The organism is Nocardiopsis codii, from assembly GCF_036327455.1.
Taxonomy (GTDB): domain Bacteria; phylum Actinomycetota; class Actinomycetes; order Streptosporangiales; family Streptosporangiaceae; genus Nocardiopsis; species Nocardiopsis codii.
On sequence record NZ_JAUZMY010000009.1, the window covers coordinates 1 to 57,531 of the forward strand.

Here is a 57,531-nt window from a genome sequence, read left to right on the forward strand (position 1 = left end):
GGGCAGGAACACCGGGACGATCGCACTGTTCCGCCCGCGGGCGGAGCACCAGAACCCCACCCACGCGGTCAACCACCACAGCCCCGGGACACCACCAACACGCAGAGCACCAGCCCCCCACCCACGCAGTCACCCCGCAAGCCCGGGCACCACCAACACGTGGAACAACACACCGCACCCCCACGGTCGACCACCACAACCCGGGACACCACCAACAGGCGGGCATGTGACACGGCGGCGCCGGCGGGGCTCTCAGGCCCGGGGGTAGGCCTGCCGGTAGGTGTCGCGCAGGCGCTCCACAGACACGTGCGTGTAGATCTGCGTGCTGCGCGGGCTCGCGTGGCCCAGGAACTCCTGCACGCTGCGCAGGTCCGCGCCGCCGTTGAGCAGATGCGTGGCGGCGCTGTGCCGCAGCCCGTGCGGGGCGCCGTCCGCACCGGCGGCGCGCAGGTGGACGTGCACGTCCTCGCGTGCCTGGCGCACCCCCAGCCGGCCGCCGCGCGCGCCGAGGAACAGCGCGCTGCCGCTGGCCGGGGTCACCGTCTCCGGACGCCCTCCGGACAGCCAGGCGTCGAGGGCGTCCAGGGCCGGGCCGCCCACGGGGACGGTCCGTTCCTTCGCCCCCTTGCCGAGGACCCGCACGGTGTCGCGTTCGCGGTCCACATCGGCCAGGTCCAGGGCACACAGCTCGGCGACGCGCACGCCGGTGGCGTACAGGACCTCCACCACCGCGCGGCGGCGCAGGTCCGACGGGGAGTCACCGGAGGGCCGGGAGAGCGCCGCGGCGGCCTGTTCCTCGTCCAGCACCGTCGGCAGCGACCGCTGCTGGGAGGGTCCCGACAGGCGGGGGCCGGGGTCGGCGGCCAGCACCCCCTCCCGGTGCAGGAACCGGGTGAGGGCGCGCACGGCAGCCACCCTGCGGGCGACGGTGGCGCGGCCGGCGCCCGCGTCGCGCGCCCGGGACAGCCATCCGCGCACCAGGAGCACGTCCAGGTCCTCGACCCGGTACCCGTTCTCCTCCAGGAAGGCCAGGAGGGAGCGCAGATCGGCGAGGTATCCGCGCACGGTGTGGGGCGAGCGCCCCAGCTCACCGGACAGGTGCGCGGCGAAACGGTCCAGCACGCTCATCCCCGGGGAAGGCACGCGACGCCCTCGATCTCCACGAGGTACCTCGGGTTGACCAGCCCGCTCACCTCGACGAGGGTTCCGGCCGGGCGGTGCTCGCCGGGGAGGCAGTCGACCAGTGCGCTGCGGAACTCGTCCAGGTCGGCGATGTGGCGGAGGAAGTACGTGAGCTTGACGAGGTGGCCCAGGTCCGCCCCGTGCGGGGCCAGGACGCGCTCCATGTTGCGGAAGACCTGCCGGGTTTGTCCCCCGACGTCTCCGACCACGTCCCCGTCGGGGGCCTCGGGGGTCTGCCCGGAGACGAACAGCAGCGGACCGTCCGCGAGCACGACATCACTGTACGGTTTGGCCATGGCGGAACCCTACCCGTCATCCCGGCCCGCTATCCGTGCCCCTCGGTCCACCCGGCCGCGGCCTCCCCCCGTCGCTGCGGCAGCCGCCAGCCGGACCGGCAGCGCTCCACCAGTCCCGCCGCGGCGAGCAGTCCCAGTGCCCGCATCGCCGTGTCCAGGGACGTCCCGCTCTCCACGGCGATCACCGCGGGCCCGGCCCCGGACCGGGGCACCGCGTCGAGCACCCGGGCGCTCTCGGCGTCGAGGTGTGCCGACACCCGCAGCGGCCCGCTCGCCGGAGGAAGCTCCCCCGCCGCCCCGATCTGCGCGACGACGTCGTCAGCGCAGGTGACGCAGCCCGCCTGCCAGTCGCGGAGGAGGACGTGGCACCCCACCGACATCGCGGAGGTGACCGGGCCGGGCACCGCCATGAGCACCCGGTGGAGCTCGACTGCGTGCGAGGCGGTGTTGAGGGCGCCGCTGCGCCTGCCCGCCTCCACGACCACCGTCCCCGGAGTGAGCGCGGCGATCAGCCGGTTGCGGATCAGGAAGTCCTTGGCCCGGGGCGTGGCGCCGACCGGCCGCTCGCTCACCAGGACCCCGGTCCGGGCGATGTCCGCGAACATGCCCGCGTGTCCGCGCGGGTAGTCCACGTCCAGCCCGCAGGCCAGCACCACCACGGTGCTCCCGTTGGCGTGGGCGGCCCGGTGGGCGGCGCCGTCGATCCCGTAGGCTCCCCCGGAGACCACCACCACGGCCTGTTCGGCCAGCTCGTAGGCCATCTCCGCCGCCACGTGCCCGCCGTAGGCGGTGGCCGAGCGCGCGCCCACCACCGCCACCGAGCGCAGGCACAGGTTGCGCAGGTCCCCGCCGCCGCGCACCCACAACCCGTGGGAACGGCGCCCTCCGGGGAGGTCCAGGCCGTCCAGGCGACCGGGCCACTCGGGATCTCCCGGGGCGACGAACCTGATGCCGGCCGCCGCGGACTCGCCCAGGAGCGCGTCGGGGTCGACCCGCGCGGCGGCGGAGCTCCAGCCCTCCCACCGGCGGCGCAGCCGGTCCCACACCTCCGGGGAGGGATCCTCGTCCTCCTCCAGGGGGACGGCCGGCGGAGGCTCCCCCGCGACCAGCCCCGACCACACCCCGGCCGCGCCGTGCTCGGCGAGCATCGCCCCCAGCCACAGGTCCCCCGGCGGTGCGACCGCCGTCAGGCAGGCCCGCGCCCTGGCCTCGGCCTCGTCCTCCCCGTCCCGTACGCTCACCGTGCTCCCCCTCCATCCGCTCCGCTCCGACCTCCGACAACCGCCCGGACCGCCGCCCCGCACCGGGGCAGCCCGCCCCCGGCCGGCCTCACCACGCCCGTCCGGACCACAGCGCGAAGGCGTAGGCGGTCTCCTCCTCCCCCGGCCGGTCCCGCTCGGCGAGGTCGGCCAGCGTCCACGCGACCCTCAGCGCCCGGTCGACACCGCGGGCGCTGATCTGCCCGGCGTCCATCGCCCTCCCGAGCACACGCAGCGCGGCGGGTTCCACGGGGAACTCCCGGCGCAGACGCGCCCCGGGGACCGCCGCGTTGGTGGTCCAGGGGGTGTGGGCGAGCCGCCCCAGAGCGCGGGCCCGCGCCTTCTCCACCCGGGCCGCCACCACGGCCGAAGACTCCGCGAACGCGCGGTCGGCGAGCAGTTCGGCCCGTGTCACCGGTTGCAGCTCGACCTTGAGGTCGATCCGGTCCAGCAGCGGGCCCGACAGCCGTGAGAGGTACCGGCGCCGCTCGCCCGGCGGGCAGGTGCACATGCTGCCCGGCCTGGCGCAGGGGCAGGGGTTGGCGGCCATCACCAGTTGGAACCGGGCGGGGAAGGTCACCGTGCAGGAGGCGCGGGCCAGCACCACCTCGCCCCGTTCCAGAGGCTCGCGCAGGGAGTCCAGCACCCCCCTGCCGAACTGCGGGGCCTCGTCGACGAACAGCACCCCCCGGTGGGCCTTGGACACCCACCCCGGCCTGGGGGACCCGCTGCCTCCGCCGATGATCGACGCCCGGGAGGACGTGTGGTGCGGGGCGGCGAACGGAGGCCGGGTGACCAGGGGCGCACCCCGGGGCAGCATCCCCGCGACCGAGTGGATGGCGGTCGCCTCCAACGCCTCGGAGGGACTCAGAACGGGCAGCACGGTGGGCAGGCGCTCGGCGAGCAGGCTCTTGCCCGTGCCCGGGGAGCCCAGCATCATGAGGTTGTGCCCTCCCGCCGCGGCGACCTCCACCGCCCGGCGGGCCACCGGCTGGCCCAGCACGTCGGCCAGGTCCGGCCCGGGGTCGCCCTCTCGGCGGGGACGGGGAGCCTCCGGCTCGACGGCCTCCTCCAGGAAGAACTCGCCGCGCAGCCACTGGCACAGGTCCATCAGGCTGCTCACCGCCGTGACCTCGACGTCGGGCACCAGCCCGGCCTCGGCCGCGTTGCCCCGCGCCACGACGAACCGGCGGTACCCCTGCCCGGTGGCCGACACCATCGCCGGAAGCACGCCGAGCACCGGGCGGGCCCGCCCGTCCAGTCCGAGTTCACCGATGAGGACGGTGCCCGCCAGGCGGTCCTGGGGCACCACGCCCGTGGCGCACAGCAGGGCCGCGGCGATGGCGAGGTCGAAGAGGCTGCCCGCCTTGGGGAGGCTGGCCGGGGACAGGCTGATGGTGATCTGGCCGCTGGGCCACTCCTCGCCGCTGTTGGCCACGGCCGCCCGGATGCGGTCCCGGGCCTCGCGCAGGGCGGCGTCGGGAAGCCCCACCAGGGTCACCCCGGGATCACCGCCGCCCAGGTGCACCTCCACCTCGACGATGTGTCCCTGGACCCCCAGGAGGGTGATGCAGTGGGTGCGGGCGAGCGTCATCACGTCATCCCCCGCTCGTGGGAGACGAACACGCGCCCACCGGTCACGAGGACGCAGACGCCGTCGACGCGCAGGGGCCCGGCCGGGACCCGGTGCCCGGCCGCCCAGGCCCGCCCCAGCCGGCGCAGGCGGCGCCGCTTGTCGGGGGTGATGGCGTCCACGGGGTGCCCGTACCGCACGGAGGTCCGCGTCTTGACCTCGGCGACGACCAGGATCGTGCCGTCACGGGCCACGATGTCGATCTCGCCCGCGGGCGACCGCCAGTTGCGGGCCAGGACCCGCATGCCCGCCCGCCGCAGGAAGACCACGGCGAGGTCCTCGCCCCGGCCGCCCAGGGTCCTGCGGTACTCGGCCCACCTGTCCACGTCGACCACCTCCCGTTACCACGGTGGGTGATCGCCGCCCGGCGCACCAGGGGGAGTTCGTTCCTGTGGACAACGCGGCCACGGCACGCGGGGCGCGTCCCCCGGCACGGCGGAACGGCTGCGGGACGGTCGGCCCCCCGGGGGCGGGGCCGCCGGGGGACGGCGGGGCCGGGTCAGGGAAGCTCGGGACCGCCGCGGGCTCCGCCGTCCGCGGGAGGCATCTCCAGATCGGACTTCTGGATCTCCTCGACGTTGACGTCCTTGAACGTCACCACGCGCACGTTGCGCACGAACCGGGCCGGACGGTACATGTCCCAGACCCAGGCGTCCTCCATCACGACCTCGAAGTACATCTCCCCGTTCTCGGTCGAACGCGGCTGGAGGTCGACGTTGTTGGTCAGGTAGAACCTGCGCTCGGTCTCCACGACGTAGCTGAACAGCCCGACGACGTCCCGGTACTCGCGATAGAGCTGGAGCTCCATCTCGGCCTCGTACTTCTCCAGGTCCTCAGAACTCATCCACGCGCTCGCTTTCGTCGCACTCTCCGGTCGTGGTGTGCCGGTCTCCTCATCACGTGTACACCGCCACCGCCCCGGTTGTTCCCTCCGTGGGGCGGCCCACGCATGAGGGGGACATCAGGACGATCCGAGATCCATCATGCGTCACGGAACGGACTTCTGGGCCCCGTAGAGCAGATTTCCTTCGACGGATCGGTCACCGGAACACTCCGGAGGTCCCGGTCCGTCTCCGGACCGGGAGCCGTCACGGCGTCACTGGTCCGCGTCGTTGAGGGCGTCGAAGCTCTCGGGGACGCCCAGACCGCCGGCCTGGTTGAACGGCCAGATGATGACGAACGCCCGGCCGACCACGTGGTCGATCGGGACGGCGCCGCCACCGGGGTTGTTCTGGTTGAGGCGGGAGTCGTAGGAGATCGCCCGGTGGTCCCCCATCAGCCACAGGTGCCCCTCGGGCACCTCGATCGGGCCGAACTCGGTGTGACTGGCCACGCTGCCCGGGTACAGGTAGGCGTCCTCTTCCAGGGGGACGCCGTTGACCAGGATGCGGTTCTGCTCGTCGCAGCACTCCACGGTGTCGCCGGGAAGCCCGATGACCCGCTTGATGTACTCCTTGCCCGAGGGGGCCGCGCCCAACTGCTGCTGCACCCAGGTGAAGGCGCCCGCGACGGGGTTGGTCGGCTCGGGAACGGTCACGGTGTTCGGATCGTCCCACGACCCGTTGCCGTTGAAGACGACCACCTCGCCGCGCTCGATGTCGCGGATCTGGTAGACGACCTTGTTGACGAGCACCCGGTCGCCGACGAGCAGCGTGTTCTCCATCGACGTGGAGGGGATGTAGAACGCCTGCATCACCCAGGTCCTGATCACGAACGCCAACACCACGGCGATCACGATCAGGATGGGGAGTTCCTTCCAGAACGACCCCTTCTTCTCAGCGCTCTGGGACTTGCTCATCTCGGCGTCCGCCTTCTCCTCCGGCTCCTGGCCAACGGCTTCGGAGACACCACTGGCTCCCGAGTCCTCAGGGACTCGGGAGCCAGTGGCGGAGCTTCGCTCCTCCGGGCCGGGCCGGGCGGAATCCTCGTCCTGGACCCCGTCCGCGCCGGGGTCCCTCTCGTCTTTGTTCATCGAGCCGAAGCCTATCCTGCCTCCCCCTCGGGAGGAGGTCGGTTCGGCCCCGAAAAAGAGCGGAAGACTACTTGGAGACGGGCTCGCGGCGCTCGCGGATGCGGGCGGCCTTCCCGCGCAGGTCGCGCAGGTAGTACAGCTTGGCGCGACGCACGCGGCCGCGGGCGGCGACCTCGTACTTCTCGACGGCCGGGGTGTGGATCGGGAACGTACGCTCCACGCCCACGCCGTAGCTCACCTTGCGGATGGTGAAGGTCTCGCGGTTGCCCGAGCCCTGACGACGGATGACGACGCCCTTGAAGACCTGGACACGGGTGCGGGTGCCCTCCGTCACGCGAACGTGGACGTTGAGCGTGTCGCCCGGACGGAACTCGGGGACGTCGGTGCGGAGCTGAGCCTTCTCGAGCTCCTGGATGGCGGTGTGCATCTCGCGATTCCTCATCGATAGCGCTCCGCGCCCAGTCCCCGGCGTGGTGCGGGAAGGGGTGCGCGGGCGAGGGCCCGTTAAGGGTCTGGACATTCGAACCACCCGGTGACCGTCACAGAGGCCGACGTCGTACCGCCGGCATGCGGATGCCAAGGGTCACCCAGGGGGAACCCACCCAGTTTGCCACATGTCAGGTGGCTTCCCGAACCGCCTCCTCGGCGAGGACCTCCCGGTCACGCCGGTCGAGGGCCCGCTCCGGCATGGCGCCGACGAGGTCGGGCCGGTTGCGGGCGGTCTTGCGGAGCGCCTGGTCGCGGCGCCAGCGGTCCACGGCCCCGTGGTTGCCGGACAGCAGCACGGGCGGCACCTCCTGGTCCCGCCACGTGACGGGCTTGGTGTACACCGACCCCTCGACCAGGTTCTCCATGCCGCCGGAGGCGAAGGAGTCCTGGACGGCCGACTCGGTGTTGCCGAGCACACCCGGCAGCAGCCGCGTGATCGCCTCGACCATCACCAGCGTCGCGGACTCGCCCCCGTTGAGGACGTAGTCGCCGATGCTGATCTCCTCGACCGGCATCCGCAGGGCGGCGTCGGCGGCCACCCGGGAGTCGATGCCCTCGTACCGGCCGCACCCGAAGACCAGCCGCTCCTCGCCGGCCAGGCGTTCGGCGTCGGCCTGCCGGAAGGGACGGCCGCTGGGGGTGGGCAGGATCAGCCGAGCCGGAGCGCCGTCCACGACCTCGTCGAGCGCCTCCCCCCAGGGTTCGGGCTTCATGACCATGCCCGGGCCTCCCCCGTAGGGGGTGTCGTCCACGGTGTTGTGCCGGTCGTGGGTCCAGGACCGCAGGTCGTGGACCCGCACGTCGAGCAGCCCCGAGGTGCGCGCCCTGCCGATCAGGGACAGGTCCAGGGGGGCGAAGTAGTCGGGGAAGATGCTGATGATGTCGATGCGCACGGCGCGCCCTTCAGTCGGCTAGGTCGAGCAGGCCGGGCGGGGGGTCGAGGACGATCCGGCCCCCGGCCACGTCGACCTCGGGGACCAGGGCGGCGACGAAGGGCACCAGCACCTCGCCCCCCTCGGGCGTGGCCACGACCAGGACGTCCTGGGCGTGGTGGAGCACGTCGTCGACCGTGCCGACGGCCTCGCCCCCGGTGGTGACAGCGGCCAGGCCGATGAGTTCGTGGTCGTGGAACTCGTCCGGGTCGTCCAGAGGGGCGATGTCCTGGGAGTCCACGAACAGGAGGGTGCCGCGCAGCGCCTCGGCGGCGTCGCGGTCGGCGATCCCCCGGAAGCGCACCAGCAGCCGGTCACTGTGGCGGCGGCTGGACGCGACGGTGAGCGGCCCGGCTCCCGCCGGGTCGGTGGCCATCAGGGTGCCGTCGGCGAAACGGGCCGCCGGGTCGTCCGTCCGCACGTCGACGGCGACATCGCCCCGGATACCGTGCGCGCGGCCGATCCGGCCCACAACGAGTCGCATGGGAGGTTCCGTCCTTCCGCCCGTCCCACCGTGGAGACGGGAAAACTGTGCCCGGGGCACGTTGCCCCGGGCACAACTACGGGGCGCCGACCGTTCGTGGTCGGCGCCCCAAGAGGCGCGTCAGCGCACTTCGTGCAGGTCCAGCAGGTCCACGCGGACGTACCGGCCCCCGGCGAGGGAGCCGATGACGGTCCGCAGGGCCTTGGCGGTGCGGCCGTTGCGGCCGATCACCTTGCCGAGGTCGTCGGGATGGACCCGGACCTCCAGGACCTTGCCCTTGCGGAGCCGCTTGGCTCTCACCTGGACTTCCTCGGAGTTCGCAACGATCCCCTTCACGAGGTGCTCAAGCGCCTCTTCCAGCACGTCAGGCCTCGCCCTCGGACTTCTCGGCCTCGGCGGTCTCGGCGGGCTTGTCGGCCGCCTTCTCCGCCTTCTTCTCGGTCTTCTTGGCCTTGGTCTTGCCCTCGCCGCCGGGGAGCACGAGCTCCTTCAGAGCGGCCTGGAAGGCGGCTTCCTTGGCCTCGGGGTCCTTGGCCTCGGCGACCTGGAGCGGAGCCGGGGCGGGCAGGCCCTTGAACTTCTGCCAGTCGCCGGTCTTGCGCAGGAGGACCTTGACCGCGTCGGAGGGCTGGGCGCCCACGGACAGCCAGTACTGCGCCCGCTCGGAGTCGACCTCGATGAGGCTCGGGTGCTCCTTGGGGTGGTACTTGCCGATCTCCTCGATCGCCTTGCCGTCACGCTTGGTGCGGGCGTCGGCGACGATGATGCGGTACTGGGGCGTACGGATCTTGCCCATACGCTTGAGCTTCAGTTTGACAGCCACTGGAGTGGTCTTCTCCCGATGAACGGTGTTCGGCGCCCGGCAGGGAAACCACGTGGGGTTGCAGCACCCGCCCAGGCAAGACGTGGGTGGCGGGTTAGTTAGAGGGCTGACCCGTCCACCGTTAGTCGACTACTCATTGTGCCAGACGCGAGCGCGTTCCTCGGACAGGACACCGGCGCCCGCGTGGTGGCGACGCGACGAACGGCCCGCCCCCGCTCCGGGGACGGGCCGCGTGTGGCCTTCGCTACTCCTTGGGCAGCTTGAAGTTCGACAGGTCCGGCATGTTGGGTCCGCCGAAACCGGGCGGGAGCGTGGGCTGCCCGCCGCCTCCTCCGCCGAGGCCCGGGGGCAGCTGCGGCATCTGCTGGCCGCCCTCCTCCTGGCGCTTCTGGCGTTCGGCCGCGCGGTCGGCCTCCTGTTGGCGGGCCTTCATCGGGTTGCCGCTGCGCTGCTTGCCCTTCTTCGCCTTCTTGGCCTGGGCCTTGGCCTTCTTGCGGTTGCCGCCGACCGCGCCGGGCATCCCGGGCATGCCGGGCATCCCGCCGTTCTTCATCTTGCGCATCATCTTCTGCGCCTCGAAGAAGCGGGTGACCAGGCCGTTGACGTCGCTGACCTGCGTACCCGAGCCGTTGGCGATGCGCAGCCGGCGCGAGCCGTTGATCGTCTTGGGGTGGGCGCGCTCCCCGGGGGTCATCGACTGGATGATCGCCTGGATACGGTCCAGGTCCTTGTCGTCGATGTTGTCGATCTGGTCCCGCATCTGCCCCATGCCGGGCATCATGCCGAGCAGGTTCCCGATCGGGCCGAGCTTGCGGACCATCGACATCTGCTGGAGGAAGTCGTCCAGCGTGAAGTCGTCGTCCGAGGCCATGGTCGAGGCCATCTTCTCGACCTCGGCCTCGTCGAACGTGCGCTGCGCCTGTTCGATGAGCGTGAGGACGTCACCCATGTCCAGGATGCGCGACGCCATCCGGTCCGGGTGGAAGAGGTCGAAGTCCTCCAGCTTCTCGCCGGTGGACGCGAACATGATCGGACGGCCCGTGATGTGCCGGATGGACAGGGCCGCACCACCGCGGGCGTCACCGTCGAGCTTGGTGAGCGCGACCGCGTCGTAGCCGACGCCGTCGAGGAAGGCCTGGGCGGTGTTGACCGCGTCCTGGCCGATCATCGCGTCGACGACGAAGAGGATCTCGTCGGGGCTGACGGCGTCGCGGATGTCGGCGGCCTGCCGCATCATCTCGGTGTCCACGCCGAGGCGGCCCGCGGTGTCGATGATGACGACGTTGTGGTTGTTGCGGCGCGCGTGCTCGACGGACGCCCGCGCGACCTCGACCGGGTCGCCCACGCCGTTGCCGGGCTCGGGAGCGAACACCGGGGTGCCGGCGCGCTCACCGACCACCTGGAGCTGGGTGACGGCGTTGGGGCGCTGGAGGTCGGCGGCGACCAGCAGCGGCGTGTTGCGGTCGGCCGCCAGCCACTTGGCGAGCTTGCCCGCCAGGGTGGTCTTACCCGCACCCTGGAGGCCGGCGAGCATGATCACGGTGGGCGGGTTCTTGGCGAACCGCACCTGCCGGGTCTCGCCGCCGAGGATCTCGACCAGTTCCTCGTTGACGATCCTGATGACCTGCTGCGCCGGGTTGAGGGCCTTGGAGACCTCCTCACCGCGGGCGCGCTCCTTGATCCGCGCGATGAACTCGCGGACCACCGGCAGCGCGACGTCCGCCTCCAGCAGCGCGAGACGGATCTCGCGCGCGGTCGCGTTGATGTCCTCCTCGGACAGCCGCCCCTTGCCGCGCAGCGAGGAGAAGACCGATGTCAGCCGGTCGGAAAGCGTCTCGAACACGAGTTTGGCCAGTCCTTCGTCTCGTAAGTGGTTTCCCAGCCTACCCGCCCACCGCCGCCGGACAGTAGCCCGAGGCTGCGGGGGTCGGAAACGGGGAGAGGGCGGAGCCTGTGCGCCCCGCCCTCCGTGATGTCGGTGACCGCGGCCACCGCCCGCCGTCCCGGCCCGCGGCCCGCGGAGTTCCGGGGGCGCTAGTTGCCCTCGTCCTCCTCGGACTCCTCCTCGGCGGGGGCGCCGCCGGCCAGGGTGGCCTCGCGCTGCTCGGCGAGGGCCGCCAGCATGTCCTCCTGCTGGCCGCCGGTCAGGCCGCGGGTGGAGAGCTGGGCCTCACCGTCGATGGTGTAGGTCTGCTGGGTGGAGCTGACGATGTTGTAGTCGGCGCTGCACGAGAGGTCCAGGGTCGAACCCGCCTCCAGGGTGCCGCCGTCGTCACACGTCTGCTCGCCGATGTCGGCGTTGGTGAAGGTCACGTCCATGCGGACGGTCACCTCTCCGCTGCCGTCGCCGCCCGCGTCCCGCACGGTACCCGACCAGGTGCAGTTGGGGCCGTCCTCGCAGTTCATCGCGGGGTTGCCGTCCCATCCCACCTCGATCCTGGCGTCCCTGGAGCCGGTCAGGTCCTCTTCCGCGGTGGCGATGACGCCGTCGTAGAGCTCCTCGACGGCGGCGGTGTCGGCCTCGGCCAGGTCCAGCCGGACCTGCGGCCCGGTCTCCGCCCCCTCGGGGACGAGCTCCTCGATGGCGATGCGCTGGATCTGCTCGGTCTCGGCGTTGATCCAGATCTGGTTGCGCTCGCCGGCGAGGTCGACCCGGTGGGTGAGGGTGCCGTCCAGGTTCTCCTCGACGGCCTCCTCGGAGTCCAGCTCGATCGCGGAGAGGATCGCGGAGAGCTCCGGCGGGGCGAGGGTGGAGCTGGGGTTGAGCCCTGCCTGGGCCGCGGAGGAGCGCACCCAGTTCTCGTTGAAGTCGTCGAAGTCCGGGCCGAAGACGCCCTGGTCGAGCCAGAAGTCCTCGATCGCGCGGATGAAGAGCTTGCCGTCGGCGGCGAGCACGTCGGCCTCGACGCTGTTGGCGCGGATGGTCCCGCTGGTCGCGCCCGTGTCGGCGACGGTGAGCGAGGCGTCCCGGACCTCGGAGGAACCGACGGTCTCGGCGATCTGCCCGGTGGCGGTGAGCGCCGGGTAGGCGGCGAGGTCGGCCAGGGCGTTCTCCAGCAGCGGCGCCGCGGCCACCGGCTCGGCGGGCTCGGGGCTGGGCTCCTCCTCGCCCCCTCCGGGGCGGAGGTTGCTCAGGTCGATGGAGCACGCGGTCAACCCGAGCACGGCGACCGCGCTCGTCGCGGCGAGCGCGGCACGCCCGCCCCTGCGACCCCTGAAGTGACTAACCGGCGCCATCTTGCCTCCTGACCCCGACCTGTGGGGCACTGTACGAATCAGCGTGAGTTTCCGGGTGGGCGGCGGGATGAGCGGCCCGGGACCCGTTCCTGGCATGAGACGCGGATGCGCGGCCCCTGGTTTTACCTCGGGACCTCCGAAAGGCGCCGATGCGCATCTGTGATTCGGCCGACGTCCCCGGCCGAGCGCATCCGTCCTGCGGCTGCTCCGCCGCGCCGCTCAGAAAGGGTACCGAACCCACACGCAGGCCACGGCCACTACCGGGCCTCGAATGCCCATATATGCCACGAAGCACTCTAAGGCACAGAACGGGGCCGACGGGGAGATCCCCGTCGGCCCCTGGCCACCTCACCGCGTCAACGGCGCAGGGCCGATGACCTCAACGCTGAGGCCTAGGCCTTGACCTGCGGTGAGGCCGTCTCCCCGCCCGGAGGCGTCGGCGAGGAGACCGCTTCTGCCTCGATCTCGTCGAGCTCCTCGAAGGCGTAGGCCGACTCGGCGTGCAGCTCGTGGTCCAGGCCGTTGGTCTCGACCTCCTCGGTGATGCGGAACCCGACGATGAGGTCGATGATCTTGGCGATGACCCAGGTGACGGCGAAGGAGTAGAGCATGACTCCGACGACCGCGACGACCTGGACGGCCAGGAGGCCGATGCCGCCGCCGTAGAGGAGGCCGTCCGCGCCACCGGTCACACCCGCGGCCAGGAAGCCGAGGACCAGCGAGCCGATGATGCCGCCGACCATGTGGATGCCCACGACGTCGAGCGCGTCGTCGTACTTGAACTTGAACTTCCAGCTGATGGCGTAGGCGCAGACGGCGCCGGACAGGGCGCCGACGGCGATCGCGCCGAGCGGGGTGACGTTCGCGGCGGCCGGCGTGATGGCCACGAGGCCGGCGATGGCGCCGGAGGCGAAGCCGAGCGCGCTGACCTTGCCGTAGCGCAGGCGCTCGACGAGCATCCAGGCGCCGGTGGCGGCTGCGGTGGCGACCTGGGTGTTGACCAGTGCCAGGGCGGCGGTGCCGTCGGCGGCGTAGGCGGAACCGGCGTTGAAACCGAACCAGCCGAACCACAGGAGCGCGGCGCCCAGCAGGACGAACGGAAGGTTGTGGGGACGCATCGACTCGGAGCCGAAGCCCTTGCGGCGCCCGAGGACGAAGGTCAGCGCGAGCGCTGCCGCGCCGGCGTTGATGTGGACCGCGGTACCGCCGGCGAAGTCGATGACCTCGTAGCCGCCGATCGTGAGGCTGCCGATCCAGCCGTCGCCCCAGACCCAGTGGGCGACGGGGAAGTAGACGAGCAGGGCCCAGACCGGAGCGAAGAGCATCCAGGCGCCGAACTTGGCGCGGTCCGCGATCGCGCCGCTGATGAGGGCCACGGTGATGACCGCGAACATCATCTGGAAGCCGGCGTCGACGAGCAGCGGGTAGCCGCCCGCCCCGTCGGCCGCGGGCTCGATCTCGCCGATCAGGCCGCTGAGCCCGACGTAGTCGAAGCCACCGATGAACGCGTTGAGCGGGCCCCCGTCGGAGTAGGTGAGCGAGTGGCCCACCACGACCCAGAGAACACTCACGATCGCGATGCTCGCGAAGCTCATCAGCATCATGTTCAGGACGCTCTTGGCCCGGGACATGCCTCCGTAGAAGAAGGCCAGGCCCGGGGTCATGAGCATCACGAGCGCTGCGCTGATGAGCAGCCACGCCGTGTTGCCGGTGTCAATCATTGCGTCGCCTCCATAGGACGGACGGGGGATTGTGTCTGTGAGGGCGGCAGTCAGCGAGCGCATCATCGGGCCCGATGCAGATCACCACGCAGGCAACCTTCCGACCGGGGTGTTTCTCCCCGGGGCCCGATGTGTTGCGCAGGGGTAAAAGGACAGCCAGAAGTGTTAACGCACCATGAACCGAACCCCCAGCACGCCCGAACGCACGTGCACCGGAACAGAGCGACCCCCACCACATGAACCAGGAGTGACGATTGCGGCACTCTCAGTCAGATCTCACGTCCATAACGACAGCATCGTCAAGTAGGCGCCGTTCCGTGTTTCACCGGCATGTCGATCGTATGAAGTGGATCACACCAGTGGCGATGTCGGGAAACACCCGTATTCGTACCGTGTGAACACGGCAGTGGCCGGGCACCCGATCGGGTGCCCGGCCACGTTCTCCGTCCCCCGCCCCGCGGGCGGGCGGTCCGCCTCAGCCCAGGATGGCGTCCACGAAGACCTCGGGATCGAAGGGCGCCAGGTCGTCCGGGCCCTCACCGAGCCCCACCAGCTTGACCGGCACGCCCAGCTCGCGCTGGACCTGCACGATGATGCCGCCCTTGGCGGTGCCGTCCAGCTTCGTCAGCGCGATGCCGGTGACGTTCACGACCTCGCCGAACACGCGGGCCTGGCGCAGGCCGTTCTGCCCCGTCGTCGCGTCCAGGACCAGGAGCACCTCGTCGACCTGCGACTTCTTCTCCACGACGCGCTTGACCTTGCCCAGTTCGTCCATCAGGCCGGTCTTGGTGTGCAGGCGCCCCGCGGTGTCGATGATGACGGTGTCCGCGCCCTCGTCGATGCCGCGGGAGACCGCGTCGAAGGCCACGCTCGCCGGGTCGGCGCCCTCCTCCTTGCGCACGACCGGGGCCCCCACGCGGCTGCCCCAGGTCTGGAGCTGCTCGGTCGCGGCGGCACGGAAGGTGTCCGCGGCACCGAGCACGACGCTGCGCCCGTCGCCGACCAGCACGCGGGCCAGCTTGCCGGTGGTGGTGGTCTTGCCCGTGCCGTTGACACCGACCACCATGATCACGGCGGGCCGGCCGCCGTGGGGCTCGGTGCGCACGGTGCGGTCGGCGTCGGTACGGATCTGCGCCAGGAGCTCCTCGCGCAGCAGCGCCCGCACCTCGTCGGGGCCGCGGGTGCCGAGCACCTTGACGCGGGTGCGCAGGTTCTCCACGATCTGGGAGGCGGACGTCACGCCGATGTCGGCGGTGATGAGGGTGTCCTCGATCTCCTCCCACGCGTCGTCGTCCAGGGTCTCGGAGGAGAGCAGGTTGAGCAGCCCCTGCCCGAAGGAGCTCTGCGACCGGGCCAGCCGGGCCCGCAGACGCACCATGCGCCCCGCGGAGGGGGGCGGGGTCTCCAGCTCCGGCTCGGCGGGCGGAGCGGCCGGGGTCTCCGGCGGAGCGTGCGCCGGAGGCGTGCGGACGGTCCCGGAGTCCCTGTCCCGGTCCTCCTCGACGGCGGTCGCACCGGCGGCCCCCGTGGTCTCGGCTCCGGGTTCCTCCTTGCCCGGTTTGACCCGGCGTTGGGTCCTGACCAGGAAGAACCCGCCGACGGCCAGGAGCGCGACGGCGATGACGATGGCAGCGATCAAGGTGATGTCCATAGCGTTCACCAGTCTCCCAGAGTGTGCGACGCGTTCGCGTCACGACCGTGTGGCATGCCGGGCACGAACGGCCCGGAAGCTCCGGCGCAGTCGGCGGGGGTGTCCGTCCCATCGGTTCTCAGGTGCTGCGGTGGCGTGTGGTGCGCAGGATGAGGACGAAGAAGGGGGCGCCGAGGAAGGCGGTCACCACGCCGATGGGCAGCTCGGCCGGGGACACCAGCGTCCGGGCCACGATGTCCACCACGACCAGGAACGCCCCGCCGAACAGCACGGTCACCGGCAGGATCGCACGGTAGTTGGAGCCCACCAGCCGGCGCACGACGTGCGGGACGACGATCCCCACGAAGCCGATCAGACCGCTCACCGACACGGCGGCGGCCGTGGCCAGCGACGCCGCGCTGATCACCACGATGCGCACCGCGGCCGGGTTCAACCCCAGGCTGACGGCCTTGTCGTCGCCGAGAGCGAGCATGTCCAGCAGGTAGCCGCACAGCAGGAGGACGACCAGGCCGACCACGGCGTAGGGGGCGATCAGCCGCACGTCGTTCCACCCGTCCCGGCCCAGGCCGCCGAGCAGCCAGGCGTAGATGCGCTGGAGCTGGTCGATCCCCAGCTGCTGGACGAGCGTCTGGGCCGCGGAGAGGAAGGAGGACACGGCGACTCCGGCGAGGACGAGGGAGGCCGTGCCCCCTCCGCCCGCCGTGGAGCCGAGGAGGTAGGCGGCGGCCACTCCGAGGAGCGCGCCGAAGAAGGCGGCGACGGGGACCAGGGCGCGCGGGGAGTCGGTGAACTCCTGCCCGAAGACCATGATCAGGGTCGCGCCGAGCCCGGCCCCGGCCGCCGCCCCGAGGAGGAAGGGGTCGGCGAGCGGGTTGCGGAACACGCCCTGGTAGGCGCCGCCCGCGGTGGCCAGGAGGGCGCCGACGATCGCGCCCATCACCACGCGGGGCAGCCGCAGCTCCACGAGCAGGGCCGCCTGCCGCTCGGTCAGCGGGGACTCCACGCCGAGCGGCAGAAGGCTGAGGAGGTGGCGGACGATGTCGGCTGCCGACAGGGAGGCCGCGCCGGCGGAGATGCCGAAGAGGCCCGCCGCGACCAGCGCGGCGAGCCCGACGGCGGCCCATCCGACGGGGAGGCCGACACCGCCCTTCACGCTAGCTGCCCGCGTTCTCGGTGACGGCCTCGCCGACCAGTTCGGCGAACTCGACGACGCGCGGTCCCCAGCGGGAGGCGATGTCGGCGTCGAGCAGGTAGACGGCGTCGTTCTGGACGGCGGTGACGGTGTCGAAAGCAGGGCGCGCCGCGACGTCGTCGACCGTGGACTCGTCGCCGTAGGACAGGAAGACCAGGTCGGGGTTCTCCTCGACGATGTACTCCTGGGACAGCTGCGGGTAGCCGCCCGCGGAGCCGTCGTCGGCCGCGTCGGCGATGTTGACCAGCCCGAAGGACTGGTAGATCTGACCGGCGAAGGTCTCGGAGGTGGCGGAGAACGAGGTCTCGTCGAGCTCCTGGTAGAAGGTCAGCCCGGCTCCGTCGGCCGTGTCGCACACGCCGTCGACGACCGCGTTGAACTCGGTCTCGACCCGGTCCGCCTCGGCGTCGGCCTCTGCGGTCCGGCCGGTGACGTCTCCGAGCAGGCGGATCTGCGCGTAGGTGTCCTCCAGGCCCGCGGCGGCGTCGATGACGAGGGTGGGGATGCCCACGGTCTCCAGCTGGGAGGCGGTGTCCTCCGCGCTGCGGGCGAGGACGACCAGGTCGGGGTCGTACTCGGAGATGGCCTCGACACTGGGCTCGAAGCCGCTCAGCGCCGTGGTGGGGGCGTCCTCCGGGTAGTTGGAGTACTCGTCGGCGGCCTCCACCTGGTCACCGGCGCCGATGGCGAAGAGCATCTCGGTGTGGCTCGGCGACAGGGAGACGATCCGCTCGGGCTCCTCCTCGACGGTGACGTCGCCTGCGGCCCCCGCGACCGTGACGGGGAAGGTGCCGTCGCCCACCGAGGGGCGGTCGGGGTCGGCCCCGGGGGCCCCGCAGGCGGCGGGTGCGGCGTCGGTCGTCGGTTCGGTCTCGGGCTCACCGTCGTCCGCCCCGCCGCCGCAGGCGGTCAGGGCGAGGGTGGCTCCGAGGAGGACGACGGGAAGTTGGCGTGCGATCCGCACGGTGCTCCTTGTGGGGTGGGGGAAGGAGCACGGTCCTGGCGGAGACTGCCTGTCCTTCCCACGAGGACGGGTACGTCGATGCCGTGAGGCGACCTGGCTCGTCCCCGTCGGGCGGGGCTTCACAGTTGCGGGACAGCGCCGGATTGGGCGGCCTGAGGTGGCCGCGGTACCGGACTTCGCTCCTTCGACACCGGACGGGCCGCCCGGAGGCGGCCCGCCACTCCCAGCGTACTCGGCTCCGCCCTGGCCCTCGCTGGTGGCCCTGTGACCGCTCCGGCCTGCGCCTTCTCCGGTTTCGGGCCGTCCCTCCGCGGATCGGCGAAGAGAAAAGGAACTCGGTACCACAGTGCCTTTTGTTCCCGTGAAATGCAAAAGGCAATGTATGTCCGTTTATGAACCTCACGCGAAACATCAACCACAAGTGCCACTTGGATACACCATGTGGCCATATTGAGTCTTCGCGAACATTGACACTTTCATGGCACACGGCAATGATCTCGTTGCTATGCGCGCCGATCAAACGAGTACGGACATGAAGCGGCGTATCCCCCTGAGCACCACTTTCGTCCCCAGTGGGGTACTGCTCCGCTCCCCCGGTGTCCAGCGGCGTGCACCGAGAAGGGAAGTGTTGACAAGGTGGTACCCCACCGATCACGCCTGGCAGCGCTCGCCGGGTTGACACTCGTGGCGGGCCTCGCCGCCTCCACACCGGCGAACGCCGACGAGGTGTCCGAGCTGGCCCCCCTCCACCCCGCCCCCTCCTCCGAGAACGGTGAACTGACCCACCAGGCCAACGGCCTGTGGTTCATCGAGCTCGAGAGCCCGCCCACCACACAGGGGACCTCCTCCGCGCGGGTGGACGGCGAGCACGAGGACTTCCGGGCCGAGGCCGAGGAGCACGGCCTGGAGTACACCGAACGGCACTCGTTCAGCGAGCTGTGGAACGGTTTCTCCGTCGAGATGGACGACGCCCAGGTCGGCACCGCGCGGGAGATCCCCGGCGTGAGCGCCATCCACCCCGTCGTCACGTACCGGATCCCCGACACGGACGAGAGCTCCCCGGACCTGGCCACCGCCCTCCCCATGACCGGATCCGACATCGCCCAGAACGAACTCGGACTGACCGGCGAGGGACTCCGGGTGGCCATCATGGACACCGGTGTCGACTACACCCACCCCGACCTCGGCGGTGACGGATTCCCCAACGACCGCGTGGTCGTCGGCCACGACTTCGTGGGCGACGCCTTCAACGCCGGCGACCCCGCCTCCGTGCCCGTCCCGGACGAGGACCCCCAGGACTGCAACGGGCACGGCACGCATGTCGCCGGGATCGTCGGGGCCGAGGGCGAGGTCACCGGGGTGGCGCCCTCCGTCGAGTTCGGGGCCTACAAGGTGTTCGGCTGCACCGGTTCCACCACCTCCGACATCATGGTCGCCGCCATGGAGCAGGCCCTCGTCGACGACATGGACGTGCTCAACATGAGCATCGGCTCGTCGCACTCCTGGCCCCAGTACCCGACCGCCGTCGCCGCCGACAACCTGGTCGACGAGGGCATGGTCGTCGTCGCCTCCATCGGCAACGAGGGAGCCAGCGGCCTCTACTCGGCGGGCGCCCCCGGCCTCGGCGAGAACGTGATCGGCGTCGCCTCCTTCGACAACACGCACATCCAGGCCGCGTCCGTCACCGCCAACCCCAGCGGGGAGGCCCTCGCCTACATGGAGATGGGCGCGGCGGAGCCGCCGCCCACCTCCGGTGAGACCGACGAGCTCGTCCACGTCGGCCGGGGCTGCACCTCCCTGGGCGACGAGGTCGCGGACCTGGAGGCCAGGACGGCCCTGATGGTGCGCGGCGAGTGCACCTTCGCCGAGAAGTACGACGCGGCCCTCGCCGCGGGCGCCACCGGCGTCGTCATGTACAACAACGTGGCCGGCATGTTCGCCGGCGGCGGCATCGTCGACCAGGGCGCGTTCTCCGTCGGCGTCTCCGACGAGGCCGGCGCCCACCTGCTGGAGCTCCTGGAGGGCGACGAGCCCGTCACCCTCACCTGGACAGGCGAGGACATCACCATCCCCAACCCGACCGGCGGGCTGATCAGCTCCTTCAGCTCCTTCGGTCTGGCCGCCGACCTGTCCCTCAAGCCGGACATCGGCGCACCCGGCGGGCTGATCAACTCGACCTATCCGATGAACAAGGGCGCCTACGCCACCATCAGCGGCACCTCCATGTCCTCACCGCACGTGGCGGGCGGCGTCGCGCTGCTGCTGCAGGCGCGGCCCGACCTGGACTCGCACGAGGTGCGCACCATCCTCCAGAACAGCGCCGACCCGAAGAACTGGTGGGGCAACCCCGGCCTGGGCCTCTCCGACAACGTGCACCGCCAGGGCGCGGGCATGCTGGACGTCCCCGGCTCCGTGCTCGCCACCACCACCGTGACCCCCGGCAAGCTGTCCCTCGGCGCCACCGAGGAGGCCGCGACCGAAACGGTCACCATCACCAACGACGGCGACGAGGAGGCCACGTACGAGCTGGCCCACGAGGCCGCCCTGGGCACCCACGGCGACACGTTCGCGCCGGGCTACAACGACGGCTTCGCCGAGGTGTCCTTCGACAGCGACTCGGTGACCGTCGCCGCCGGAGCGTCCGCCGAGGTCCGGGTGACCGTCACACCGCCCGCCCAGGACTTCGAACAGATGATCTACGGCGGGTACGTCGCCGTGACCGAGACCGGCGGGGAGACCTACCGGGTGCCGTACGCCGCCTACAACGGCGACTACCAGCAGATCGAGGCGATGACCCCGATCACCGACGGGTCCGGCGTGGTCGCCGACCTGCCGTGGCTGACCAGGATCACGGACTGCGGGGCCTTCTCCGGCCTGGACTGCGCGAGCGCCAACGGCGGCACGTTCGAGAACCAGCCCGACGGCGCCACCTACACGATGGAGTGGCAGGACGGCCTTCCCGACGTGCCGTACGTGATCGCGCACTTCGACCACCACGTCACCAGGCTCGACATGGTCGTCATCGACGAGCGCACCGGCCGCCCCGTCCACCCCGACCGCAACGTGGGGGTGTCGGTGGACTACGTGCACCGCAGCGCGACGAGGACGTCCTTCTTCAGCTACCCGTGGGACGGCACGGTCGTGGACCGACACGGCCGGATCACCGACGTCAGGGACGGTTCCTACCGTCTGGAGGCCCGCGCGCTCAAGGCGCTCGGCGACCCGGACAACCCCGACCACTGGGAGACCTGGACCTCCCCGGTCATCACCATCGACCGCGGGTAGACCCGCACGCGACACGGGGCCGCTCTCCCACCCGGGAGGGCGGCCTCCGCCGTGCCCGCCGCCCCCACCGCCAGGACCCGGAGACCGCCGTCCGTACGTCCACTCCCCCCAGGGCCGAGGGGATGCCGCTGGAACGAGGAGACAGCGTGGCCGGAACCGGCCTCAGGCCGGGCGCACGAGCTTCTGGCTGATGACCTGCGAGATGCCGTCGCCCTGCATCGTGACGCCGTACAGCGCGTCGGCGGCCTCCATCGTGCGCTTCTGGTGGGTGATGACGATCAGCTGCGACGAGGCCCGCAGCTCCTCGAAGATCACCAGCAGCCGCTGGAGGTTGGTGTCGTCCAGCGCAGCCTCGACCTCGTCCATCACGTAGAACGGCGACGGCCGGGCCTTGAAGATCGCCGCGAGGAACGCCACTGCGGTCAGCGACCGCTCCCCGCCGGACAGCAGGGACAGGCGCTTGACCTTCTTGCCTGGCGGCCGGGCCTCCACCTCGATGCCGGTGGTCAGCATGTCCTCGGGCGACGTGAGCAGCAGCCGCCCCTCGCCCCCCGGGAACAGGCGCCCGAAGATCGCCGCGAACTCCCGCTCCACGTCCAGGTAGGCGGACGCGAACACCTCCTGCACGCGGGCGTCGACCTCCTGGACGATGTCCATCAGGTCGCGACGGGTCTTCTTGAGGTCCTCCAGCTGCGCGTTGAGGAACGCGTGCCGCTCCTCCAGGGCAGCGAACTCCTCCAACGCGAGCGGGTTGATCTTGCCCAGCTGGTTGAGCTGGCGTTCGGCGGCCTTGGCCCGTTTGGCCTGGACCTCGCGCACGTACGGCAGCGGCACGGCCTCCTCGCCCGCGTCGGCGGGCGGCGGGACGGGCACGCGCGGCCCGTACTCGGCGACGAGGGTGGGCACGTCGACGCCCATCTCCTCCATCGCCTTGGTCTCCAGCTGCTCCAGGCGCAGACGGCGCTCGGCGCGGGCGACCTCGCCGCTGTGCGCGGAGCTGGTCAGTTTCTCCAGGTCGACGGAGAGCTCGCGGACGCGGGCCCGCACGGTCCTCAGCTCGCCGTCGCGGGCCTCCTTCTCGGCCTCGGCGACGGCCCGTTCGTTCTCCGCGTCCGCCAGGGAGACGGCGATCCGTCCCAGGGCGAGCCGGGCGCTCTCGGCGACAGCCTCGGCGATGGTGGCCTGCGCGACGCGGGTCCTGCGGCGCTCGACGGCGCGCTCCACGGCGCGGCGCTCCTCGAAGGCCTGGGCGCGCAGCTGCTCGGCGCGCCCGGCGATCGACCGGGCGCGCTCCTCTGCGGTGCGCACCGCCAGGCGGCGCTCCATCTCGGTGGCTCGGGAGCGCGAGGCCTGGGCCGCGAGCCCGTCGCGGGTCTCGGCGTCGGGGGCGTCCTCCTCGATGGAGGCGGCCACCTCCTCGGCCTCGGCCAGCTCCTCCTCCAGCCGCGCCAGTTTCTCGGCGTCCTCACCGTGCGCGACGGAGGACTTGGCGGCGGCGGCCGCGTACCGCTCGGACTCCGCCTCCGCCGACCGCGCCTGGCCGCCGAGTTTGCCCAGCCTCTGGGCCGACTCGTTGCGTTTGCGGTCGCTCTGGCGACGGCGGGCGGAGAGTTCGTCGGCCCGGGCCGCGAGGTCGGCCCGTCCGCGCTTCTGGGCCTCCAGGTCGGCGGCGATCCGCTTGGCGTTCTCGGTGGCCGCCTCCAGCCTCTCCCCCGCCTCGTCGACGGCGGCCTGGATCTCCAGGAGGCTGGGCGCACCGGCGGAGCCGCCCTGCACCAGACCGGCGGTGAACAGGTCGCCCTCGGGGGTGACGGCGCGGACCCCGGCCAGGGCGGTCACGAGTTCGCGGGCCGCGCGGACGTCGGCGGCCAGGGCGGTCCGGTCGAGGAGCGCGGTGACGGCCCCCCGCAGGTGGTCCGGGGCCACGACGGCGTCGACCGCGTAGCGGACGCCCGCGGGCAGGGCGGGCCAGGACTCGCGGGGGACGGAGGACACGGCGTCGGCCACGACGATGCCGGCGCGGCCCGCCTCACGTGCCCGGAGGAGTTCGAGGGCGGCGACGGCCGTGTCGGGGGACTCCACGGCGACGGCTCCGGCCGCAGCGCCGAAGGCCGCGGCGACGGCGGTCTCGTGACCGGGGTCGACCTGGACGAGGGCGGCGAACCCGCCCAGTATGCCGGGCAGGCCGGAGTCCAGGAGCGCGCCCGCGCCGTCCTTGTGCGCCAGGCCCAGTTCGAGGGCCTCCTTGCGCGCGAAGAGGGCGGAGCGCTCGCCCTCGGCGGTGCGCTCGGCGTCGCGGAGCCGGTTGAGCTCGGTGTCGGCGGCGGACAGCTGCCGGGCGGCCAGTTCCTGCGCGGAGTCGAGTTCGGCGTCTCCCTCGTCCAGCCCGGCGGACTCCTCGGCAGCCATCTCGTACTCGGCCTGCGCCTGTTCGGCGCGTTCGGCGGCCTGCCGGGCGGACTCCTCCAACCGGGTGGTCTCGGCCTCGTTGGAGGACAGCCGGCCGCGCAGTCCCTCGACCCGGGCGGACATGCGGACGAGGCCCTCGCGGCGTTCGGCGGTGGCGCGGGCGGCTGCCTCCAGCCGCTTCTCCTCGCGGTGCAGCGCGTCCTCGGCGGCGGACCGCTCGGCGACGGTGGCCTCCAGGACCTCGCGGGCCTCCTCCAAACGGGTGAGGAGCTCCTCCTCCTGGGCGGCGGCCTCCTCGGCCTCCATCTCCAGTTCGTCGGGGTCGCGGCGGTGGACGGGCTCGTCGGAGACGGCGGCCAGGTTGCGGTGGCGCTCGTCGGCGAGCCCGCGCACGGCGTCGAGCCGTTCGGTGAGGCGGGACAGCGCGTGGTAGGTCTCGGAGGCCCCGGCCAGGGCGGGGGCGGCGGCGGTGGCCTGCGCCTCCAACACGGTCTCGCGCTCCTGGGCCTGGGTGAGCGCGGTCTCGGCCGCCCGGCGGCGGGTGAGGACCTCCTTCTCGTCCGCCTCCTCCTTGGCGAGCTGCTCGGTGAGGGTGACGATGTCGTCGGCCAGCAGCCGCAGGCGCGCGTCGCGCAGGTCGGCCTGGATGACGGCCGCCCTGCGGGCGAGCTCGGCCTGACGGCCGAGCGGCTTGAGCTGGCGGCGCAGTTCGGCGGTGAGGTCGGTGACGCGGTCCAGGTTGCCCTGCATCGCGTTGAGCTTGCGGATCGCCTTCTCTTTGCGCTTGCGGTGCTTGAGGATGCCGGCGGCCTCCTCGATGAGGGCGCGGCGCTCCTCGGGGCCGGCGTGCAGGACGGTGTCCAGCTGGCCCTGGCCCACGATGACGTGCATCTCACGGCCGATGCCGGAGTCGCTGAGCAGGTCCTGGATGTCGAGGAGGCGACAGGTGTCGCCGTTGATGGCGTACTCGGAGCCCCCGTTGCGGAACATGGTCCGCTTGATGGTGACCTCGGAGTAGTCGATCGGGAGGGCGCCGTCGGCGTTGTCGATGGTCAGGCTGACCTCGGCGCGGCCCAGCGCCTGGCGGGTGGAGGTGCCCGCGAAGATCACGTCCTCCATCTTGCCGCCGCGCAGGGACTTGGCCCCCTGCTCCCCCATCACCCAGGAGAGGGCGTCCACGACGTTGGACTTGCCCGAGCCGTTGGGACCGACCACACAGGTGATCCCGGGCTCGAAACGCAGGGTGGTGGCCGACGCGAACGACTTGAAGCCGCGCAACGTCAGATTCTTCAGGTACACCCACACCTCCCACGGCGCTCACCGGACGTTCACGGCACGACAATCCAAGGGTGCCACGAAGCGGTGGCCGCGGGGGGTGGTTCGAGCAGACGCCCCGCCATGAAACAGGCCACTGACCAGGGCCAGAGCCGGAGCGGGGGAAGGGGGGATGTCCGGCGGACACGGAGGGTTGTGACAGGGTCCGCCGGGTACAACGGTAAAGGAAGCCGCAAAGGAAAGGAAAATCTGCGGCAGGTGGGCTGTCGTCGACACCGTGGCCGCGACGGGCTCCTCAGGGACGCCTGGGTTACGCGTTGGGCGTCCCCACCGGTGAACGGAACACCTCAGATACCGGTTCGGACTGCTGTCCGGTACGTGAGCGGTGCGGGTCAGGCGAGCGCGGGCTCGCGGTCGGTCGCGCTGGTGGCGACGTCGGTGACGGCCATGTTGAGCTGGTCGTTCTGTGACTGAAGACGACTGATCTCGTCCTCGAGGTCGCGTACCCGCTTCTGCAGCCGCCGCATCTCCGAAACCATCCGAGGGTCAGAGCCGCCGACGTGGCCAAACAGAGCCTTCGCCATGATGTGGGTCCTCCACACTGAGTGACCAGTGGATTTTGCGCACGCGATGTCCCGCGGGATTCTCAACTGACATTGTCTTCTACGCGGGTGGAAGGTTGCGCGGTGTGCCTTCCAGAGTCTCACTCTGCGCGCCGCTGGTCAAGATTGGATTACGACAGTACGTAACGACCACAACCCGGTCAGAGACGATCCGGGCACGTGGTAGCGCACGATTCGAACGTGACGACCCCGGCTCCGCCGAGGCGCGCGGACCGCCTCACGGCTCCGCACGATGATCGCCCCACACCCCCCGAAACCCTTGCCACGAGCCCTCTGGGCCGCTGCGGTCTCACGGTGTGCTCGAATCGCGTTACGCCTCCAGCATACTCACCGCTCGACGAAACCGGTGAACCTACCCCCAGCCGGGGCCCAACGTTCGACCACGGAGTCCACACGGCCGGGTGTACCGCCGCCCCGGAGATGGTCAAGAAGGCGCCGACAGGCAACCTCGGGCCCCTCGGCGACCACCTCCACACGGCCGTCGTCGAGGTTCGTGGCAGCCCCGGAGAGCCCGAGTTCGAGCGCACGAGACCGCGTCCACCAGCGAAAACCCACTCCCTGGACGCGTCCCCGCACCCAGGCGGTCATCCGCACGGATGCGGTCTCGTTCTCCACGGTCCGACCTACTTCCTTACCCGAAAGACAGAGTTTCCTCACCGGCGCGCCCAATTTCCGACCCCATGGAGCCCAGGAGTCCCCCAGGAGTCGGGCAAGAGTGGTCCCGGGTATCCCCAATCACGCCCGCCGCGTCCGCCCGCGCTCCTCAGGAACGCGGGGGCGGCGGCTTCTGGCAGCGGGGGCAACTGTACGAGGAGCGGTTCATGAACGCCTCGCGCACGATCGGCGCCCCGCACCGGCCGCACGGGCGGTCGCGCCGCCCGTAGGCGTTGAGCCCGCGCTCGAAGTAGCCGCTCTCACCGTTGACGTTGACGTACAGGCCGTCGAAGGTGGTGCCGCCCACCTCCAGCGCCTCGGTCATCACGTCGCGCGCGTGGCCCAGCAGCGCGGTCGCCTCGGCACCGGACATCTCCCGCGTGGAGCGCGCCCAGTGCAGGCTGGAGCGCCACAACGCCTCGTCCGCGTAGATGTTGCCGACCCCGCTGATGAGCGACTGGTCCAACAGTGCCCGTTTGACCTCGGTGTTCCTCGCACGCAGCGCCCGGACGAACACGTCCGGGACGAACCCCGGGTCCAACGGGTCCAGGGTGATGTGGTCCACGGACGACGGCACGTCGACGAGCACACCCGGGACGTCCACCATCACGTGGCCGAAGGTCCGCTGGTCGACGAAGCGCAGCTCGGTGCCGTCCGACAGCGGCAGACGCACCCGCAGGTGCCGCTCGTCCGGCTTGCCCGTCGGCTGGACCAGCATCTGACCGCTCATGCCCAGGTGGCTGAGGAGCATCTCGCCGCTGTCCAGGACGAGCCAGAGGTACTTGCCGCGCCGGCGCGCGGCCGTGGGCACGCGGCCCTCCAGGCGTGCGGCGAAGTCGGCCGCTCCGGGCTCGTGCCGCCGCACCGACCTGGGGTGCAGGACCTCGACGGCGCCGATGGCGCGGCCGACCGCGTGTTCCGCCAGTCCGCGGCGGACGACCTCGACCTCGGGGAGTTCGGGCATGGCCGGCTCAGCCCCGGCCGTCGCCGGAGGACGCGTCCCCGGCGGTGTCGGCGGCGCGGGCGTCGGCGCGGGCCTTGATGGCCTTCCACGCGGACTCGGCGGCCTGCTGTTCGGCCTCCTTCTTGCTGCGTCCCTCGCCCAGGCCGTAGCTCTCCCCGGCCACGCGGACCGTGGCCCGGAAGGTCTTCTGGTGGTCGGGGCCGCTCTCGTCGACGTGGTACTCGGGCACTCCGAGCATCTCGGCGGCGGTCAGCTCCTGGAGGGACGTCTTCCAGTCCAGGCCGGCGCCCAGTCCGGACGCGGTGGCGATGAGCGGGTCGAAGAGCCGGTGCACGAACTCCGACGCCACGTCCAGGCCCCGGTCCAGGTAGACCGCGCCGATGATGGCTTCGAGGGTGTCGGCGAGGATCGAGGACTTGTCCCTGCCGCCGGTGCCCTCCTCGCCCCGGCCCAGGCGGATGTACTCGCCGATCCCCAGGCCGCGCGCGACGTCGGCGAGTGCGCGCATGTTGACGACGGCGGCCCGCAGCTTGGCGAGCTGCCCCTCGGGCAGGTCGGGGTGCTTGCGGAAGAGGGTGTCGGTCACCACCAGGCCGAGCACGGAGTCGCCGAGGAACTCCAGGCGCTCGTTGGTGGGCAGACCGCCCTTCTCGTAGGCGTAGGAGCGGTGGGTCAGGGCCCGGAGCAGGATCTTCGAGTCGACCTCGACCCCGATGGCCCGATGGAAAGCCCTGGCCTCGGAGACGGAGAGTTGGCTAGCCACTCGTTCACTTCCCTGTTCGTACGCGCCGGGGATCGGCGCGCGGACGGTTGGAGTCGGGTGTGGACCCCGCGGCCCGTCCAGGGTGCTCGAAAACGAGGTGACCGTCGCGGGAGCGTCCGCTCCCCCGGCAACCACCACGAACTCGGGAACCCGGGGCCCGGATCTCTGGTGTGGTGCTCGGTGTTACTGGCGTTTGTCGTGTCGTGTCCGCTGTCTCTGGGATCACTCTACAAACCCGGGTGCCGCGCTGTCTCCCGCGCGGGTGCCACCAGGTGTCCGCGCGGCCTCCGCGGGCCCGGCAACACGACGGGGCGGACCCGTAGCGGGTCCGCCCCGAGATGAATCGGGAATCGGGTACTGGGACCCGAAGCCTGTCATTCGCGCCTAGGCCGGGTTGGTGACCTGGCGGTTGTTGTAGGTGCCGCACGACGGGCACGCGATGTGGGGCTGCTTCGGGTCACGGCAGCGCGGGCAGTTGACCAGCACCGGGCGCGAAGCCTTCCACTGGGAACGGCGGGTCCGGGTGTTGCTCCGCGACATCTTCCGCTTCGGGACGGCCACTTCAATCCTCCTGGGTCACCCCCGCGCGGTCGCGGGAGGTCGCTTATCTGGTCACCCCGCGCGCTGTGGCGGGGAGGGTGTGCTCCGCTCGTCGGGGGCGCCCGGAGGTGCCGTCCGCGATCGGTTCACGAGCTCATCGTTCGCCGGGGTCGTCCGCGATTCCGCGGAGCGTCTCCCAACGGGGGTCGATGTTGTCACCGTGGCCGTGGTCGGGACCGACCTCGGCGAGTTTGGCGCCGCACTCGGAGCACAGGCCGGGACAGTCCGGTCCGCACAGCGGTGAGAGTGGGAGCGCCAGCACGACGGCATCCCGGACCACCGGTTCGAGGTCGAGCAGATCGCCCTCTAGATAGTAGTCCTCATCCTCGTCGGCCGCGTCCTCGTCCGCCCCGGAGGTCTTGTCGTCCTCGTCGGCGGTGTACCGGTACATCTCCTGGAACCCCGCCTCCATGTCGTCCGACAGGGGGTCGAGGCAGCGCGAGCACTCCGCGGTGAGCTGGCCGCGCACGGTGCCGGTGACGAGGACTCCCTCCATCACCGCCTCCAGGCGGAGTTCCAGCTCGATCTCGCTGCCCTCGGGGACGGATGCCATCACCGTCGCGAGCGCCTCGGGGACGGTCACGATGCGGTTGACGGTCCGCATCGACCCCGGCTGGCGGCCCAGCTGGCGGGTGTCGACCACGAACGGGTCGCGAGGATCTAGACGAGACAGGGTAATCGCGCTTTCACGAGAAGACGGGTCGCCGGGCGCGCGGGAGGCGTCGTGACGACGGCCGCGACCAGCGTGAGCGCACACCGGGATCCGGCGACGCCCATGGTCAAACCCTGATCCTACCTATCATGGCCCCGACCACCCAAATCAGGCCCCGATCAGCCCTGTGGCAGGGCCTTTCCGGGCCTGGTCCGACGGGTTCCGCGCGGGGCGGCCCCGCCCCGTGCGGCCGGTCGTGCCGCGGGGCCGGACCCCCTCAGCCCTGGGCGCCCTCGGAGTCGCGCTTCGCGTACTTCTCCCGCAGACGGCCCTGGACGTAGGGGGTGACCAGGCTGGAGACGTCCCCCCGGTGCTGGGCGATCTCGCGCACCAGGCTGGAGGACAGGAACGAGTACTGGGGGTTCGCCGTCATGAACACGGTCTCCACACCCGAGAGGCGGTAGTTCATCTGGGCGATCTGGAGTTCGTAGTCGAAGTCGCTGACCGAGCGCAGGCTGCGCACGATCGTCTCGATGCCGTTCTCACGGCAGAAGTCGACGAGGAGCCCGTCGAACTCGCTGATCCGGACGTTGTCGAACTCGGCGGTGCCCTCCTCCAGCATGTCCAGCTTCTCGGGGACGCTGAACAGCCCGCGCTTGTTGACGTTGTTGAGCACGGCGGCGACGACCTCGTCGTACTGCTTGGCCGCCCTGCCGATGATGTCGATATGACCGTAGGTCACCGGGTCGAAGGAACCCGGACAGACGACACGGCGCACGGTGGATCGCCCCTCTCTGAAACTACCTTCGGGTACCGCGATGGTAGGGGCTCATCCCGGCTCCAATTCGGGCAACACCCACTTAGTGGCCGCATTCACCCACGGTCCGGACTCTTGTGCGCCTGGCGCACGACATCTACCCCGAAGCCGTCCCCATTCACAGGGATACATGCCCCACATGCACCAAAACAGACACTCTGCTCGTTTCTACCCCGCGCCGGGAACGGGGAGGCTCGCCGGATCCGGGGCGAGAGGGGAGGGCTCGGGAACAGCCGCGCCGCGGGCGTCGGTGGAGGGTGACGGGCACGGGAGGTACCGCGCCGCAGGCGTCAGTCGAGGGTGGTGGAGGGTGACGGGCACGGGAGGTACCGCGCCGCAGGCGTCAGTCGAGGGTGGTGGAGGGTGACGGGCACGGGAGGCACCGCGCCGCAGGCGTCAGTCGAGGGTGGTGGAGGGTGACGGGCACGGGAGGCACCGCGCCGCAGGCGTCAGTCGAGGGTGGTGGAGGGTGACGGGCGGGCGTACCAGAGCACCGCCTCCCCGTACCCGCGGCTGCGGTCGCGTTCCAGGCCGGCGGGCCACGCGGGTTCGGCACCGCGCTTGGAGCGTTCGACGACGACGAGCGCGTCCGGGGAGAGCCAGCCGCGTCCGGCGAGGTCGTGGAGGACCGCGGCGACCTCGTCGTCGGTGACGGCGTAGGGCGGGTCGGCCACCACGAGGTCGTAGGGGGCACCGGGGTTGTCCTGGCCGACGACCTTCTCCACCCGGTCGGACGCCAGGCGCGCTCCGGGGAACCCGAGCGTCGCGATGTTGTCCCGGATCACCTGGGCGGCCTTGCGGTCGGCCTCCACCAGCAGCGCGTGGGCAGCGCCGCGGGACAGGGCCTCCAGGCCGATCGCCCCGGAACCCGCGTACAGGTCCAGGACCCGGAGGCCGTCGAGCGGACCGAGGTCGGACTGGGCGGAGGAGAACAGCGCCTCGCGGGCGCGGTCGCTGGTGGGGCGGGTGGTGCGGCCGTCGGGCGCGGAGATGCGCCGTCCGCCGGCCGTCCCGGCGATGATGCGGGTCATGCCCCCACGGTAGCGGCCGGGCCGGGGGCCCGCGGGGCCCGGCACCGCCCGGGGGCAGCACCATGCGGGCGGGACCGGTGGTCCCCTGATACCACGGTAGGCCGGGCGGAACCTGCGGTGCCAGACCCGGTCCGCGCCTGTGGACGACCGGACCCGCGGCCCGGAGCGGCCCGGCACCGCGGCCCGGAGCGGCCCGGCACCGAGGCTCGGGTGGCCGTGGCGGGGCGGACCACGGGTCCGACCGGCCGCGCGGGCCTGCGCCGGACGGGACCGGCCGCCGTCGCGCGGTGGCGGCCCGCCCCGGCGGGTCAGGTCTTGTCGAGGTACTCCGCACGCTCCTCGGGCAGGAGCGCCTCCAACGCCTCGGCGAGCGGCGGGTGGCCCTTCAGATCGGGGTCCTCGGCCACGTACGCGGTGGCCTCCTCCCGCGCCTCGCCGATCAGCTCCTCGTCCTTGAGCAGGGTGAGCATCCGCAGGCTGGAGCGGGCTCCCGACTGGGAGTCGCCCAGGACGTCGCCCTCCCTCCTCATCTCCAGGTCCACGCGGGACAACTCGAACCCGTCGGTGGTCGCGGCCACGGCCGCCAGCCTCTCCCGTGCCGGGGAGCCCTCCTCCGCGTCGGTGACCAGCAGGCACAGACCGGGGAGGCCGCCTCGTCCGACCCGGCCCCGCAGCTGGTGGAGCTGCGAGACCCCGAACCGGTCGGCGTCCATGATGACCATCACAGTGGCGTTGGGCACGTCCACGCCGACCTCGATGACGGTGGTGGAGACGACCGCGTCGGTCTCCCCCGCGGAGAAGCGGCGCATCACCGCGTCCTTGTCGTCCGGGGCCATCCGGCCGTGCAGGCTCTCCACGCGCAGACCGGAGAGCGGGCCCTCCGCGAGCCGGGCCGCCACGTCCAGCACGGCGAGCGGAGGACGTCCTCCGGGGGCGTCCTCCTCCGGGGCGTCCCCGACCTCCTCCCCCGCCTCGCCGGTGTCGTCGTCACCGATCCTCGGACAGACGACGAAGGCCTGGTGGCCGGCGCCCGCCTCCTCCCTGATGCGCTCCCAACCGCGGGTCAGGAAGTGCGGCTTCTCGGCGGCGGGCACCACGTGGGTGGACACGGGGGCACGCCCCGCGGGCAGCTGGGTGAGGGCCACCACGTCGAGGTCCCCGTAGACGGTCATCGCGACCGTGCGCGGGATCGGGGTCGCGGTCATCACGAGCACGTGCGGTCGGCCGTCCACGGCCTTCTCCCGCAGGGCGTCCCGCTGCTCCACGCCGAACCGGTGCTGTTCGTCCACCACCACGAGCCCCAGGTCGGCGAAGGACACGTGCTCCTGGAGGAGGGCGTGGGTGCCGACGACGATGCCCGCGGCACCGGACGCGGCGTCCAGCAGGGCCTCCCTGCGCGCGGCCGCGCTCATGGACCCGGTGAGCAGGGCCACCCTGGTCGCGGTGTCGGCGCCGTCGATCTGGCCGGCGCGGCCCAACGCCCCGAGCATGGCGTTGATGGAGCGGTGGTGCTGCTGGGCGAGGACCTCGGTGGGGGCGAGCAGGACCGCCTGGCCGCCGGAGTCGACCACGCGGAGCATCGCGCGCAGCGCGACCAGGGTCTTGCCCGCGCCCACGTCGCCCTGGAGCAGGCAGTGCATGGGATGCGAGGCGTCGAGGCGCCGTGCGAGGCCGTCCCCCACCTCCCGTTGGCCTTCGGTGAGCGTGAACGGGAGCTGGGCGTCGAAGGCGTCGAGGATCCCCCCGTCCGCGCCGGGCCGGGGCTTGGCGGGCAGTTCGTCGGCCTGCCTGCGGCGGCGGGCGAGCGCCAGTTGGAGGACGAACGCCTCGTCCCACTTGAGGCGGCGGCGGGCCGTGCCGACGTCGGCCCACTCGGCGGGCCGGTGGATGCGCCGCAGCGCTTCGGCGACGCCGATGAGCCTCCGCTTCTCGCGCAGCGCGGGAGGGAGCGGGTCGGGGAGGCTGTCGACGTCGGCGAGGACGATGGCGAGCGTGCGCGCGATCGTCGTGGAGTCCAGGCCCTTGACCGCCGGGTAGACGGGGATGAGCTCGTCGGCGTAGGCCTGGGCGCGCTCCCCCTCGTTGCCGTCCTCGTCGAGGAGTTCGTACTGGGGGTGGTCGAGCTGGCGGCGCCCCTTGAAGGTGGACACACGTCCGGAGAACATGGCCAGCCGTCCGGCGACGAGCGCGTTCTGGTGGTAGGACCCCCGGTTGAAGAAGGTCAGGTGCAGACGGCCGGTGCCGTCGGTGACGGTGGCCTCCATCATGTCCATGCGCCTGCGCCCCTGGCGTGCGGGGACGGTGCGCCTCCTGGCGTCGAGGACGCGGGCCTGCACGGTGACCTCCTCCCCCTCGCGCAGCGCGGCGAGGTCGGTCAGGTCGCCGCGCCGGTCGTACCTGCGCGGGTAGTAGCGCAGCAGGTCGCCGAGGGTGTGCAGGTCGAGCTTCTCGGCGAGCGCCTTCGCCGTCTTGCCCCTGAGCGGTCCCCTGCTCAGCGGTTCGTCCCAGGTAGTCACGTCTGTTCCCGTCCCGGCGTCTCTGGATCGCTGGTCACCGCCACGGTAGACCCCTCCTGCGACGCTCGCGCGCCCTCCGGCCCCAGCACCGCCGCGATTCGGGGCGGCGCCGCACCCGCCCGACCCGGTGACCGGGGTCGGACGGGCGTCCGGCCCGCCCCGGCCGGGGTATACTCGTCAGAGTTCATCGCGTTTTCGCCATGCCCGCATGGTGGATTCGATGCGCCGGTGGGTGCTGGGGTCCTCGACCACACCACGTTCCACCGTTGCGCGTACGGGCGCTGGCCAGCGGTCTGATTCCGTGTACGGCCTTGTCCTTCGTGTACTCTTCCACGGTTGGCGTCCGCGCCGACCTGTCCGCCCGACCTCTCCCGGTCGGATGAATCTTCGCGTGCGGCGACGTGCGCGATCCTGAGCGCTTGAATGGAGTTACCGTGGCTTCCGTATGCGACGTTTGCGGCAAGGGACCAGGGTTCGGTAACAGTGTTTCCCACTCGCACCGTCGCACCCGCCGCCGCTGGAACCCCAACATCCAGACTGTTCGCACCCGTGTCGGTGGCACGCCCAAGCGCGTGAACGCCTGCACCTCGTGCATCAAGGCCGGCAAGGTGACCCGCTAGGGTTCCCGCACCGCTGCATGTTACGCGAAGGCCCTCCGACCACGGTCGGGGGGCCTTCGTCGTCGGTGCCGGTCGCCGTTCGCCGGGCCCGGAGGGCGCGTCCGCGGTGGCGCGGCGGGTGTGACCGGCCGGTGGCGCGGTCCCCGGGTCACAGCTCGCAGACGTGCCCGTTGAGGGAGCAGCGCACCGGGCTCTGCGGGGGGCCCAGGGCCTCGAAGGTGAGCGTCGCGGAGGCTCCCGGCTCCAGGCCGTCCCTGCTCCCGGGCTGGCGGGCGAGGATGCCGTCGTCGATCGGCTCCCAGTCGGCGTCGCTCACGTCGGTGATCTCGGCGCTGTCGAAGGCCAGGGCCAGTTCCCAGGCGTCCAGCCTGGTCCGCGAGGTGTTGGTGACGGTGACGTGGCCGGTGAACCCGACCGACGTCGATTCCAGCACCTGGTAGGAGACCGTGGTGGGTTCCGAGCCGGCCTGGGTCTGCGGGCCCTGCCGGCCGTCGCCGCCGGCCGCCGACCCGTCGCCGGTGGGCTCGGGCGAGGCGTCGTGGGTGGGCTGGGCCCCGTCCTGTGCGTCGGGGGTCTCGCTCACGCCGGGGGTGCCGCCGAACTGGAGGTAGATCTGGGTGGTGCTGTAGCCGAACAGGATCAGCCCGAGGATGACGCCGGAGACGACGAGCACGTTGAGCAGCCGGGGCGGTTCGACGCGTTTGGGGACCGTGCTCTCGATGAGGCCGCCGAGCCGACGCAGCGCGCCGGCGTCCGTCGGCTCGCTGCGGTGCGCACCCCGCCGGGTGCCGTTCCGCCAGCCATGGCGCCCCATAAACCGCCTCTCGACGCTCCGCTTCCTGCCCGTCGCCCTTCGTCACGTCGGACGCCTTCGCCGCGGTATCCTCTCGGCCCGTTCCCGGGCCGCTCCTCGTGGGACTTCCTGGGGGCCGTCGCGCCGCACTGCCCCGGGGTCCTGGCCGGGGTGAGACGCTGGCCGCGTTGGCAAAGCCTAGTGTGACAGCCGAACAGGGCAAACCCAAAGGGGCTCATCCCCTCCGGAAATGATCCCAACCCTCGCGTCGGGACGCACGTCCGTCCACGGTGACGGGACCCTCGTGTTCCCCTCCGCCGCCGTCCGGCGTCCCGGCGGCGTCGGACACCAGACCCACTCTGTGCCAGTGCCCGGGCAGGTCGGCGTCCGGCGGGAACGCCGCGACCAGCGCGTGGTCCTCGCCTCCCGCGACCATGAGACCCCGTGCGGCCTCCGCGGCCTCCCCCGGGTCCTCGGTGCCGAGGACGGCGACCGCTTCCAGGAGGGCCGGTTCGGGTCGCAGCGCGGCCGAGTCCAGATCGATACGCACGCCGCTGGCCCGGCAGACGTGTCCCAGGTCCTGGACGAGGCCGTCGCTGACGTCGAGCATGGCGGTGGCGCCGAGCAGGGCCGCCTCGGCGCCCCGGGCGTAGGGCGGGCTGGGGCGGCGGTGCTCGGACAGGCAGTCGGCGGGCCCGTCGATCCCCCGTTCCAGCAGGGCGAGCCCGGCGGCGGACAGCCCCAGGTGGCCGGTGTAGGCGATGACGTCGCCCGCCCGGGCGCCGTCCCTGCGGACCGGCGCCCTTCCCTGGAGGTCTCCGAGGGCGGTGACGGCGATGGTGAGGGTGTCCGAACCGACCATGTCGCCGCCCACCACGGCACCGCCCGCGACCGCGCACTCGTCGCGCACCCCGGCGGTGAACTCCTCCGCCCAGGCCACGGGGAGGTCGGGGGGCGCGGCGAAGCCGATGAGCAGCCCGGTGGGGCGGGCGCCCATGGCCGCGACGTCGGCGAAGTTCTGGGCGACGGCCCTGTGACCGACGTCGCGGGCGGTGGACCACTCCCTCCGGAAGTGGCGTCCCTCGACCAGCAGGTCGGTGGTCGCGACCGTTCGGCCGTCGGGTGCGGCGACGACCGCCGCGTCGTCACCCGGTCCGAGGATTACATCGTCCGTCGGGGGGAATTGGCTCGTCACGCGTGTGATCAGAGCGAACTCCCCAAGACCCCCAATGGTGTTGTGCACAGGGATCAGGGTACGGTGACGCTCCGGCGCAGTGGTCTAGACCCACGTTTGTCATCCGTTCGTCACAGGCCGCACCCTCGGCTCGGCCGGGAACCGCTCACCGCTCATCGCTCACACCCGGCGCACACGAAGGAGTTCTCATGGTGCAGGCATACATCCTTGTCCAGACCGAGGTCGGTCAGGCCGCGGAGGTGGCGGAGCGGATCCGGGGCATCGAGGGGGTCGAGACCGCCCATGACGTGACCGGGCCCTACGATGTGATCGTCCAGGCCGAGGCCTCCGACATCGACGCCCTGGGCGCCCTCGTGGTGGCGCGCATCCAGCGGTTGGACGGTATCGCCCGGACTCTCACCTGTCCCATCGTCAACATCTGACGCGCTCGGCCGCGTCGGCGGTACCCCGGGGGTTGCTTGTGCTGAGGCGGTTCGCCGGTGCGGGTCTGGCCGTCGCCCTCGTGGCGACGGGCTGCGGCGCGCAGACCGTGCGGATGGATCCCCCCGAAGCGGACGAGGCGACCGCACGGACCTGTGCGGGCCTCGTCGGGTCGCTTCCGGACACGCTGTTGGACGCCGAACGCGCACAGGTGCGCCCCGAGTCGGAACTCACCGCGGCCTGGGGCGACCCGGCGATCGGCCTGCGCTGCGGGGTTCCCCGCCCCGTGGCACTCGCCCCCGACTCCCTCCTGCAGGAGGTCAACGGCGTGGCCTGGCTGCCGCAGCCGGAGGACGCGCCCACCCTGTACACGGCGGTCGGCCGCGAGGCCTACGTCGAGCTGTCGGTCCCGCCGGCCCACGGCCCCCCGGCGGGGGCGCTGAGCACGGTCAGCGACCTCGTCGCCGAGCACATCCCGCCCCTGCCCGACGGCGAGCTCTGACCGACCCGGGGAACACGCGTGGGGGCCGCCGGTGTCCGGCGGCCCCCACTGTCGTCGGACCGGGCCCCAGGGCCCGGTCGTCAGGTCACGAGGTCATGGAGCGAACGGGGAGTCCCGTCACTCCTCTTCCTCCACGGGCTGGTCCTCGGCGCCCTCCTCGGAGTCCGCGCCGCCCTCGCCCTCGGTGCCCTGCTCGCCCTCGGCGCCCTGGCCGCTGAGCAGGGTCGCGACCTCGGCCTGCGTCTCCGCGACCTGGCCGGAGCACGAGGCACCCGGCTCCGGCACATCGGTGCCGCGCTCGTAGAGGCGCACGAACCGCTGGAGCATCTCGTCGTCGGCCGTCTCGGCCGTGATCTGGCGGCCCCAGCTGGAGGCGACGATCGGTGCTTCCATCTCGCCCTCGTAGGGGCTGATCACGAGGTAGTCGCCCGCGCTGTACATGCCCACCAGCTGCTCGACCTGGTCCTCGGGCAGGTCGGGCGCGTAGTTGATCCACACGGCCCCGTGCTCCAGCGAGTGGACCGCGAACTCGGGGGTGACCGGCTCGGGGTACACGCCGCAGTTCTGCCAGGCGCTCCAGTGGTCGCCGCCCACGGGCGGGGACTGCTCGTAGTCCACCGCCTGGCCGGTCTCGACGTGCTCGTAGGAGCTGACGTCGTACTCGGCCACATTGGAGACCGAGCGGCTGCGGACCTCCATGAAGACGAGGAAGGCGATCAGGCCCACCACCAGAACCACAGCGGTGACGACCCCGGTGATGGTAAGGATCTTACGGCGGCGCTCCTCTTTGAGGCGCTGTGCCTTGAGCTCGGCCGCGCGCTGGCGGCGCTCCTCCGCCGTCTTCTTCTTTGCCACGGGGTCTCCTGAGGTGGGTGGTGACATAAGGGACTTATCTATCCTCTACTTTGGCACCACAGTTGGGCGATTTGACCAGGATGGTTCCCATGGAACAGACGAACGGCCCCGACTCGGGGGCCGCCGACGGCGTCGGGGACGCCGACGGAACTCCGGACGAGGGCGAGCACTCTCAGCGGGACGGGGCACCGGAGGACGACGCGTCGACGCAGGTGTCGTGGCGTTCGGTGCCGACATGGATCACGGTGATCCTCGTCGCACTGGCCCTGGCCGCGGGCTACCTGGGGGGGCGCCCGGCCTACCCCCTGGACACCGGTGCGGACGCCGGATTCCTGCGTGACATGAGCGCCCACCACGCCCAGGCGGTGGACATGTCGATGGTCATCCTGGACAAGACCGAGGATCCCGAACTGCACACGGTCGCCACGGACATGGCCCGCACGCAGCAGGCGCAGATCGGGATCATGCAGGGGTGGCTGATGGCCTGGGGCCTGCCCGCCCGCGGCGCCCAGCCGCCGATGACCTGGATGGAGGGGCACGACCACGGAGGCGGTGACGGCGAGGTCCCCGACACCATGCCGGGCCTGGCGAGCCCCGAGGACCTGACGGCCCTGGAGGACTCCGAGGGGGTCGAGGCGGAGCTCCTGTTCCTCGAACTGATGATCGCGCACCACCAGGGCGGCATCGAGATGGCCGAGGCGGAGGTGGACCTGGGCGGCGAGGACATGGTCACCCGGTTCGCCCAGGGGATGATCGACGCCCAGCAGTCGGAGGTGAACCTGATGGAGGGCATGATCGACGACCGGAGCGGCTCCGGCGAGGACTGACCGGCGGCACCCCGCCCACGACGACGGCGCGCACCCGACACCGGGGGCGCGCCGTCGTCGTGCTCCCGCCCCCTCGGTTCAGCCCGCCCGCAGCCCCGCCACCCCCGCCGGCGCGCGCGGGGACGGGTGTCCCCGAGTACTGGTAGGAGGCCGCCGACTGGCCCCCGCCGACGCGCGGGGTCGGGTGCGCCGCGCGGCGCACCGCCGGGGCGCTGAGCCGCGTGTGCCCAAGCGCACACGGACGTCCTGCGCAGCCGCATCGGAGGGCCGACACGGGGCCTCTCCGCGGATTCGCCGCTGGTGGGGGCGTTCCCCCGCACCCGGGTCCTCCCGGGGGCGCCCCCGGGAGGGCCGCCGCCGCACCCCGGGAGACGCGTGCCACACGCGGTTGACCGGGACCCGGGGAGACGACGACAAGTCGTAGCACTACATTGTGTAGTACTACCGGAGGTCGGTACCTGAGAGGTGGGCATGGAAGCTCTTGAACTCGCGAGGTGGCAGTTCGGCGTCACCACGATCTACCACTTCCTGTTCGTTCCGCTCACGATCGGACTGTCGTTCATCGTGGCCGTGCTCCAGACCCTCTGGTACCGCACGGGCAGACACGAGTACCTCCAGGCGACCCAGTTCTTCGGCAAGCTGTTCCTCATCAACTTCGCCATGGGCGTGGTCACCGGCATCGTGCAGGAGTTCCAGTTCGGCATGAACTGGAGCGAGTACTCGCGGTTCGTCGGCGACGTGTTCGGCGCACCGCTGGCCATGGAGGCCCTGCTCGCCTTCTTCCTGGAGTCGACCTTCATCGGGCTCTGGATCTTCGGCTGGCACCGGCTCCCCCGCGGCGTCCACCTGGCCTGCATCTGGATGGTCGCCATCGGCACCAACCTGTCCGCGTACTTCATCCTCGCCGCCAACGCGTGGATGCGGCACCCGGTCGGCTTCTCCGTCAACGAGGAGAACGGGCGCGCCGAACTCAACGACATCTGGGCCGTCCTCAGCAACGACCAGGCCTGGTCCACCTACCTGCACACCGTCTCGGCGGCGTTCATCACCGCCGGACTGTTCGTCGTGTGCGTCAGCGCCTACAAGCTCTGGCGCAACCAGCGGCACGGCGACACCGGCATCGCGGGCGTCGCACCGCCGAAGAACGACTTCGCCCTGTTCCGGGGCACCCTCAAGGTGGGCCTGGTCTTCACCCTGATCGCCGGGGCGATCGTCGTCTTCTCCGGCGACCACCAGGCCAAACTCGCCGCCGAGTACGAACCCATGAAGCTCGCCGCCGCCGAGGCCCTGTGGGAGACCGAGGAGGGCGCCGCCTTCTCCGCCCTGGCCGTCGGGGACACCGAGGCGCGCTACAACCCCATCGACGTCACCATCCCGAACGTGCTCAGCTTCCTCGCGACCGGCACGTTCGACGGCGAGGTCCACGGGATGAACAACCTCCAGGAGGCGTACGAGGAGTACTACGGGCCCGGCGACTACACGCCCAACGTGTTCGTCGTCTACTGGTCCTTCCGCCTGATGATGGGCTTCGGCCTGTTCGGCGTCGCCGTCGCCGCACTGGGCCTGTGGCTCACCAGGGGGAAGAGGCGCACCCCGACGAGCCGGTGGTTCTACCTCGCGGCGATGCTCGCCCTGCCCGCCGCCCTGGCCGCGAACATCTTCGGCTGGGTGCTCACCGAGATGGGCCGCCAGCCCTGGACGGTGCACGGCTACCTGCTCACCGCCAACAGCGTCTCGCCCGGGGTCAGCCTCGCGACCGTCGCGATGAGCCTGACCGTCTTCACCGCCGTGTACGGCCTCCTCGCCGTGGTGGAGGTCGGGCTGCTGGTCAAGTACATCAAGGCCGGACCCTCCCACCTCGTTCCCGACCTGGAGAACGACGAGGACGAGTCCCAGATCCCGCACTTCAGCTACTAGGAGCCACGGACCATGGAACTCCCCGTCATCTGGTTCATCGCCATCTCGGTCCTGTGGATCGGGTACTTCGTCCTGGAGGGGTTCGACTTCGGGGTCGGCACGCTCCTCCCGTTCATGGGCAAGCGCAACTCCGTCGACCGCCGGGTCGCCATCAACTCCATCGGCCCTGTCTGGGACGCCAACGAGGTGTGGCTGCTCACCGCGGGCGGCGCCATGTTCGCCGCCTTCCCCGCCTGGTACGCCTCCCTGTTCAGCGGGTTCTACGTGCCGCTGTTCGCCATCCTGATCGCGCTGATCCTGCGCGGGGTCGCGTTCGAGTACCGGGGCAAGCGCGACAGCGACACCTGGCGGACCTGGTGGGACCGGGCGATCTTCTTCGGCAGCGCCGCACCCGCCCTGCTGTGGGGTGTCGCGTTCGCCAACATCGTCCAGGGCGTGGCCATGGACTCCGACCACATCGTCACCGCCTCCACACTCGACCTGCTCAACCCGTACGCCCTGCTCGGCGGACTGACGACGCTGTCGCTGTTCACCCTGCACGGGGCGATCTTCCTGACGCTGAAGACCGACGGGCCGGTCCGGGTGCGCGCGCGGCGGGCCGCACTGGTGACCGCCTGCGCGGCGGTCCCCTCGGGAGCCGGGTTCCTGCTGTGGACCCAGGCCGCGCACGGCCACCCCTGGACCCTGCCGCTCGTCGTGATCGCCGCCGCGGCCCTGGTGGGCGGGGTCGTGGCGGCCTGGCGGGGCCGCGAGGGATGGTCGTTCGCGTTCACGGCGCTGACCATCCTCACCGCGGTCGCCGCGCTCTTCGGGGCGCTCTTCCCGAACGTGCTTCCGTCCACCACGGACCCGGCCTTCAGCCTGACCGTGGAGAACGCGTCCTCCGCCGACTACACGCTCACGGTGATGACGTGGGTGGCGGTGGTGTTCCTGCCGCTGGTGCTCCTCTACCAGGGCTGGAGCTACTGGGTGTTCCGGCGCCGGGTGACCGGGGCGTCGGTCACCGGGGAGAGCGTCACCGCGACGGACGGCGGTCCGGGGGACGGGACCGGCGACCGGAGCACCCCTGTCGCCTGACCCGCGGGGTGCGGGCGGCCCGACCGCCCGCACCCCCGCCGCACGGCCGACCCGCACGGAGCGGGGTTGTCGGCCGCTCCGGGGCTCCCTGGTGGATACTGGCCCGGCGCACGGCGCGCGACGCCCGGCCGCACCGATCCGCTGTGTGAGAGCCCCCCATCCCCACCGGGTACCCGCAGGACCCGGCCGAGACGACAAGGTCCGCACGCATGAAACCCCTTGACCCGCGCCTGGTACGCACCGCTAGCGCGGTCCGGGTGCACCTGGCGGTCTCCGTGGCCAGCGGAGTGCTCATCACCGGCCTGATCCTCGCCCAGGCCTGGCTGCTCGCCCGCGCCATCAGCGGCGCATGGCAGGGGGAGGGCCTGGCCTCGCTGGGCGGTGCGATCGGCGCCGTCGCCGCCATCGCCGTGGTGCGCGCGCTGCTGTCGTACCTGGCCGAGACCTCCGCCCTGTACAGCGCCGCGCGCACGAAGTCGCAGCTGCGCCGCCGCCTGGTGGCGCACGTGACCGGCTCCGGAAAGGTGTGGACCGCCGAACCCGGTGCCGGGGACGGGCAGGGGTCGCCGAAGGCGGGCGAGCTGGTGACACTGGCGACCCGGGGCCTGGACGCCCTGGACGACTACTTCGCCCGCTACCTGCCCCAGCTCGTGCTGGCCGCGATCGTGCCGGTCGCGGTCCTGGCGGTGGTGTTCTGGGCGGACTGGATCTCCGGGATCGTCATCCTCGTGACGCTGCCGCTGATCCCGGTCTTCATGGCGCTCATCGGGATGCACACGCAGGCCCGGACCGACCGGCAGTGGCGGCTCCTGAGCCGTCTGGGCGGCCACTTCCTCGACGTGGTCGAGGGGCTTCCGACCCTCGCGGTGTTCCGTCGCGCCAAGGCGCAGGCGGCGATCATCCGCCGGGTGGGCGAGGACCACCGGAAGGCCACGATGGGGACGCTGCGGATCGCGTTCCTGTCTGCGTTCGCGCTGGAACTGCTGTCGACCCTGGCCGTGGCACTGGTCGCGGTCGAGGTGGGGCTGCGCCTGCTGGGCGGCTACATGGACTACCAGACCGCGCTCCTCGTACTGATCCTGGCGCCGGAGGCGTACCTGCCGCTGCGCGAGGTCGGGGCCAGGTTCCACGCGAGCATGGAGGGCGTGGCCGCGGCGGACCAGGTGTTCACCGAACTGGACCGGGAGCGCGGCGCGCCCGTCCGGGACGGCGGGGAGCGGGCCGGGGTCCCCGCTCCCCCGGCGGCCGGCGCGGCGGCGGCCCCGGCGGCCGGCGGCATCCGCTTCGAGGGGGTGGGCGTGAGCTACCCGGGCAGGGACGTGCCTGCGCTGTCCGGTCTGGACCTGGAGGTCGCGGCGGGCGAACACGTCCTGCTCACCGGCCCCAGCGGGGCCGGGAAGACCACCCTCCTGTCCCTCGTGCTTCGGTTGAACGAGCCCACCGAGGGGCGGATCCGCGTGCGCGCGCCCGGCGGGGGGTGGGAGGACCTGGACGGGATCCCGGCCGACGACTGGAGGCTCGGCATCGCGTGGGTGCCCCAGCACCCCTACCTCTTCGACGTGTCCGTGGCCGACAACATCCGCCTGGGAGCCCCCGACGCCTCGCTGGAACGGGTCCGGGAGGCGGCCCGCCTGGCCGAGGCCGACGCGTTCGTCTCCGCCCTCCCCGACGGCTACGACACCAGGCTCGGCGAGCGCGGTGCACGGCTGTCGGCGGGACAGCGCCAGCGGATCGCGCTGGCCCGGGCGATGTGCCGCGACGCCCCCCTCGTTCTGCTGGACGAACCCACCGCCCACCTGGACCCGGAGAACGCGGCGGCGGTGCGCACCGCCGTCACGCGCCTCCTGGAGGGGCGGACCGCCGTCATCGTCGCGCACGACACCGGTTGGGCCCGGGACGCCCTCGGCGACACCCTGCGGTCCGTGTCCCTGCCACTGCCGACCCGGGAAGGAAGCGTGCCGCGATGAGCCGCGGGAACACCGAGGACGGGGGCGGAGCCCCGCAGGCCCCCGGAACCGACACCGTGACCGGCCCGGGCGCGGCCGAGGTCCCCGAGCGCGAACGCCGTCGCGACCCGCTGCTGCGGATGGTCGCCCTGGCCCGGCCGCGCGGCGGCAGGTTCGCCCTGGGCGTCCTGCTGGGGGGCGCCGCCACGGGCGCCGGGGTGGCACTGCTCGGCGTGGCCGCGTGGATGCTCGCCACCGCCGCGAACCACCCCGGCATCACCGCGCTCGGCATCTCCGTCGTCGCCACCCGCGCGCTGGGGGTGGGCCGCGGCGTGGCCCGCTACCTGGAGCGGCTGGTCACCCACGACGCCGCGTTCCGGACGCTGGCCGAGGTGCGGGTGCGGGTGTACGAGCGGCTGGCGGCGACCGAGCCGTTCGGCCGCTTCCGCTCGGGCGACCTGGTGTCACGCCTGGTCAACGACACCGAGGCCACCCTGGACCTCCTGGTGCGCGGACTGACTCCGCCGCTGATCTCGCTGGTCACCGGTGGCGCGACCGTCCTGTTCCTGACGGCGCTGTACGTGCCGGGCGGCCTCCTTCTGGCGGGCGGCCTGCTCCTGGCCGGGCTGGCGGTCCCGTTCGCCGCCGCCGCGTTGGGCAGGGAACCGGGCAGGCGGCAGGCCAGGGCGCGCGGTGAGCTGTCCACGGTGCTCGTGGACACCCTGCACGGGGCCCCCGACCTGGTCGCCTACGGTGCGATGGGCCGGCAGGTGGAGCGGGTCGAGGCCGCCGACGCCGAGCTCACGCGGCTGGCACAGCGGGACGCGGCGGTCCTCGGCCTCGGCGCCGGGGCCTCCGCGCTGGTCACGGGGCTGACCGTGTGGGGCGCGCTGTTCCTCGGGGTGGTCGCCGTGGAGGGCGGCACGCTGAGCGCGGTGTCGCTGGCGGTCCTGGTCCTGACGACCCTGGCGGCGTTCGAGATCGTCGCCCCGCTTCCCGCCGTCGCGGCGAGGCTCGGGGCGATCCGGGCCAGTGGGGCGCGCCTGTTCGGGGTGTTGGACACCCCGCCCGCCACGGCACCGCCCACCCGCTCGGGGCTGGCCCCGGACGGGGACTCGACGGTGCGGGTGCGGGACCTGCGCGTGCGCTACGGACCGGACGAGCCGTGGGCCCTGGACGGGGTGGACCTGGAGATCCCCGCCGGGTGGACGGTCGCGGTGATCGGACCGAGCGGGGCGGGAAAGAGCACCCTGGCGTCCGTGCTCCTGCGGTTCCGCGACCCCGACGGCGGCCGGGTGGAGCTCGGCGGCGAGGACATCACGTCGTACCCGGCGGACGAGGTGCGCGGGGTGGTGTCGGGGGTGCCGCAGGACCCGCACGTGTTCGCGTCGACCCTGCGGGAGAACCTGCGCCTGGCACGTCCGGACGCACAGGACGACGACCTGTGGGAGGCGCTGCGGCGTGCGCGGCTGGCCGACGACGTCGCGGCGATGCCGAAGGGGCTGGACACCCAGGTGGGCACGCACGGCCTGGGGCTGAGCGGCGGGATGGTGCAGCGGCTGGCGCTGGCCCGTGCCGTGTTGGCCGCACCGCGCGTGCTCGTGCTGGACGAGCCGACCGCCCACCTGGACCCGGACACGCGCGATGAGGTGGTGGACGACCTGCTGGCCGCCGCCGAGGGGTTCTCCACCCTGCTGATCACGCACGACCTGACGGGGCTGGACCGGGTGGACCGGATCTACGTGGTCCGTGACGGTAGGGTGGTCCAGCACGGCACGCACAACGAGCTCACCCGCGCGGACGGGTGGTACCGCGACGCCGCCTCCGTGTGAGCCGGGAACACCGGAGGGCGGCCGGCGTCCCGCGAACGCCCTCCGCACCCGGGTCCCACACGACGACGGGTCGGGGGGACGCCCGGAGGGCATCGCGCCGCGCGCCACCGACAGGCCGGCGTCCGCCGGGGCGCTCCTCCCGGTCCCGGAGCGCGCGCCCGCTCGGGCGCCGTGCGCCGGGGGGAGGGCCGGCTCCGGCGGCCACGGGCCGCCGAGGGCCCTGCGGAGGGCGACCCGGACCCCGAACTGACACCCGGGCCGGGTTCCTCTAGTGTTCCCCCGTGGCCAATCCTGTACGTGAGTTCTTCGGCGGCGTCGGCGTCCTGGCACGCGGCTTCGCCCTGTTGTTGCGCAAACCCCGACTGTTCCTGCTCGGGGCCCTGCCTGCCCTGATCACCTCCCTGGTCTTCCTCGGCCTGCTCGTCCTCCTCGTGGTGAACCTGGTCGACCTGGCGGCGTGGGCGACCCCCTTCAGCGACGACTGGGACCCGGTCTGGCAGGGGCTCGTGCGCGGAGCCCTGTCGGTCGGCATCCTGGCCGGGACGATCCTGCTCATGGTGGTGACGTTCACGACGGTGACCCTGACGCTCGGGGCTCCCGTCTACGACAAGATCACCGAGCTGGTCGAGGAAGAGCTGGGCAACGCGCCCGAGGACCCCGACGAGCCGCTGATGGCGTCGATGTGGCGCGCGGTGCGCCAGTCGCTGGCGATCGTCGCGGTGTCCGTGCTGGTGTCCGTCCTCGTCCTCGTCATCGGCTTCGTCCCGCTGGCCGGGCAGGTGCTCGGCCCGGTGCTGGCCGCCCTCCTGGGCGGGTGGCTGCTGGCGATCGAGCTGCTGGCGAGCGCGTTCGACCGCCGGAGGCTGACGACCATCCGCGACCGACGGCAGCACATGGCGAAGCGGCGGATGCGGGTGCTCGGCTTCGCGGTGCCGACGTACCTCCTGCTGGCGATCCCGTTCGTGGCGGTCGTGGTGTTCCCCGCCGCCACGGCGGCCGGTGCGATCCTCACCCGCGACCTGGTGCCCGCGGGCCCGGCCGGGATCCCGGGAGGACCGAAGGGGAGGGGCGACCGCGTCGGCCCGGGCGGACCCGGGGCGCCCGGGGGCGCGCTGCCCGGCGGACCGGACGGCAGCCCCTACGCCGGCGGCCCCCTCCCCGAGGGGGTGCGCCCGGCCGGTCGTGCGGAGCCCGGCGGCCAGGGCCGTCCCGGCTCCCAGCACTCCCAGGCCAACCCGGAGCACCAGGGGCCCCACGGTCCCGCCTCGGGCTGACGCCGCGACGCTCCCGGACCTCCCGGCCCGGCCCGCACCCCCCGCACACGACAGGCGGGCGACCGGTCGGTCGCCCGCCTGTGGACGAGGTCGGGGAGGCCCCCGCGGCCCCGTGCGCCCCTACCGCAGGCCGGGGTCGCGGCGCAGGGCCGTGGTGATCATCCGCTCGATCAGCTCGGCGTAGTCCACACCCGTGGCGGCCCACATCTGCGGGAACGCCGAGGACGGGGTGAACCCGGGCATCGTGTTGAGCTCGTTGACGAGGATCTCGCCGTTCTCGGTGTAGAAGAAGTCCACCCGGGCCAGGCCCTCGCAGCCCATCGCCTCGAACACGTCGGCGGCCATCGCGCGCAGCCGGGCGATCGCCTCCTCGGGGATCTCCGCCGGGATGGTGAGGCCGCTCGTCGAGAGGTACTTGGCCTCGAAGTCGTAGAAGTCGAAACCGTCGGCGACGTGCACCTCGGCCGGGAAGGATACGTCGGGGGTCCCGCCGTCCTCGGCCTCCAGGACGCCGCACTCGATCTCGCGGCCGACGACCTGGGCCTCCACCAGCACCTTGGGGTCGTGTTCCCGGGCGGCCTCGACGGCGGCGACGACGGCGTCGGAGTCCGAGGAGTCGCTCACCTTGGTGATGCCGAGGCTGCTGCCCGCACGGGCGGGCTTGACGAACACGGTGGCGCCCAGCTCGGCGACGTCGTCCAGCACCCGCTTGCGCTCCGTACGCCACTGGCGGTCGGAGATCGCGACGAAGTCGCTGGTGGGGATGCCGTTGCCGCGGAGCATGGCCTTCATGAAGACCTTGTCCATCGCGGCGGCGCTGGAGAACACCCCGGCGCCCGCGTAGCGGACGCCGATCATCTCGAACAGCCCCTGGATGGTGCCGTCCTCGCCGAAGGGCCCGTGCAGCAGCGGCAGGACCACGTCCACCTCGGCCAGCCGCTCGGGGCCCTTCTCCGGGTTGACGACCATCAGCTGGCCGGCCACGTCGAAGGGCAGCGCCAGGTCCGCGCCGTCCTCCGGCACGGTCGGCAGCGCCCTGGTGGCATCGTCGATGCGGAGCCGTTCGGGATCGCCCGAGGTCAGCACCCAGTTTCCCGCCCTGGTGATACCGACGGGGACGACCTCGTAGCGGTCCCCGTCGATGACGGACAACACGCTCCCCGCGGTGACGCAGGAGATCTCGTGTTCGGAACTACGCCCGCCGAAGACGACGGCGACCCGAATCTTGCGCTGCTCGGACGACATGCTGCCTGACCTTATCTCGCCAACTGATGGAACCGGAACCGGGAGAACTACCCGTGATGTGTCAGTTTCCCCCGTCGAGGGCCCTGAGGGCGTCCTCGATGAGGTCCTGGGGATCCTCCAGGCCGATGGAGAACCGCACCGCGCCGGGGGAGATGCCCGCGGCCGCCAGTTCGGCGTCGTCCATGTTGCGGTGGGAGGTGGAGGCGACGTGCCCGGCCAGGGTGTGGGTACCGCCCAGCGACGCCGCGATGGTCGCCACGCGCAGGCGGTCGGCGAAGGCCATTCCCTCGTCCCAGCCGCCGACCGGGTGCACGGTGACGACCGCGCCGCGGCGGTCGGCGTCGAACAGCTTGTCCGCGAGGGCGGACTGCGGGTGCGAGGCGAGGGAGGGGTGGTCGACCCGTTCGACGAGGGGGTGGCCCTCGAGCGCCGCGGCGAACGCCGCCGCGGTCTCGCACTGGCGCCGGACCCGGAGCGGCAGCGTCTCCAGTCCGCGGTGCAGCAGGTACGCCTCGTCGGGGGCGAGGCAGGGCCCCAGGTCGACGCGCGCCGAGCGGATGCGCCCGATGAGGGACGGGGAGGCCACGGCCACGCCGCCCGTGGTGTCGCTGTGCCCGCCGATGTACTTGGTGGCGGAGTGCACGACCACGTCGGCGCCGTGCTCCAGGGGGCGGCACACCGCCGGGGAGGCGAACGTGGAGTCCACGACCAGCGCGGCTCCGGCCTCGTGGGCGATCCGGGCCAGGCCCGGCAGGTCGGACACGGTCATCGAGGGGTTGGACAGGGTCTCGGTGAACACCACCCGGGTCCGCGGTCCGACGGCGGCGCGCACCGCGTCGAGGTCGGTGACGTCCACGAAGTCGGTGCGCACCCCGAACCGGCGCAGCAGCCGGTCCAGGAGGGAGTACGTGTTGCCGTAGATGGCGCGGGAGGCCACGACGTGCGCGTCCGCCTCGGTCAGCGCCAGGAGGACGGTGCTGAGCGCGCCCATCCCCGAGGCGAAGGCCTGTCCGCGCACCGGGTCCGGGAGCCCCGCGCCCTCCAGCGCCGCCACCGCGTCCGCGAACGCGTCGACGGTGGGGCTGTCGATGCGGGCGTAGGAGTACCCGTCGGTGGTGCCCGCGAGGACGTCGGCGTACTGCCGGGAGGTGTCGAACGCGTAGGTGGTCGCCCTGTGGACCGGCATGCGCATGGGGCGCTCGGCCGGCACGGGCGCCGGCGGCAGGGAGACCGCCCGCGTGAACTCGCCGCCGGGCTCTGGTGTGTGTGACATCGTGCTCGCTCTCAGACCCCGTAGCGTTCGGGCTTGCTGCTGCGTGACATGAACGCCACCAGCGCCTCGGCCGGGCTCAGGTCGTGGTGCATCATCTTGACGACGGCCTCGGTGATCGGCATGTCCACACCGTTGGCCCATCCGAGTTCGAGGACGGACTCGGAGGACTTGACCCCCTCGGCGGTCTGCTTGGTCTCCGCCACGACCTGTTCGAGGGTCTTGCCCGCGCCCAGTTTCTCACCGAAGGTCCGGTTCCGCGACAGAGGAGAGGAGCATGTCGCGACGAGGTCGCCCATCCCCGCCAGGCCGGACAGCGTGTGCTCGTCGGCGCCCAGCGCCACCGCGAGGCGTGTCGTCTCGGCCAGGCCCCGGGTGATGAGGGACGCCTTGGTGTTGTCCCCGAACCCCATGCCCTCGGCCACGCCCACGGCCAGGCCGATCACGTTCTTCATCGCGCCGCCGATCTCCACCCCCACCAGGTCGGTGCTGGTGTAGGGGCGGAAGTACGCCGACTTGAACAGGGACTGGAGCCGGACGGCCGTGTCCTCGTGCGGACACGCGACGACGGCGGTGGCGGGCTGGCGCTCGGCGATCTCCCGGGCCAGGTTGGGGCCCGACACGACCGCGATGCGCTCCTCCGGGTACTCCAGAACCTGGGCGATGATCTGGCTGACCCTCAGGCACGTCCCCAGTTCCACGCCCTTCATGAGGCTGACGACCACCGCGTCCTCGCTCAGGTGCGGGCGCCACTCCACGAGGTTCGCCCGCAGTGTCTGCGAGGGGACCGCCAGCACCACCACGTCGGCGTCGGCGAGCGCCTCGGCCGCGTCGGTGGTGGCCCGGAGCCGCGGGTTCAGGCCGATGCCGGGGAAGTAGTCCGGGTTCTCGGAGGTCTGGTTGACCGCGTCCACGACGGAGGCCCGGCGGCCCCACAGCACCACCTCGACGGACCGGCCGCCGGGGTCCCGATCCCGGGCCAGGTCGGCGGCGTCCGCGATGATGTTCGCGAACACGGTGCCCCAGGAGCCTGCGCCGAGAACGGCGATCCTCACGTTGTCGGTACCCATCTGCCCCGTCACGCCCCCGTGCTGCTCTTCCCGTTGCCGCCGTTGCCCGCGGCGCCGTCGTTCGTTCCGCCGTCGGCGTCACCGACCTGGGTGATCCGCTCGACCCGCTTGGCCTCGGCGGCCTCCTCCCGCGCCCTCTTGAAGTCGAAGGGGATCGCGGGCGGCTCCTCTCCGCGGATCTGCGCCTGGAGCGCCGTGATGTCGCGCATGATGAGCTCGGTGGCCTCCTTGAGGACCGTCGCGGTGAGCGGCAGGCCCTCGAACCGTGACAGGTCCACCGGCGGCCCCGCCCGGAAGTCGATGCGCTTGCGCGGGAAGAGGCTGGGCTTCTTGGCCCCGTACGGAAGCAGGTTCTGCTCCCCCCAGTGCGCCACCGGGACGACCGGCACGCCCGTGGCCAGCGCCAGCCGGGCCACGCCCGTCTTGGCGGTCATCGGCCACAGGTTCGGGTCCCTGGTGCAGGTGCCCTCGGGGTAGAAGATCACCGAGGAGCCGTCGCGGGTGAGGGCGACCTCCGCCTCGTGGAGCGCCTTGACGGCGTCGGTGCTGCCGCGCTTGATGGGGATCTGGCCCGTGCTCCTGGCCACCGAGCGCACCACGGGGATCTTCATGACCCCGTCCTTCATCGTGAAGGTCGGCCAGCGGCGGGCTCCGATGTAGAGGAAGTGGGCGACCGTCAGCGGGTCGGCCATCGAGAGGTGGTTCGCGGCGATGATCACCCCGCCCTTGGCCGGGACGTTCTCGGCACCCGCCCAGGTCGGCTTGGTGATGAACCACAGGACGAACCGGACGATCCGGGAGACGACCGCCTTCACCCACCGCGATTCTCGTTGCTTGGCCACGGGACTCCTCACTTCATCGCTCCCTGCCCGTTCGGGCCACGGAGCACAACCGGTTCAGTGTAGGACGTGGCGGAACCCTCCCAGGTGCGCCCTCCGGGCCAACATTCCGGAGGGCCGCCAGGCCACGGATCCGACACGCCACAGGGTGCCCGCACCGCGCCTTCCCCGACCGCCTACCCTCGTGACTGTCGTGGCCGCATCGACGTCCCGGGGGAACCGTGACCGGCTTTGGAGTACGGGGCGGGGCGCCCCGCCCCGGGGTGCGCTGGTCCCTTGTCGTCCCAGTGAAGCACCTCGGCCGCGCCAAGTCCCGACTGGCCCGGGCCGCCGGGGGGATGCGCGAGGACCTGGCGCTGGCGATCGCCTGCGACACGGTCGAGGCGGCGCTGGCCTGCCCCGGTGTCGCGGCCGTGCTCGCGGTGACGGAGGACCCCCGTGCCGGCGCCGAGCTGACCGAGCTCGGCGCGGTGGTGGTCGGCGGCGAGCCGGGCACCGGGTTGAACCCCGCCCTGGTCCACGGAGCGGCGGTGGCGCGGCGTCGGCTGCCCGACGCCGGGGTGTGCGCCCTGTCGGCCGACCTCCCCTCGCTCCGCCCGGACGAGCTGGCACGGGTTCTGACGGCGGCGGCCCGCCACGGGCGCTCGTTCCTGCCGGACGCTCCGGGTGTGGGGACGACCCTGTTCGCGTCGGCTCCGGGGCACCCCTTCACGCCCGCGTTCGAGGGGGCCTCACGGGCGCGGCACCGCGACGCGGGCGCACACGAGCTGGTGCTCGCGGACGTGGCGTCGGTGCGGCGGGACGTGGACACCCCGGAGGACCTGTGCGACGCCGTGGGCCTGGGGGTGGGTCCGAGGACCCGGGAACTGTGGGAGCTGGTGGCGGACGGCTGCCTGCGACCGCAGAGCACGCCCTGACCCTCCCGGAGGCGCCTCGGGGCCGCCGGTCCGCCCTGTGGGGCGCCCGGGGCGCACAGAACGCCCTGCGCCGCGTGAGACGGCCCTCTGGTGCGCCCTGCGCCGTCCGCGTGGCGCGGTCCCCACGACGGCCCCCCGTGTCCGAGCCGAGGGCTCTCGCTCCGGGGTCCGAGCCGGGCACGCGGGCACCGGTGGGGGCGGGGCCGTGCCGCCCGGCCCCCCTGGCGCCCCGGGCCCCCGGGCCCCCGGAAAAGAGATCCGCCCGGGCCCCCTGTGGGGGACCCGGGCGGACTCGGCCCATCGCCGTGTGACGGTGGGCTACTTCTTGTCCCCGTTGACCAGGGCCTTGAAGTCAGCGCCGGCGCGGAACTTCGGAACGAAGCTCGCGGGGACGTTGATAGCGGCCCCGGTGGCCGGGTTGCGCGCGGTGCGAGCCGCACGCTCGGACTTCTCGAAAACGCCGAAGCCCGTGATGGCGACCTTGTCGCCCGACGCCACGGTTGCCTGAATGGTCTCAAGCACAGCGTTGACCGCTTCGGTCGCGGTCTTCTTGTCTCCGAGACGATCGGAGATCGCGTCGATCAGGTCACGCTTGTTCATAAGGTTCCTCCGGTTCCCCCTTGCTCGCACGAAATTAGGGGAAGCAGCGGCCCTTACACAAATACAAACGCCTGCGGGCAAGGCGTGTCGGCCCCTTCCCCACCTGCGAGGGAGCCTCACGGAGCGTGCGGTCTGGACCGGGCGACACCGGGAACGCAGTCCCTTTTGACCCCTTCTACAGCCCTCAAAAGCCTACGTATAACCGGATTCCGGGCAGGGGACACGCCGAGCTTAAGGACAGCAAGTTCGTAAGCGAACGCTCACACCAAGTAAAGGTAAAATATTTCTGAGCCGAGGGTGTCCTGCGTCACATGACGCCCCGATCCCCGGCCCAGAGCACGATCCGGCGTCTACAGGGTCACGGGGAGCCACGGCTTGCGGGACTCCTCGAAGACGCTCACCGCGTCCGTGTGGCGCAGCGTCAGGGCGATGTCGTCCAGCCCCTCCATCAGCCGCCAGCGGGTGTAGTCGTCCAGCTCGAACGGCTCCTGGACCCCGGCGCCCGGGGCGCGCACCTCGCGCTCGACGAGGTCGACGGTCACCTCGGTCGCGGGGTCGGCCTCGACGGCCTTCCAGATCCGCTCGATGACCTCCTGGGGCAGCAGGACGCTCAGCAGCCCGCCCTTGAGCGAGTTGCCGCGGAAGATGTCCGCGAAGCGCGAGGACAGCACGGCCTTGAACCCGTAGTCCTGGAGCGCCCAGACGGCGTGCTCGCGGGAGGAGCCCGTACCGAAGTCCGGACCGGCCACCAGGACGGACGCGCCCTCGAACTCGGGGCGGTTGAGGACGAAGTCCGGGTCGGACTTGCGCCACTCGGCGAACAGGCCGTCCTCGAAGCCGGTCCGGGCGACCCTCTTGAGGTAGACGGCCGGGATGATCTGGTCGGTGTCGACGTTGCTGGAGCGCAGCGGCACGGCCCGACCGGTGTGGATGTCGAATTTCTCCATGGGGAGGTCTCTCCTGACGGGTCGGGGCTACAGGGCGGCCAGGTCGGCGGGCGAGGACAGGGTGCCGCGGACGGCGGTCGCAGCGGCGACCTGCGGCGACACCAGGTGGGTGCGTCCGCCGCGGCCCTGGCGTCCCTCGAAGTTGCGGTTCGAGGTGGAGGCGCTGCGCTCACCGGGCTTGAGCTGGTCGGGGTTCATGCCCAGGCACATCGAGCAGCCGGCTTCGCGCCACTCGGCCCCGGCGGCCTCGAAGACCTCGCCCAGGCCCTCGGCGTTGGCCTGCTCCTTGACCCGCATGGAACCGGGGACGACGAGCATGCGCACGCCCTCGGCCACCGTGCGGCCGCGGATGATCTCGGCGGCCGTGCGCAGGTCCTCGATGCGGCCGTTGGTGCACGAGCCCAGGAAGACGGTGTCGACCCTGACCTCCCGCATCGGGGTCCCGGCCGTGAGGTCCATGTAGGCCAGGGCCTTCTCGGCGGCGGCGCGCGCGGAGGGGTCATCGTAGGAGGCGGGGTCGGGGACCTCGGCGTCCAGGGGCACGCCCTGGCCGGGGTTGGTGCCCCAGGTGACGAACGGGCTGAGCTCGTCGGCGTTCAGGACGACCTCGGCGTCGAAGACGGCGCCCTCGTCGGTGCGCAGGCTCTTCCAGCGCTCGACGGCGGCCTCGAAGTCCTCGCCCCGGGGCGCGTGCGCACGGCCCTCGATGTAGTCGAACGTGGTCTGGTCCGGGGCGATCATCCCGGCGCGGGCTCCCGCCTCGATGGACATGTTGCACACGGTCATGCGGGCTTCCATGGACAGGGCCTCGATGGCCTCGCCCCGGTACTCGATGACGTAGCCCTGGCCGCCGCCGGTGCCGATCTTGGCGATCACGGCCAGGATGATGTCCTTGGCGGACACCCCCGGCCGGAGCGTGCCGTCCACCGTGACTGCCATGGTCCTGAAGGGCGCCATGGTCAGGGTCTGGGTGGCCAGCACGTGCTCGACCTGGCTGGTGCCGATACCGAAGGCCAGGGCGCCGAACGCACCGTGGGTGCTGGTGTGGCTGTCGCCGCAGACGATGGTCATCCCGGGCTGGGTGAGGCCCAGCTGGGGCCCGACCACGTGCACGACGCCCTGCTCGATGTCGCCCATCGGGTGCAGGCGCACGCCGAAGTCGGAGCAGTTCTTGCGCAGCGTCTCGACCTGCTTGCGGGAGACGGGGTCGGCGATCGGGGCGAGCAGGTCCTGCGTGGGGACGTTGTGGTCCTCGGTGGCGATGGTCAGGTCCGGACGGCGGACCGGACGGCCGGCCAGGCGCAGCCCCTCGAAGGCCTGGGGGCTGGTCACCTCGTGGACCAGGTGGAGGTCGATGTAGAGCAGGTCCGGCTCGCCGTCGGCACGTCGGACGACGTGCTCCTCCCAGACCTTCTCGGCCATCGTGCGTGCCATGGGCGGTCGCCTCTCTCGTGTCTGACGTGTCGGGCTCGTCTCGGGTGCCCTGCGCGGACTGCGGGCCGACTTGCATTCCATATTTCGAGACGGCAATATCAAGCCATGGACAACTCTAGCTCATCCAGCGGCGTCGGTGTCCTGGACAAGACCATGTCCGTCCTCGACGCACTGGAGTCCGGTCCGGCATCCCTGGCCCAGTTGGTCCAGATCACCGGACTGGCACGGCCGACCGCACACAGGCTGGCCGTCGCCCTCGAACGGCACCGCATGGTCTCCCGGGACAGCCAGGGCCGGTTCGTGCTCGGCCCCCGCCTCGGCGAACTCTCGATAGCGACCGGGGAGGACCGCCTGCTGGCCGTCGCGGCCCCCGTCCTCGTGCAGCTGCGCGACCTGACCGGCGAGAGCGCCCAGCTTTACCGCCGGCAGGGCGACCTGCGGGTGTGCGTGTCCGCCTCCGAGCGGAGCAGCGGCCTGCGCGACACGGTGCCGGTGGGGAGCGAACTCCCGATGAACGCCGGATCGGCTGCCCAGGTCCTCCTCGCCTGGGAGGACTCCGACCGCATCCGGCGGTCCCTGGTGGGCGCCCGCTTCACCGCAGCCAGCCTCGCCCAGGTGCGCCGCCGCCGCTGGGCCCAGAGCGTCGCCGAGCGGGAGCAGGGCGTGGCGTCGGTGTCGGCCCCGGTGTCCGGCCCCGGCGGGCGCGTGATCGCCGCCGTCTCGGTGTCCGGCCCGATAGAGCGTCTGACCCGCTCCCCCGGCCGCATGCACTCCCAGGCGGTGCTGTCGGCCGCCGAGAAGATCAGCGAGTCCCTGCACACCGAGGGCTCCCACTGACCGGGGCGGTCGTCCACAGGGGCTACCGCCGCTCCCCCGCTCGGGGTTGACTTGGACACGGGGGGTCCCACCCGACCGCATGCCCCGTGCTGTCCGCACCCGGGTCCGCACGCCCCGCCATCCCCTCAGGCCCCGCTGGTAACAGCGCCGACCGGGCACCGGACCACGGTTCCCGGGAATCCACCACCCGCCCCCGTCCCCCGTCTCCCCTCGAACACGTGACCGCGCCCCCGGTGCTCCGGGCGGCGCGGTTCTCCGTTCACGGACCCGGTCCGGGGGGGGCGGGACGCGGAACCGGGGGCGGGACGCGGCCCGGGACAGGGCGGGGAGCCCGGCCGGAACGCGGAATCAGGACCGGACACCGAACCGGTGCCAGGAGACGGAACCGGGGCCGGCCGGGGAAGGGGCGGGACGGGGAAGGGGCGGGACGCGGCATCCGGACCGGGGCCCGGCCCGTACCGGGGCAGGTACGCGGGGCCCGACGGCGGCCGGGCAGCGCTCAGGCGCCGACGAGGTCCATGGGCGAACGCGCCGAGATGGTGGCCGTCTTCGTGGGCGCGCCGTCGGCCGCGACCGTGAACTCGCTCTCCGGGGACAGGGCGATCATCCCCAGCCAGTCGCGCAGGGTCATCCCGGGCACGAGTTCGGTCGGCGTCCCGGATCCTCCCTCCCCGTCGACCATGACCAGGGCGTGGATGCGGTTGGTGACCGTGGCCAGAACCACCGGGTGGTCGAACGACTCCAGCCTGCGGAAGACGTCCACCGCCTCGTTGCCGGGCGAGCAGACCAGAACGGTGTAGCGCCCCCTGGCGTCGCGCACCCTGGGGTTCTTGACCAGGTAGTGGATGAACTCGCGGGTGGTGCGGGCGTGCGCGGCCAACAGCGTGGACACACGCCGCACGTCGGGGCTGTCGGCGTGGCGGACGAGGGCCAGTTCGACCTTGCGCGTGGTCTGGAGGACCCAGTCGATCTCGGTGGCCTCCGCGCGGGTCGGGCGCAGCTCCCCGTCGTCCAGGCCGATCCCGCGCAGCCATGCGTTGACCTCGGACCACAGCCACACCGAGGACCGTCCGACGGTCGCCTCGGGAGCGGGGAACAGGACGCCGTCCCGGCGTTGGCCCCGGGTCCACTGGGTGACGTTCTGCCTGGTCCGACCGGTCAGGTCCGCGATGTCGGAGACGCCGACGAGTTCCCGGTCGAGGCGGACCAGCCGCATGGTGGGCGCTGTGGCGTGGAGGCGCTCCACGAGGGACCTGGCCGCGGTGACGGCGTCGGGACCCGCCCCGGCCACGGTCACACGGGTCACCCCGTGGGAGGAGGAGACGACCGCGTCCAGGCTCTCGGTGAGCGCGTCGACCGAGTCGTGGTCGTCCAGGGAGATCCCGTCCACGACGAAGACGAACTCGTACTCGGCCATCGGCCTCGCCTTCCTCCGGAGCACCGACCCGCGCGCCGCGGAGCGGACTGCGCCAGGACCGCATCGGCGTTGACAAACGTCAACAACAGACTACCGGCTGCGTCCCGTTCACACCATGCCCCGGGTTGCACGGGAATCGCCGCGAGCGCCCGAGGCAACGGCGCGGGACCGTCCCGGGCCCGGGACGACAGTGCAGGACCGTCCCGGGCCCGGGACGGCTCCGCGGGATCCACCGCGCCCGCGGGGTTGGGGCCCCGACGGGACCGAAGTGCA

General features: G+C 72.0%; 51 protein-coding genes. 12 read left to right on the forward strand and 39 right to left on the reverse strand.

Annotation, left to right across the window (positions count from 1 at the left end):
* Positions 1–252: 252 nt before the first annotated feature.
* The 18 genes from Q8791_RS10945 to Q8791_RS11030 form a co-directional block, all read right to left on the reverse strand.
* Positions 253–1,128, reverse strand: coding sequence for a tyrosine recombinase XerC (locus Q8791_RS10945; protein ID WP_330091538.1), 876 nt, complete (start codon positions 1,126–1,128; stop codon positions 253–255).
* Positions 1,125–1,478 carry a RidA family protein gene (locus Q8791_RS10950; protein ID WP_330091539.1) on the reverse strand — a complete coding sequence of 118 codons (354 nt, stop codon included), beginning with the start codon at positions 1,476–1,478 and terminating at the stop codon, positions 1,125–1,127. Before Q8791_RS10950 ends, Q8791_RS10945 begins: the two co-directional genes overlap by 4 nt.
* A 29-nt stretch (positions 1,479–1,507) precedes the next feature.
* Positions 1,508–2,719 (reverse strand): DNA-processing protein DprA, encoded by a 1,212-nt coding sequence (locus Q8791_RS10955; RefSeq protein WP_330091540.1) that lies wholly within the window; start codon positions 2,717–2,719, stop codon positions 1,508–1,510.
* An 88-nt stretch (positions 2,720–2,807) separates the two neighbouring features.
* Complete coding sequence (locus tag Q8791_RS10960) at positions 2,808–4,331, reverse strand: YifB family Mg chelatase-like AAA ATPase (RefSeq protein WP_330091541.1); 1,524 nt, start codon at positions 4,329–4,331, stop codon at positions 2,808–2,810.
* Positions 4,331–4,696 (reverse strand): YraN family protein, encoded by a 366-nt coding sequence (locus Q8791_RS10965; protein WP_330091542.1) that lies wholly within the window; start codon positions 4,694–4,696, stop codon positions 4,331–4,333. The genes Q8791_RS10960 and Q8791_RS10965 overlap by 1 nt, the downstream gene beginning before the upstream one ends.
* Positions 4,697–4,869: 173 nt before the next feature.
* On the reverse strand, positions 4,870–5,214 hold the full coding sequence (locus Q8791_RS10970; protein WP_330091543.1) for a DUF2469 domain-containing protein: 345 nt from the start codon (positions 5,212–5,214) through the stop codon (positions 4,870–4,872).
* A 252-nt stretch (positions 5,215–5,466) separates the two neighbouring features.
* Entirely contained in the window at positions 5,467–6,342 is an 876-nt protein-coding gene (gene lepB, locus Q8791_RS10975) for a signal peptidase I (RefSeq protein ID WP_330091544.1), read from the reverse strand.
* A 67-nt stretch (positions 6,343–6,409) separates the two neighbouring features.
* Entirely contained in the window at positions 6,410–6,769 is a 360-nt protein-coding gene (rplS, locus tag Q8791_RS10980; RefSeq protein WP_330091696.1) for a 50S ribosomal protein L19, read from the reverse strand.
* A gap of 190 nt (positions 6,770–6,959) precedes the next feature.
* Positions 6,960–7,724, reverse strand: coding sequence for a tRNA (guanosine(37)-N1)-methyltransferase TrmD (gene trmD, locus Q8791_RS10985; protein ID WP_330091545.1), 765 nt, complete (start codon positions 7,722–7,724; stop codon positions 6,960–6,962).
* 10 nt (positions 7,725–7,734) lie between these two features.
* Positions 7,735–8,247: a ribosome maturation factor RimM gene (rimM, locus tag Q8791_RS10990; RefSeq protein WP_330091546.1), complete on the reverse strand. Its 513-nt coding sequence runs from the start codon at positions 8,245–8,247 to the stop codon at positions 7,735–7,737.
* Positions 8,248–8,367: 120 nt separating this feature from the next.
* A complete protein-coding gene (locus Q8791_RS10995) occupies positions 8,368–8,610 on the reverse strand; it encodes an RNA-binding protein (RefSeq protein ID WP_330091547.1) in 243 nt (80 codons plus the stop codon).
* A gap of 1 nt (position 8,611) precedes the next feature.
* Positions 8,612–9,070: a 30S ribosomal protein S16 gene (gene rpsP / locus Q8791_RS11000; protein ID WP_267946448.1), complete on the reverse strand. Its 459-nt coding sequence runs from the start codon at positions 9,068–9,070 to the stop codon at positions 8,612–8,614.
* Between the two features lie 244 nt (positions 9,071–9,314).
* Positions 9,315–10,913 (reverse strand): signal recognition particle protein, encoded by a 1,599-nt coding sequence (gene ffh / locus Q8791_RS11005; RefSeq protein WP_330091548.1) that lies wholly within the window; start codon positions 10,911–10,913, stop codon positions 9,315–9,317.
* A gap of 191 nt (positions 10,914–11,104) precedes the next feature.
* Positions 11,105–12,307, reverse strand: a complete 1,203-nt coding sequence (locus Q8791_RS11010) for a hypothetical protein (protein WP_330091549.1) — start codon at positions 12,305–12,307, stop codon at positions 11,105–11,107.
* 392 nt (positions 12,308–12,699) lie between these two features.
* Entirely contained in the window at positions 12,700–14,028 is a 1,329-nt protein-coding gene (locus Q8791_RS11015) for an ammonium transporter (RefSeq protein WP_330091550.1), read from the reverse strand.
* Positions 14,029–14,503: 475 nt separating this feature from the next.
* Entirely contained in the window at positions 14,504–15,679 is a 1,176-nt protein-coding gene (gene ftsY / locus Q8791_RS11020) for a signal recognition particle-docking protein FtsY (RefSeq protein ID WP_330091551.1), read from the reverse strand.
* Positions 15,680–15,797: 118 nt separating this feature from the next.
* Positions 15,798–16,832, reverse strand: coding sequence for a FecCD family ABC transporter permease (locus tag Q8791_RS11025; protein WP_330091552.1), 1,035 nt, complete (start codon positions 16,830–16,832; stop codon positions 15,798–15,800).
* A 1-nt stretch (position 16,833) separates the two neighbouring features.
* Positions 16,834–17,835 carry an ABC transporter substrate-binding protein gene (locus Q8791_RS11030; RefSeq protein ID WP_330091553.1) on the reverse strand — a complete coding sequence of 334 codons (1,002 nt, stop codon included), beginning with the start codon at positions 17,833–17,835 and terminating at the stop codon, positions 16,834–16,836.
* A 636-nt stretch (positions 17,836–18,471) separates the two neighbouring features.
* On the opposite strand from Q8791_RS11030, the gene Q8791_RS11035 reads away from it, so the two are divergent.
* On the forward strand, positions 18,472–21,120 hold the full coding sequence (locus tag Q8791_RS11035; protein WP_330091554.1) for a S8 family serine peptidase: 2,649 nt from the start codon (positions 18,472–18,474) through the stop codon (positions 21,118–21,120).
* A 162-nt stretch (positions 21,121–21,282) separates the two neighbouring features.
* Here the strand turns inward: Q8791_RS11035 and smc are convergent, their stop codons facing one another.
* The 10 genes from smc to recG all read right to left on the reverse strand — a co-directional run bounded on the left by smc (position 21,283) and on the right by recG (position 33,424).
* Complete coding sequence (gene smc, locus Q8791_RS11040; RefSeq protein WP_330091555.1) at positions 21,283–24,828, reverse strand: chromosome segregation protein SMC; 3,546 nt, start codon at positions 24,826–24,828, stop codon at positions 21,283–21,285.
* A gap of 368 nt (positions 24,829–25,196) precedes the next feature.
* Positions 25,197–25,388 carry a hypothetical protein gene (locus tag Q8791_RS11045; protein WP_330091556.1) on the reverse strand — a complete coding sequence of 64 codons (192 nt, stop codon included), beginning with the start codon at positions 25,386–25,388 and terminating at the stop codon, positions 25,197–25,199.
* Between the two features lie 366 nt (positions 25,389–25,754).
* The gene (locus Q8791_RS11050) at positions 25,755–26,021 is read right to left on the reverse strand and encodes an acylphosphatase (protein WP_407941986.1); all 267 of its coding nucleotides are present in this window, start codon (positions 26,019–26,021) and stop codon (positions 25,755–25,757) included.
* A gap of 169 nt (positions 26,022–26,190) precedes the next feature.
* Positions 26,191–27,045, reverse strand: a complete 855-nt coding sequence (mutM, locus tag Q8791_RS11055; RefSeq protein WP_330091558.1) for a bifunctional DNA-formamidopyrimidine glycosylase/DNA-(apurinic or apyrimidinic site) lyase — start codon at positions 27,043–27,045, stop codon at positions 26,191–26,193.
* 7 nt (positions 27,046–27,052) lie between these two features.
* Entirely contained in the window at positions 27,053–27,808 is a 756-nt protein-coding gene (rnc, locus tag Q8791_RS11060) for a ribonuclease III (protein ID WP_330091559.1), read from the reverse strand.
* Between the two features lie 384 nt (positions 27,809–28,192).
* Positions 28,193–28,369, reverse strand: coding sequence for a 50S ribosomal protein L32 (rpmF, locus tag Q8791_RS11065; RefSeq protein ID WP_067601846.1), 177 nt, complete (start codon positions 28,367–28,369; stop codon positions 28,193–28,195).
* 133 nt (positions 28,370–28,502) lie between these two features.
* A complete protein-coding gene (locus Q8791_RS11070) occupies positions 28,503–29,051 on the reverse strand; it encodes a YceD family protein (protein ID WP_330091560.1) in 549 nt (182 codons plus the stop codon).
* 286 nt (positions 29,052–29,337) lie between these two features.
* Complete coding sequence (coaD, locus tag Q8791_RS11075) at positions 29,338–29,838, reverse strand: pantetheine-phosphate adenylyltransferase (RefSeq protein WP_330091561.1); 501 nt, start codon at positions 29,836–29,838, stop codon at positions 29,338–29,340.
* 488 nt (positions 29,839–30,326) lie between these two features.
* Positions 30,327–30,908, reverse strand: coding sequence for a 16S rRNA (guanine(966)-N(2))-methyltransferase RsmD (gene rsmD / locus Q8791_RS11080; protein ID WP_330091562.1), 582 nt, complete (start codon positions 30,906–30,908; stop codon positions 30,327–30,329).
* Positions 30,909–31,216: 308 nt separating this feature from the next.
* On the reverse strand, positions 31,217–33,424 hold the full coding sequence (gene recG, locus Q8791_RS11085; RefSeq protein WP_330091563.1) for an ATP-dependent DNA helicase RecG: 2,208 nt from the start codon (positions 33,422–33,424) through the stop codon (positions 31,217–31,219).
* A gap of 434 nt (positions 33,425–33,858) precedes the next feature.
* Between recG and rpmB the strand changes: the two genes are divergently transcribed.
* Entirely contained in the window at positions 33,859–34,044 is a 186-nt protein-coding gene (gene rpmB, locus Q8791_RS11090) for a 50S ribosomal protein L28 (RefSeq protein ID WP_013151263.1), read from the forward strand.
* Positions 34,045–34,192: 148 nt separating this feature from the next.
* Here rpmB and Q8791_RS11095 read toward each other — a convergent pair whose 3' ends face one another.
* Together Q8791_RS11095 and Q8791_RS11100 are read right to left on the reverse strand one after the other, a co-directional pair.
* Entirely contained in the window at positions 34,193–34,858 is a 666-nt protein-coding gene (locus Q8791_RS11095; RefSeq protein ID WP_330091564.1) for a cellulose binding domain-containing protein, read from the reverse strand.
* A 214-nt stretch (positions 34,859–35,072) separates the two neighbouring features.
* Positions 35,073–36,080, reverse strand: coding sequence for a thiamine-phosphate kinase (locus Q8791_RS11100; RefSeq protein ID WP_330091565.1), 1,008 nt, complete (start codon positions 36,078–36,080; stop codon positions 35,073–35,075).
* Positions 36,081–36,220: 140 nt separating this feature from the next.
* On the opposite strand from Q8791_RS11100, the gene Q8791_RS11105 reads away from it, so the two are divergent.
* Together Q8791_RS11105 and Q8791_RS11110 are read left to right on the forward strand one after the other, a co-directional pair.
* A complete protein-coding gene (locus tag Q8791_RS11105; protein WP_330091566.1) occupies positions 36,221–36,454 on the forward strand; it encodes an Lrp/AsnC family transcriptional regulator in 234 nt (77 codons plus the stop codon).
* A 38-nt stretch (positions 36,455–36,492) separates the two neighbouring features.
* Positions 36,493–36,954: a DUF3515 domain-containing protein gene (locus tag Q8791_RS11110; protein WP_330091697.1), complete on the forward strand. Its 462-nt coding sequence runs from the start codon at positions 36,493–36,495 to the stop codon at positions 36,952–36,954.
* 117 nt (positions 36,955–37,071) lie between these two features.
* On the opposite strand, the gene Q8791_RS11115 is transcribed toward Q8791_RS11110, so the two are convergent.
* The gene (locus tag Q8791_RS11115) at positions 37,072–37,809 is read right to left on the reverse strand and encodes a DUF3105 domain-containing protein (RefSeq protein WP_330091567.1); all 738 of its coding nucleotides are present in this window, start codon (positions 37,807–37,809) and stop codon (positions 37,072–37,074) included.
* An 89-nt stretch (positions 37,810–37,898) separates the two neighbouring features.
* Between Q8791_RS11115 and Q8791_RS11120 the strand changes: the two genes are divergently transcribed.
* From Q8791_RS11120 to Q8791_RS11145, 6 genes are all read left to right on the forward strand, one after another.
* Positions 37,899–38,636: a DUF305 domain-containing protein gene (locus tag Q8791_RS11120; protein WP_330091568.1), complete on the forward strand. Its 738-nt coding sequence runs from the start codon at positions 37,899–37,901 to the stop codon at positions 38,634–38,636.
* Between the two features lie 471 nt (positions 38,637–39,107).
* Entirely contained in the window at positions 39,108–40,553 is a 1,446-nt protein-coding gene (locus tag Q8791_RS11125) for a cytochrome ubiquinol oxidase subunit I (RefSeq protein WP_330091569.1), read from the forward strand.
* 12 nt (positions 40,554–40,565) lie between these two features.
* Positions 40,566–41,630, forward strand: coding sequence for a cytochrome d ubiquinol oxidase subunit II (cydB, locus tag Q8791_RS11130; protein ID WP_330091570.1), 1,065 nt, complete (start codon positions 40,566–40,568; stop codon positions 41,628–41,630).
* 209 nt (positions 41,631–41,839) lie between these two features.
* Complete coding sequence (gene cydD, locus Q8791_RS11135) at positions 41,840–43,597, forward strand: thiol reductant ABC exporter subunit CydD (RefSeq protein WP_330091571.1); 1,758 nt, start codon at positions 41,840–41,842, stop codon at positions 43,595–43,597.
* Positions 43,598–43,716: 119 nt separating this feature from the next.
* Entirely contained in the window at positions 43,717–45,408 is a 1,692-nt protein-coding gene (gene cydC / locus Q8791_RS11140; protein WP_330091698.1) for a thiol reductant ABC exporter subunit CydC, read from the forward strand.
* A 281-nt stretch (positions 45,409–45,689) separates the two neighbouring features.
* Positions 45,690–46,682 carry an EI24 domain-containing protein gene (locus Q8791_RS11145; RefSeq protein WP_330091572.1) on the forward strand — a complete coding sequence of 331 codons (993 nt, stop codon included), beginning with the start codon at positions 45,690–45,692 and terminating at the stop codon, positions 46,680–46,682.
* 120 nt (positions 46,683–46,802) lie between these two features.
* Here Q8791_RS11145 and Q8791_RS11150 read toward each other — a convergent pair whose 3' ends face one another.
* From Q8791_RS11150 to Q8791_RS11165, 4 genes are all read right to left on the reverse strand, one after another.
* Entirely contained in the window at positions 46,803–47,927 is a 1,125-nt protein-coding gene (locus tag Q8791_RS11150; protein ID WP_330091573.1) for a D-alanine--D-alanine ligase family protein, read from the reverse strand.
* A gap of 61 nt (positions 47,928–47,988) precedes the next feature.
* A complete protein-coding gene (locus Q8791_RS11155; RefSeq protein WP_330091574.1) occupies positions 47,989–49,200 on the reverse strand; it encodes a trans-sulfuration enzyme family protein in 1,212 nt (403 codons plus the stop codon).
* Between the two features lie 11 nt (positions 49,201–49,211).
* Positions 49,212–50,267 (reverse strand): NAD(P)H-dependent glycerol-3-phosphate dehydrogenase, encoded by a 1,056-nt coding sequence (locus Q8791_RS11160; RefSeq protein ID WP_330091699.1) that lies wholly within the window; start codon positions 50,265–50,267, stop codon positions 49,212–49,214.
* A gap of 8 nt (positions 50,268–50,275) precedes the next feature.
* The gene (locus tag Q8791_RS11165; protein ID WP_330091575.1) at positions 50,276–51,109 is read right to left on the reverse strand and encodes a lysophospholipid acyltransferase family protein; all 834 of its coding nucleotides are present in this window, start codon (positions 51,107–51,109) and stop codon (positions 50,276–50,278) included.
* Positions 51,110–51,369: 260 nt separating this feature from the next.
* Here Q8791_RS11165 and cofC point away from each other — a divergent pair, with 260 nt between their 5' ends.
* Positions 51,370–52,023 carry a 2-phospho-L-lactate guanylyltransferase gene (gene cofC, locus Q8791_RS11170; RefSeq protein WP_330091700.1) on the forward strand — a complete coding sequence of 218 codons (654 nt, stop codon included), beginning with the start codon at positions 51,370–51,372 and terminating at the stop codon, positions 52,021–52,023.
* 318 nt (positions 52,024–52,341) lie between these two features.
* Here the strand turns inward: cofC and Q8791_RS11175 are convergent, their stop codons facing one another.
* The 3 genes from Q8791_RS11175 to leuC all read right to left on the reverse strand — a co-directional run bounded on the left by Q8791_RS11175 (position 52,342) and on the right by leuC (position 55,004).
* The gene (locus tag Q8791_RS11175; protein WP_330091576.1) at positions 52,342–52,623 is read right to left on the reverse strand and encodes an HU family DNA-binding protein; all 282 of its coding nucleotides are present in this window, start codon (positions 52,621–52,623) and stop codon (positions 52,342–52,344) included.
* 350 nt (positions 52,624–52,973) lie between these two features.
* Positions 52,974–53,570 carry a 3-isopropylmalate dehydratase small subunit gene (gene leuD / locus Q8791_RS11180; protein ID WP_330091577.1) on the reverse strand — a complete coding sequence of 199 codons (597 nt, stop codon included), beginning with the start codon at positions 53,568–53,570 and terminating at the stop codon, positions 52,974–52,976.
* A gap of 27 nt (positions 53,571–53,597) precedes the next feature.
* A complete protein-coding gene (gene leuC, locus Q8791_RS11185; RefSeq protein ID WP_330091578.1) occupies positions 53,598–55,004 on the reverse strand; it encodes a 3-isopropylmalate dehydratase large subunit in 1,407 nt (468 codons plus the stop codon).
* Positions 55,005–55,157: 153 nt separating this feature from the next.
* Here leuC and Q8791_RS11190 point away from each other — a divergent pair, with 153 nt between their 5' ends.
* The gene (locus Q8791_RS11190) at positions 55,158–55,841 is read left to right on the forward strand and encodes an IclR family transcriptional regulator (protein WP_407941987.1); all 684 of its coding nucleotides are present in this window, start codon (positions 55,158–55,160) and stop codon (positions 55,839–55,841) included.
* A 499-nt stretch (positions 55,842–56,340) separates the two neighbouring features.
* Here Q8791_RS11190 and Q8791_RS11195 read toward each other — a convergent pair whose 3' ends face one another.
* Positions 56,341–57,258, reverse strand: coding sequence for a helix-turn-helix transcriptional regulator (locus Q8791_RS11195; RefSeq protein ID WP_330091580.1), 918 nt, complete (start codon positions 57,256–57,258; stop codon positions 56,341–56,343).
* Between the last annotated feature and the right edge of the window lie 273 nt (positions 57,259–57,531).

Excerpts from the sequence above, each read along its gene's own strand:
- Q8791_RS10945 (WP_330091538.1), bottom strand. The coding sequence starts at position 1,128 with ATGAGCGTGCTGGACCGTTTCGCCGCGCACCTGTCCGGTGAGCTGGGG.
- Q8791_RS10950 (WP_330091539.1), bottom strand. The coding sequence starts at position 1,478 with ATGGCCAAACCGTACAGTGATGTCGTGCTCGCGGACGGTCCGCTGCTG.
- Q8791_RS10960 (WP_330091541.1), bottom strand. The coding sequence starts at position 4,331 with ATGACGCTCGCCCGCACCCACTGCATCACCCTCCTGGGGGTCCAGGGA.
- Q8791_RS10970 (WP_330091543.1), bottom strand. The coding sequence starts at position 5,214 with ATGAGTTCTGAGGACCTGGAGAAGTACGAGGCCGAGATGGAGCTCCAG.
- lepB (WP_330091544.1), bottom strand. The coding sequence starts at position 6,342 with ATGAACAAAGACGAGAGGGACCCCGGCGCGGACGGGGTCCAGGACGAG.
- rplS (WP_330091696.1), bottom strand. The coding sequence starts at position 6,769 with ATGCACACCGCCATCCAGGAGCTCGAGAAGGCTCAGCTCCGCACCGAC.
- rimM (WP_330091546.1), bottom strand. The coding sequence starts at position 8,247 with ATGCGACTCGTTGTGGGCCGGATCGGCCGCGCGCACGGTATCCGGGGC.
- Q8791_RS11010 (WP_330091549.1), bottom strand. The coding sequence starts at position 12,307 with ATGGCGCCGGTTAGTCACTTCAGGGGTCGCAGGGGCGGGCGTGCCGCG.
- Q8791_RS11015 (WP_330091550.1), bottom strand. The coding sequence starts at position 14,028 with ATGATTGACACCGGCAACACGGCGTGGCTGCTCATCAGCGCAGCGCTC.
- ftsY (WP_330091551.1), bottom strand. The coding sequence starts at position 15,679 with ATGGACATCACCTTGATCGCTGCCATCGTCATCGCCGTCGCGCTCCTG.
- Q8791_RS11045 (WP_330091556.1), bottom strand. The coding sequence starts at position 25,388 with ATGGCGAAGGCTCTGTTTGGCCACGTCGGCGGCTCTGACCCTCGGATG.
- mutM (WP_330091558.1), bottom strand. The coding sequence starts at position 27,045 with ATGCCCGAACTCCCCGAGGTCGAGGTCGTCCGCCGCGGACTGGCGGAA.
- rsmD (WP_330091562.1), bottom strand. The coding sequence starts at position 30,908 with ATGACCCGCATCATCGCCGGGACGGCCGGCGGACGGCGCATCTCCGCG.
- Q8791_RS11095 (WP_330091564.1), bottom strand. The coding sequence starts at position 34,858 with ATGGGGCGCCATGGCTGGCGGAACGGCACCCGGCGGGGTGCGCACCGC.
- Q8791_RS11105 (WP_330091566.1), top strand. The coding sequence starts at position 36,221 with ATGGTGCAGGCATACATCCTTGTCCAGACCGAGGTCGGTCAGGCCGCG.
- Q8791_RS11120 (WP_330091568.1), top strand. The coding sequence starts at position 37,899 with ATGGAACAGACGAACGGCCCCGACTCGGGGGCCGCCGACGGCGTCGGG.
- Q8791_RS11125 (WP_330091569.1), top strand. The coding sequence starts at position 39,108 with ATGGAAGCTCTTGAACTCGCGAGGTGGCAGTTCGGCGTCACCACGATC.
- cydB (WP_330091570.1), top strand. The coding sequence starts at position 40,566 with ATGGAACTCCCCGTCATCTGGTTCATCGCCATCTCGGTCCTGTGGATC.
- cydD (WP_330091571.1), top strand. The coding sequence starts at position 41,840 with ATGAAACCCCTTGACCCGCGCCTGGTACGCACCGCTAGCGCGGTCCGG.
- cydC (WP_330091698.1), top strand. The coding sequence starts at position 43,717 with ATGGTCGCCCTGGCCCGGCCGCGCGGCGGCAGGTTCGCCCTGGGCGTC.
- Q8791_RS11150 (WP_330091573.1), bottom strand. The coding sequence starts at position 47,927 with ATGTCGTCCGAGCAGCGCAAGATTCGGGTCGCCGTCGTCTTCGGCGGG.
- Q8791_RS11155 (WP_330091574.1), bottom strand. The coding sequence starts at position 49,200 with ATGTCACACACACCAGAGCCCGGCGGCGAGTTCACGCGGGCGGTCTCC.
- Q8791_RS11160 (WP_330091699.1), bottom strand. The coding sequence starts at position 50,267 with ATGGGTACCGACAACGTGAGGATCGCCGTTCTCGGCGCAGGCTCCTGG.
- Q8791_RS11175 (WP_330091576.1), bottom strand. The coding sequence starts at position 52,623 with ATGAACAAGCGTGACCTGATCGACGCGATCTCCGATCGTCTCGGAGAC.
- leuD (WP_330091577.1), bottom strand. The coding sequence starts at position 53,570 with ATGGAGAAATTCGACATCCACACCGGTCGGGCCGTGCCGCTGCGCTCC.
- leuC (WP_330091578.1), bottom strand. The coding sequence starts at position 55,004 with ATGGCACGCACGATGGCCGAGAAGGTCTGGGAGGAGCACGTCGTCCGA.
- Q8791_RS11190 (WP_407941987.1), top strand. The coding sequence starts at position 55,158 with ATGTCCGTCCTCGACGCACTGGAGTCCGGTCCGGCATCCCTGGCCCAG.
- Q8791_RS11195 (WP_330091580.1), bottom strand. The coding sequence starts at position 57,258 with ATGGCCGAGTACGAGTTCGTCTTCGTCGTGGACGGGATCTCCCTGGAC.